Below are 57671 nucleotides of genomic sequence, written 5' to 3'. Positions count from 1 at the left end.
CATATGGCGAAATTTCGAACTTAGCCATTCAATAGAGGATACGTTATGAGAAGTTTATTGATATTAGTGTTTGGGGCCTTTATTACATTCCTAGCTCAAGCGGCAACCATTACGGCCGCACAAGACCCATGGGCGCCCTTTGTTCAAAAAGATAAAGCTAACCCAGGTGTTTCAGTAGAAATTCTAACTGAAGCGTTGAAGTCTCAGGGACACCAGCTCGATTTCAAAATTATGCCTTGGGCTCGAGCATTAAACGAGGTAAAAGAGGGACGAGTCGATGTGTTAGTGGCGACGTGGTATACCACCGAAAGAACTTCGTTTTTAAGTTACAGTGATCCTTACTTGGAAAACTCACTCAAGTTCATTAAACGCGCAGGCGATAGTTTTGAATACAATGGCATGGATAGTTTAAACGGGAAAACGGTCGGGATTGTCCGCGATTATGGTTATGGTGATATGTTTTTAGGGGCGAGTAACTTTAACAAGCCTGAAGCGAATGATTTGGTCGGTAACGCTAAGAAGTTGTTAGCGAAACGCATTGACTTAACTCTAGAAGACGAGTTGGTTGCAAAATCAACCCTGTCTGGGGCAGGCATGAATCTCAGTGACTTCGAGTTTACCGACAATGCCTTATCCGTTAATTCGCTCCATATCACTTCCGGGTTAGCTAACCCAAATCATCAGATGTACATCGATGCGTTTAATAAAGGCTTAGCGGAAATCAAAACAAACGGCACCTTTGATAAAATACTGGTTAAATATGGCATAAAATGATTCGTTGCCCTCAATATTAATTGACAACGCTCTCACTGGTGGGAGCGTTTGTTGGTTTTTGAACATTCAATTCGCTTGATTATTGCGTACTGCCAATCTGTAATTGAAAACTAAACGTTTGATTTAGATCTCAGCATTATTGATGATAAAACGGTGTCAAAAAAATACCACGCAACTTTATCAATAGCATCTAACCTGCTGCTTTTTAATGACCAAAACTTGTCTAGTTACCTTACCATGTCTTAATGTTAGCCATTTATGTAAATTAAGAATGACATTCTGTATAAAGTATTTCTACGGCTTAGTTGTTCGTTTTCGATATTATCTTCCATGTTAATGGAGCGATGTGTCGCATTATGCTTCCTATGAAGTGGTTGGGAAGAAGGAGTTTCATAATTACAGGATTGAATAATGAACCAACAACGTCAATTAAGCTGGATGATTTCAGCGATTCTAGGTACGTCTTTCACTGTCACGGCTAATGCTGCAGAAATGGTCCAGGTCAACGATAGTGCGCTATTACAACAAAGTTTACAGGCGCAATCGAACAGCGTGGTTCCAGTAGAAACGGGGTTTACTGAGGTTAAACGAGTTGTCCTACCCAATGGCAAAACCAAAGTTCGCTACCAACAGACCCACCATGGGGTCCCTGTTTTTGACACCTCAGTGGTTGCAACGTTGAGTAAAGAGCAGTTCAGTCAAGTGTTCGGCACAATGGCGCAGGGTATCAGTGCGGATGTCACAACCCTCACCCCCTCACTTGATCACAAACAAGCGATTGCGGTTGCGGTGAGTGATTATCAAGCACAATCATTGAGTGCGGATAGAGTAGAAAATCAAAACGCCAAATTGATGGTAAGGCTCGACCAAAATCAAACCGCTCAGATGGTCTATATGGTCGACTTCTTTGTCGCGGCAGAAAAGCCGGAACGCCCGTTTTACTTTATTGATGCCATGACAGGTGGGGTGATTGAGCATTGGGATGGTCTTAATCATGCAGACGCGTCAGGCACAGGGCCTGGAGGTAATCTTAAAACGAGTCGATATGATTACGGCACTAACTATCCAGGCTTTCTCGTCAATAAAACCGGTACGACCTGTACCATGAATAACAGTGCAGTAAAAACGGTTAACTTGAACAATGGCACTTCGGGAAGTTCTGCATTCAGTTATGATTGTCCTGATGAGACCAATTACAATGATTACCAGTATGTCAACGGTGCGTATTCGCCGCTCAATGATGCGCATTACTTTGGTAAAGTTGTATTTGACATGTACCAAGATTGGATGGATACCTCACCGTTGTCATTCCAGTTAACCATGCGAGTTCATTACAGCACTAACTATGAAAATGCTTTTTGGAATGGCTCATCAATGACATTTGGTGACGGTAAAGATACTTTTTACCCATTGGTCGATATCAATGTCAGCGCTCATGAGGTAAGCCACGGTTTCACTGAGCAAAACTCGGGTTTGGTATATAAAAACATGTCAGGTGGTATGAACGAAGCGTTCTCTGATATTGCTGGTGAAGCGGCAGAATACTACATGAAAGGATCCGTTGACTGGGTTGTCGGGGCGGACATTTTCAAATCTGAAGGTGGCTTGCGTTACTTCGACCAACCATCAAAAGATGGCCGCTCAATCGATCATGCCTCTCAGTACTATAGCGGCTTAAATGTGCATTACTCGAGCGGTGTCTACAACCGAGCCTTTTATTTGCTCGCGAATAAATCGGGTTGGGGGGTACGCAAAGGCTTCGAAATCTTTACCTTGGCAAATCAACTATATTGGACACCAAACAGTACCTTTGATGCGGGCGCATGTGGCGTCGTCAAGGCTGCGCAAGACTTCGGCTATAACGTTGTCGATGTTAAAGACGCCTTTAATACTGTCGGTGTTAACGCAAACTGTGATGTCACCACTCCAGGTTCTGTACTTAAACAAGGAGTCCCTGTGACAAATCTAAGTGGTAATCGCGGCAGTGAAAATTTCTATACCTTTACGGTTGATCGTGCTGCTAATCTTATCGTCTCGATTGCAGGTGGTTCGGGAGATGCGGACTTGTATGTGAAAGCAGGCAGCAAACCAACAACCAACCGTTTTGATTGTCGTCCATACCGCAGTGGTAATACTGAGCAGTGCAGTGTTGTGGCACAAAGTGGTGTTACGTATCACGTCATGCTCCGCGCCTACAACAACTATTCCGGTTTAACACTGCGCTTAGATTAACTCAAGGTTAAGGGCATCTCAGGATGCCTTTGTTGCGCGACTTAGTATCGTTCGAGAGTGTTGCAGTACATAGTCACGGTATAGACTTATCTTTTGAGTCGACACAACAATAAGCCCGCTTTTTCTAGCGGGCTTATTTATTCTAGCAATGTAGTGTTTACACTTTAAAACGATCAACGAGCTCGTAGAGTTCATTCGCTCTTTGGTTAAGCTCTTGGCTACCAGCGCGGTTTTCATTGGCAAGTTCTGCCGATCGCAAACTTTGGTCTGAAATGATCACCACGCGTTGAGAAATTTCTTGACCAACCAAACTCTGTTCTTCAGTTGCGGTTGCGATTAACGAGTTCATATCCATAATAGTGCCGATCGATTCTTGAATTTTAACCAACGCTCTTGCCGCTGAGTTTGCTTCTTCAACCGTGGTTTCGCCCCGTTTTTGGCTTGATTCCATCGCTTTCACTGCATCGTCAGAGGCGGCTTTGAGCTGTTCAATCATCTGGTGAATTTCACCAGTGCTGTCTTGTGTTCGGCTAGCCAGCTTACGGACTTCATCGGCAACGACCGCAAATCCACGACCTTGCTCACCTGCCCTTGCCGCCTCAATCGCGGCGTTTAATGCCAGTAGGTTAGTTTGCTCGGCAATATCCTGAATCACTGCCAGAGACGATGAAATATTTTGTACGTCACCCTCTAGGCGAGAAACAACGCCATTCGCTTGCGAGACTTCTTGTGCTAAGGCTTCGACTGACTGAGCCGCAGAGTTCACGATGTTTTGTGCTTCCTTAGCGTTATCGTCCGCCTGTTTAGCTGATTCTGCTGCTTGGCTGGCGTTGTTTGAAATCTCACTTGCTGTGGTGGTCATTTCAGTCATCGCAGTGGCGACTTGCTCTGTTTCCTCTCGCTGGCCAGAAGCCAGTTCATCCACTTTTGCTGCGCGTGCCGACATATCGGTTGTTTCAGACACCACTTGTTGACCTACATTACTAACACTGCCAATAATGGTTTGTAGGCTGGCGACAAAGGCATTGAAATTGCTACTTAGTTTAGAGAACTCCGGCGCTTTAAAATCTTCCATACGGGCGGTTAGGTCGGCATCACCGCTGGCAAAAGAGCTGATGGACTTATCGAACAGCTCGATCGGCTTCATAATGGTACGGTTAACCGCAACCGCGAACGCAGCGACAAGAATGGCTATAACAATACAGAAAAGCACAATCGTTGAAAGTGTAGCTTGCAGAGCGCTGGTTGTGGAGCGTTCCATTTCGGCAATAATTGCATCGATATCATCAGTATAAAAACCGGTCCCAAGTATGACATCCCACTCTGGTATGAAGACCGAATAGGCTAATTTAGGCAGTGCTTGTGTTTGCCCCGGCTTGGGAAAGTAATAAGTGGTAAAATTGCCGGTTTTGGCGTTGCGAACCAAATCTTGAATAAACCTATTGCCCTGTCTGTCCTGTAGCTCCCAGAAGTTGTCACCGAGCCCTTTGTCGCTTTTTCCTAGAGCAACGCGGACACCTTTTGAGTTGTAACCGAACACATAGCCAGACTCTCCATATTCGATAGCTTTTAAGGTTGGTAGAGCCTCTTCAAACGAAGCGCCACGCTGTAGGAAAGGGGTGATAGCGGATTTGGCCATTTGAATGTAGTTTTTTAGTTCCTCTTTCTTCATATTCATCATATTTGAACGAGTAACTTCGATTTGTTGAGCGTTGAGCTCGTTGGTTTTGAGGTAAGTGACCCCCAGCATACCTAAAGTGATCACAAGCAGCGGAACGAGAGCCAAAATATAAAGGCGGGTACGAATAGAAAAGCTCATACAAACATCCTGTTAGTAGCTAGTAGCGTATAAGGGCTTCGCGCCGGGAATAGATACTCACCAGACAGCCATATAATTGGATTTATCTTAATAGACACAAAGTTGTCTATTAAGAATAGCTAATGTATCGACGAATGACTGTGAGTTTTGAGAGTATTTTTATGTTTCGTGACTGAACATGACTAATATCTAGCGAGAACATTGACCGCCTTCACATTTACTTTTACCTGTCAGCAGCTTAGACCATCGATAACGATTGCGTGCAAACTTGAGGTAAGCCCAGTCGGCTAGTGGTTTGACCAAGGACCAGCGCAATGGTGCGTATAGCCAGCCTTTTCCGACCAGTTTCCAAGCATAATAAGTTACATCAAGCCCAAGTAATAACTGACCATCTTGTTTTAATCCATGCAGAATTTGCCCTGCACGGTATTTATCGATAGCAGGGTAGAACTGCATATCATTGCTCTGGGTGTCAACCAGCTTAATGGCGTGGTTTTTGTCATGACGATGTAGCGAGTCCATCTCTTTAACGCAAAGCGGACAAAGACCGTCGTAGAAAATTGTTAGTTTTATCATCGTTACTCCTTTGCCATTTTTACGCATTAATCAAAACTATTGATCAGTGACAGGCGTTTTAAGTAATGATGCCAACTGTTTGCCACGGTTGCGCCGTTTCACTCTATTCAATCATCATTACTGCCACGAAGTGGTCGATGGCATTCATCGATTTTATCGTGACACAAAAGTGGCTATATTGCTGGTTGGTTGCGATAAAAGCCCAGCCACGCTAACCTGACTATAGTTGATGATAATTAGGGAAGTGTCAGCAAGCTTATGCTACACTCGCCGACCTTTTCTGTTTCCAATAAGAGTAAAACCATGAGCCTTAAGCAAGAATTACAAAACCTACATAATCGCATTGATACTTGTCAGCGCAAATTGGAGGCTGCCAAAGGTCGTGGTGATCAGGACATGATCAGCAAATTTACTGACGAAATAGAAAAGCTCAACAAAAAAGCCAGTGCCATGAAGCATAAACAGAACTATGACATCAGCAAAGAGGGTAAAACTCTGACTGATATGCCATTTTCTCGTCCAATTACCAAAGCTGAACAAGCGGATATGGGCAAGTTGAAAAAATCGGTTAAAGGGTTAGTGGTTGTACACCCAACGACTAAACTTGGCAAAGAGCTGAAGCTTGAAGCGATGACAGGTTACGCTCCGAAGAAGTTCTAATCGAGACAAGATTTAAAAAAGCGCCAGTTAGGCGCTTTTTTACGTTTTAGGTACGTGTATTTCTGATGATTGAGCAAAAGCCCAAGCGTAGAGCCGTGCGCTTAGAGTGCTGTCTTGATGACGGCGAGCGGTTAATAGCCCATCAGTTGCAGTAAGTTTTCTGCAGTTTTAATCGCTTCTTTGCGGTTGGCGATATTGAGTTTTTGATACAGATTACGAATATGCGTTTTGATCGTAGTGCCGGCGACATCTAACTCTTGGGCGATCTGCTCGTTACTAAAACCAGAATAGATAAGGCCCAGTACTTGCCATTCGCGTTGAGTCAGCGGGCTGGTGCGTACCAGCTCAGGAATATTGGGATGATTGACTAGTTTTTCGACAAACTCTTCATCAAAGTGGATAGAGCTGCTGCGTTGAGTGGTTGAAATGTCTTTGAGTAGTTGCTGAGCGCGGTGGCGCTCTAGATCACCCAGTTCATTCTTGTTGTTGAGTTTCTCAAGAATGTGACCAATTTTGGCACCATCGACTAAGAAATTACCCAGCATTCCCGTTTGATTGGTCAGTTCGAGCGCTTGCTTGAGCGCTTGGTGTGCTCGTTCTTCATCGTGTTCGGAAATCGCCAACACTGCTTGAACAATCAAGTTGCGATTCTTGTCGGTCAGTAGTTCGTTCTCTTGTGTTTGTTGCTGAATAAAGTCTAACGTGTCGTGCGCTTGTTTAAAGAGGCCTAATGCAATCTGTGCGCGCGCGATGTTGCGCCACTGCAGTTGAGTGAAGTGGTTGCAAGCTTGCTCTGGTCGAACTGTGGTTTCTAGCCATTGCGCGATCGAGTCGAGATCGCCGCGAGTCTGCCAGAATAATATCAGTGATAATGACGCATTCGCTGTCCAATCGACATGATAGGTCGATTGTTTGAGAAGGTGGATAATCTGGTCGATAAACTTACCGGCTTTGTCTATCTCGCCGCGTCCAATCGCAATACGCGCTAACATCGAATAACTATGTAAGTGCTTACTTGGGCTATGATTACCCAGCACATCAAGTCCCTTATAAGCGCACTCTTCTGCCTCTTCAAGGCGGTTCCAACACCACAGAATTTGCGCACGCACCCGTAGTACGAATTCATGCAGTGGCACTTGATGAAGTTGTTGTTCTTCAATCAACTTAAAGGCATTGTCCTGCACTTCATACGCCGCTTGTACATAGCCTTGGGCAATTAAGATTTCGCTTTGCTGCAGCATTGCCCATAATGCCTGATGATAGACCTGATATTGACGTGCTAATTTTTCAGTTTGCTGCATCATAGGTAACGCACGACTGAGGTGGCCAAGTACGTGGTTAACTTCACCAACCACAGAGGTCGCGACAATGCGGCTCCGGTAGACGGTGGAATCAAGTTGGCTCAATGCCAATTCCGCTAGCTCAAGTGCTTTTTCAGGTTGATTTTTATTGATGGCGACCTGAGCGCGTAACGCATTAAATTCCCCTTGTTCTTTTGCGCTTAACACTACATTAAGCTTGGCCATTTGCTCGTCAGTTTTGGCCAGAAGATCGCCGACATCATTGTATCTATGCTGACTTTGTGCCAGCCAAGCTTGTAACATGCACAGCTTAGACTCGCTATAAAGTTGCTCAGAGGTCAGAGAGTTAATCGCTTTCTCTAATGTCTGTAGCTCACCGCTGTTAAACATCTTCCAACCATATTGACTAAGAATATCCGCAGTTAACTGGCTGTCTCTGGCTTCTTGCGCATGATGCAGTGCTTGATGGGGCGAAGATAAAGTCAGCCAAGCGTTGGCGGCTTTGCGATGCAAGGCTTTTTCTTGACGTGGAATGCGCGCCGTACGTTCATGCGCTAAAAATTCTGCAAACAGATTGTGGAAGCGGTACCAGTTTTGCTCTCCTTCCAGTGGATGAATAAACAGGCCGAAGCGGTTGAGAGATTCAATCATACTCAGAGCGTCTTCGCGTTCGGTCAATTCAGACACCAGATGATCGTTAAAGTGGTCAAGTACCGAACATTGCAGTAAAAATTGGCGAGTCTCTTGATCAAGTAAGTCAAACACCTCTTCAACCAAATAGTCCCACAGATGAGCGTGATTAAACTGTGAAAAAGATTCCGCCGATTGGGCTAAGGTTTTATGCTGATGTTGAGCTTGCAGGGCGATGAGTTGCAGCGCTGACGGCCAGCCTTCAACGTAGTTACGTAAATTGTTGGCTGTGGTGTCATCAATACCATCGCTCACTCGTTGATTAAAGAATCGTGTCGTTTCTTCGGTATCGAACGCCAGTAATTCATCCCCAATTTCGATCATCAAATCACGTACGCGTAAGTTGGCGGTGCCAAGTGGTGGCGATGCCCGGCTCGTGACAACTAGGGTCAAGTTATCTGGCATATGCTTAAGGAAAAAGCGCATCGCCTCGTGAATGTCATCATCAGCAATAAGGTGGTAATCATCGAGCACCAAATAACACTCTTGATGAAAGTTGGACATCTCAGTGAACACTTCACCAAACAGCGAATGAAGCGATGAAAATTGACGCTTTTCAGCCAGTTTCTGTGAGTTTGGGCAGCTGTCATCGGTGGCTTTGTTCAGGGCTTGGAGTAAATAATTCATAAAGCGGAATGAATCATTATCGCTGTCATCAAGACTGTACCAACCGACATGAGGTTTGTCAGACAACCATTGAGCGGCCATCGTGGTTTTGCCATAACCTGCTGGGGAACGTAGCAGTACCAATTTGTAAAAAGGCGCTTGCTGAAGTAAATCTAGTACTCTTGGCCTGACAATAGCGTTATGCAGTCGGCCAGGGCGCGTCAATTTCGAAGGAATCCACATCTTCTTAATCCCTATAATATTGTCCTACTGGTTACGGCTAACACGGTGGAGAGGCTAGCGATAACATAAAGCACAAGTATTCATTTTTGCTTATTGGCAAGAATATTACTGGAGATTGAATTCGACCGTTATTGATCAGAGGTAGGTTTCTCGTATGTTTCACAGTTCGCCCTCTTCTACGCCCCATATTTGTGATTATGGTCACTAAACGCCTATCTGCGAAGTGTGTCTTGGCTCTATCTCTGCACAGGAAATAGTGAAATTTGCAGTTAAAGGGAAAACAATATGTGATCCGATAGACAGTTTTGTCAAATACATACTCCCCGCTACATGTATCTTTAATACAGCAAAGCTAGGCTAAATTCGTTGATGGTGTGATCTTAATCACCCGAGCTCAGACGTTGGTGATTTTTATTGAGAGTTAGATCACTGAGCCTAGGGTAATACACCCTCTACGCCCTATATCCTCCTCCTAAATCGGGCAGTTGGTGGGAGGATGTTTTGTTGATCTTGTCCATGCACGATATGGCATAGATGGATTAAAACTAATAAGTGAGATTTCTCGAATGAAACCTACGCAACAGAAAAATTTCGATAAGGCTGCATTTCAATCTGATGTAAAAATGCACCTTTCTGCAACTTACGCAAAGACGATAGAAACAGCAACCACGCGTGAATGGTACCTTGCTATGGGCAAAGCTCTAGCAGAAATCACCACTCTGGATCTACTTAAAACTGAGCAAGACCCTAGAATTCAAAAAGCGAAGAGCGTTAACTATCTTTCGCTTGAGTTTTTGATTGGTCGCTTAACCGGTAACAACTTAATCAGCTTAGGTCTGTATGAGCAAATCACTGACGCCATGGCTGAGCTAGGCCAAAACCTTACCGACTTGCTTGAAGAAGAGCGTGACCCATCATTGGGTAACGGTGGTTTGGGTCGTCTTGCTGCATGTTTTATGGATTCATGTGCTGCGCAAGAATTCCCGACTGTGGGTTACGGACTACACTACGAGTACGGTCTGTTCAAGCAGTCATTTAAAGATGGCCGTCAGCAAGAAGCTCCAGACGCGTGGCGCGGTGTTGAAGGTTACCCGTGGGAAATTGCTCGCCCTGAGCTTGCGCAAGAAATTGGCTTTTATGGCAATGTTGAAGTGGCGTACGAAAATGGTCGTGAAGTGCGTAAATGGGTACCGGGCATGACAGTGAAAGCGATGCCTTGGGATCTACCAATCGTGGGTTATGAGTCAGAAACCGTCTATCCACTTCGCTTATGGGAATGTCAGGCGATTGCTCCTTTCTCTCTTGCAAGCTTTAACAACGGTGACTACTTTGAAGCCCAGCACTCATTGATTGATGCCGGTAACATTACCAAAGTTCTTTACCCTAACGATAACCACGAGAAAGGCAAGACGCTACGTCTGATGCAGCAGTACTTCCACTCAGCAGCATCGGTACGTGATATTCTTCGTCGTCACGAAGCCGCTGGTTTTGCCCTTGCGGATCTGCCTAAGCAAGAGACAATTCAGCTTAACGATACTCACCCAACAATCGCGATTCCTGAATTGATGCGTATCCTGATTGATGAGAAAGGTTTATCGTGGGAAAAAGCGTGGGAAATCAGCTCACAAACGTTTGCTTACACTAACCATACGTTACTACCTGAAGCGCTAGAAACATGGCCAGAGTCGTTGATCCAGCGTCTATTGCCTCGTCATATGGAAATTATTTTTGAAATCAACCACCGCTTCCTGCAGCAAGTCCGTGCTATGTGGCCTGGTGATGGTGAAAAGCAAGCTAAGCTATCGATCATTCAAGAAGGTTTCAACCGCATGGTGCGTATGGCTAACCTCTCTGTGATTGGGTCTTATGCGGTCAATGGTGTTGCGGCGCTTCACTCTGCGTTGGTCAAAAAAGATCTCTTCCCTGAGTTTCACGAAATGTACCCAACGCGTTTGCATAACGTCACCAACGGTATTACCCCTCGTCGCTGGTTAAAGTTCTGTAACCCAGGTCTTTCGAACCTGATCACGGATAAGATTGGTCCTGAATGGCCAGCCAAACTAGAGATGCTAGAAGGTATCGCCAAATACGCTAATGATGAGCAGTTCCAACAAGCGTTTATGGCGGTTAAAAAAGCCAACAAACAGCGTCTGGCGGATTGGGTGAAAACCAATATGGATATCGACCTTGATACCAACGCCATCTTTGATGTTCAGATTAAACGCCTGCACGAGTACAAACGTCAGCACTTGGATCTTCTGCACATCTTGTCTTTGTATCATCGTATCCTCAATGAACCAGGTTTTGAGTGTACGCCTCGCGTGGCTATCTTTGCTGCGAAAGCCGCACCAGGTTATCACCTAGCCAAAGAGATCATTTTTGCGGTCAACAAAGTGGCGGAGAAGATCAACAACGATCCACGAATCGGCAATTTGCTGAAAGTCGTCTTCATTCCTGATTACCGTGTGAGCATGGCAGAAATCATTATCCCGGCGGCAGACGTTTCACAACAAATCTCGCTAGCGGGTAAAGAAGCGTCAGGAACCGGTAACATGAAGATGGCTCTTAACGGTGCATTGACTATCGGTACGATGGATGGGGCAAACGTTGAGATCCGTGAAGAAGTCGGTGATGACAATATTTACATCTTTGGCCTAGAAGTCGACGAAGTCGTCGCGTTGCAAGCGTCAGGCTACAACCCTTATGACTACTACCATGCCGATCCGCTGCTGAAAGCGTCACTGGATCTATTGCTTGGTGAAGAGTTCACGCCAGGTCAACCGGGCTTGCTACGAGCGACTTACGATAGCTTGCTTGACGGCGGTGACCCGTACCTATGTTTGGCGGATTTTGCCTCTTATGTGCAAGCACACGAAGCTATGGGCAAACAATACCAAGATCAAGCGGGTTGGGCGGAAAAAGCGATACTCAATACCGCTTTGGTGGGCAAATTTACCTCTGACCGCTCAATTCGAGATTACGTCAACAACATCTGGAAACTCGAAGCGGTGAAACGCTAATTAGAGACCATAAACAGCCAAGGCATCGTGCCTTGGCTGTGAACATTTTATCAACTTAATAACCCTACATTTTGAAGGTACGAGCAGTCCTTCGGAGAGAGCGATGAAACAACACAACGCATTAAAACAAGTCGCTGAAATGGCGAGAATTGCCGACAGCTACGTGAGCGCGTGGGGAGATGAAGCGAAAGTTTCAGACGAGACTATTCGCCACCTACTTACGTCGTTAGGCTACGATACAACCAATGATGAAACTCTTCTAAAATCGGCAGAGAAAAAACACAAGAAAGCGGTGTTGGATCCTGTGCTTGTGGTTCGAGATGGTGAGCTCGTTGAAGTCACCCTTAACCTAGGTGTAAGCGCTCGTGAGAGTGAGTTTAGCTGGCGTCTAGACACCGAGCAGGGAGAGGTACTTGAAGGCTATCTTCAATCGCAAATCGTGCGTGACGAGCGTCGCGAGGGTGGCCCTTTAGTGTTTGCATTACCGAGTGATATCGCTTGGGGTTATCATAAGCTGACCGTGATGCGCAAGCGTCGTAAAGCGCCGTATGAGATGACGCTCATCGTGACGCCTCAAGCATGTTACAAACAAGAGGCGATGGAGCTCCGCAAAAAAATGTGGGGGCCTAGTGTTCAGCTCTACACATTGCGCACTCAACATAACTGGGGCATTGGTGACTTTGGTGATCTGAAACAGCTAGTGGCCGATATTGCATCGCGAGGGGGCGATTTTGTTGGCCTTAACCCGATTCACTCATTGTTCCCAGCCAATCCTGAGGGCGCAAGCCCGTATAGCCCATCTTCGCGCCGTTGGTTAAACATTCTTTATATTGATGTGAGTTCGGTGCCTGAATTTGCGTTGAGCATCGAAGCGCAGCAAAAAGTCGGTAGTGCTGAATTCCAACAGCGTTTACAAAAAGCGCGCGAATCACACTGGGTTAATTACACCGAAGTGGCCGAGCTTAAATTAAGTGTGCTACCGCTATTGTTTAGTGAGTTTAAAAAACGTCATCTTGATAACAATACTGAACGTGCTGAACTGTTCTTGGCGTTCGTCGAACAAGGCGGTGAGAGCCTAGTTCATCAAGCGGCATTTGATGCTTTGCATACTAAGCTACATGCTGACGATGCCAACGTGTGGGGCTGGCCTGTCTTCCCTGAAGAGTATCGCCAATTTGAGAGTAGCGCGGTGCAAACGTTTATTACTCAACACCAAGATCAAGTACATCTTTACATGTATTTGCAGTGGATCGCCGATATTCAGATTAAAGAAGCTCAAGCACTGGCTGAAGAGAAAGGCATGTCAGTCGGTCTGTATCGTGACCTAGCCGTTGGTGTGGCCGACTCGGGGAGCGAAACTTGGGCTGATGAAGGTAATCTGGTGATGGATTGCAGCATTGGCGCGCCACCTGATGTCCTTGGCCCGCTGGGGCAAAACTGGGGTCTTCCGCCACTTAACCCACAAGTGTTACAAGCGACCAGTTACGATGCGTACATCAAGTTGCTACGAGCAAATATGAAGCACTGTGGGGCATTGCGTATTGATCATGTACTTGGTTTATTGCGTTTATGGTGGATTCCCAAGGGTGAGAACGCAACCCAAGGCGCTTACATTTATTACCCTGTAGAAGATATGTTGGCGATTTTGGCGCTCGAATCACATCGCCACCAGTGCAGTGTGATTGGTGAAGATTTAGGCACAGTACCGGATGAGATTGTTGATATTCTGCGTGATGCAGGCGTTCACTCCTATAAGGTTTTCTTTTTTGAAACATCAGAGGGTGACGGCGGTTATATCTCTCCTGCCCATTACGCAGAGCAATCTATGTCGGCGTTGTGTACGCACGATATGCCAACCTTACGCGGTTTTTGGCACTGCGATGACCTGAAGATGGGCGAAGAATTAGGTTTATATCCAGACCCAGAGCAGCTAGAGGGTCTATTTGCTGATCGTCTGGCTGCGAAGCAGGGTATCCTAGATTCAGTGGCGTGGCATGGTTATTTACCAGAAGGCGTTGGCCGTGATGCCCAATTCGTTCCCATGGACGCGTATTTAGCCGAAGCGCTTCAACTGCATGTGGCGGCGGGGTCATCGGCTTTGCTCAGTGTTCAGCTTGAAGATTGGCTAGAAATGGATAAGCCCGTCAACATACCAGGTACGGTTGATGAGTATCCTAACTGGCGCCGTAAATTATCCATGAACCTTGATGAAATTTTTGCTCATGAAGGGGTGAATCGCATCGCGCATAAACTGACGGAAGTTCGAAATAAAGGCGCGAAATAGTGGCTCAAGGTACCACCTACATAGAAAACTTGAGGATAGGTCACTCTATGTAAAGCAGGAATTCGGTAAACTTAAAAAATGCTAATTAAGCCCGCTATTTAGCGGGTTTTTGGCTTTTTTGACATCGAAACTATTTGATAGAGAGTTCGATAAGAGAGTTCGGTTAGGGAGAGATAAGACTTGAAAATAACAACGTTAGATAAGACAACAAAAATTTATAACCAACTTTCACATGCAACATGTTCTGATCCTTTTTCATTTATTGGTCCTTTTATCGACCCCAAGCAAGGCGCACTTCGAGTATGGATGCCAGGTGCAGATAAAGTTGAGTTGGTGATTGATGAAGAGCGTATAGAGTTAGATCGTGAAGAGGCATCGGGATTTATTCTCAAGCAGCCGCGTGACTTGCACTTGACTCACTACTTGCTCGCGGTAGATTGGAATGGCACAGAACAACTCATTGATGATCCATACCAATACCACAATATCTACGCAGAATACGATGAACTACATACTCCGAAAGAGATGTACAAACATATGGGTGCGCAGTTCGTCACCATAGAGCGCGATGGTAAGCAGGTCTCAGGGATCCGCTTTCTCGTTTACGCGCCTCATGCTTGTGCGTGTAGTTTGGTCGGCGAATTTAATCAGTGGGATGGTCGTCGTACACCAATGCAGCGTCTAGACTATGGTATTTGGGGCGTCTTTATCCCTAACTTACCCGAAGGGACGCAATACAAATTTGAACTCAAAGGACCTAATGGGGAAGGTTTGCCACATAAAGCCGATCCATGGGGCGCATTTGCAGAGCAATATCCATCGTTTGCTTCGATCACCTACGATCACAGCCGCTATCAGTGGCAAGATACACAGTGGCAACAACGCCCGATCACTGAAAAACGTAAGCAGGCGCTGTCGTTTTACGAACTTCATCCGGGCTCTTGGCGTCGCGATAATAACGGTGATTTTCTCAATTATCGACAGCTTGCCGATCAATTGATTCCTTACCTCATCGATATGGGGTATACCCACGTTGAGCTAATGCCAGTGTCGGAACACCCATTCTATGGTTCATGGGGTTATCAACCGGTTGGGCTGTTTGCGCCAACGAGCCGTTATGGCTCACCGGATGACTTCAAATACTTCGTCGATCAATGTCACCAAGCAGGTCTTGGCGTTGTGCTAGATTGGGTTCCAGCGCATTTTCCATCTGATGACCACGGCTTGGCTAACTTTGATGGCACACCACTGTTCCATGACCCAGATCCACGTCGCGGTTGGCACCAAGATTGGAGCTCATACATTTATGATCTAGGCCGTGAACATGTACGTCGCTTCCTTGTTTCGAATGCGCTGTATTGGTTTGAGCAATTCCATATCGATGGGATCCGCGTTGATGCGGTGGCCTCGATGCTCTATCTCGATTACTCTCGAAGCCATGATCAGTGGATCCCGAATGTGGATGGCGGCAACGAGAATCATGATGCCATTGCGACCCTGAAGTGGATGAATGAGGAAGTATACAAATACTTCCCGAATGCGATGACGATTGCCGAAGAATCGACAGCATTCCCAGGCGTTTCTGCACCTACTTTTATGGGAGGCTTAGGTTTTGGTTTCAAATGGAATATGGGCTGGATGCATGACTCGCTTGCTTACATCAAAGAAGATCCTGTTCATCGTAAATACCATCACGATACCATTACTTTCCCGTTAATTTACGCACATAGCGAGAACTATGTGTTGTCGTTATCCCATGATGAAGTGGTGTATGGCAAAGGTTCAATCCACAATAAAATGCCAGGGGATGAGTGGCAGCAAACGGCTAACTTGCGCGCTTATTTAGGTTATATGTACGCGCAACCTGGCAAAAAACTCAACTTTATGGGTACAGAGTTCGGCCAAACTGGCGAATGGGATCATGATGATCAGCTGCAATGGTTCTTGCTCGATTTTGAGCGTCACCAAGGTGTTCAGGCATTAACTCGCGATCTCAACAAACTCTACTGTAGTGAAAAAGCGCTGCACGAATTGGATAGTGAGCCGCGTGGTTTTGAATGGCGTTTGCAAGATGCGGCCGATGCATCGATATTGGCGCATGAACGATTGAGTGATCGTGGTGAACGTATTTTGGTGATCAGTAACTTTACTCCTGTCCCTCACGAGGCATTTCGTTTAGGCGTTCCGCTGCAAGGTACTTATCAGTTATTGCTCAACAGCGATGACAGTAAGTATTTTGGTAGCGGTTATGAGGTGATGACTTCGATCACTACGGACGCGATACAAAGTGAAGGCTTAGCGCAGTCCCTCACGTTGCGCATTCCACCGTTAGCAACGCTGTTTTACAAGTTAAGCTAATCGTTCATAGGCGTGGTAAAGCCACGATGGGCTTTTAAACACCCGTTACCCTAACTAAAGACGATAACCCATAGTTATCGTTTTTTTGGGTCAATGGCATTATTGTTTTATGCGCTTACGTAATGATTTAGTTTGTGATTTTATCCCTTTGCTTTTCAATCTTCGCTCTTTCGATGCTCGCGTGGGTTTAGTTTCTCGACGTTTTTTTTGTACTACCATGGCTGAACGAATTAAGTCAGCTAAACGATGGAGTGCATCCTCTTTATTTTGTTCTTGAGTACGATATTGCTGCGCTTTAATCGTAATGATGCCTTGTTTTGAAATACGCGAGTCACTGAGTGCAAGCAGACGTTCTTTATACAGTGAAGGCAGTGAGGAGTGGTTAATATCAAACTGCAGGTGGATGGCCGACGACACTTTATTGACATTTTGGCCTCCTGCACCTTGAGCGCGAATCGCGGTCAATTGGATTTCCCACGCTTGCAGGGTGACGTTGTTTGATATCTTGAGCATCGGCATCTTTTGAACCGTTAAAGAGTGGTATTGTAACGGGTTCGCTAACGAAAATCCTAACAGGGGCCTCTTGAGGGCCAAAATAGTTAAATCAAAGTCGCCGCTGTTTGTTCACCCATTGCGATTAAAGTGTCGAGGATTTTCTCGCCATCTACGCGTAAACCATTGTGTTCATATTCGTTCGTTATCCACGCTTTGGCGTTTGGCATGATTGCCAGAGTTTCGCGGCTAATATCCATCTCAACAAACATATCATCGGCGTACACAGCGCAGCTTAGTGGAACTGTGTTATTGGCGAGAACGTGTTGATCGTAAAGTGCTGGCCAGTCAGATTTTTCGGCTAAAATTTGTGCCGCTGGCTGGAGTGGCTGCAAGTTTTTGTATTGGTCGAACATCCAAGGGAATACCATCTCACCCGTAAAGTAGAAAGGTTGGCCTTTTTGATAGTTAAACTCGTTGTGGCTTTGGCGTACACGCTGAGCACTCCAGTTGGAGGCAAATCCCTGGCAGTATATCGATTCGTGCAAAATGGCATAAATAGGGTTGGTCTGAAATCCTTGCTCCATCAGCATGCTATTAAGAAATTCGTAACACAGTTGAGGTTGACCAGCCACTTCTATTAACGCGTTCTCAAGGGCGTAGTAGATTGGCAAGAAGGAGTCAGCGACACCAAAGTTAATGCCGATTTGTTGGAATTGCTCAACCGTAAAACGCTGACCATTTGGTAGAAATTCTTGATGGTCAATAAGGTGATCGGCAATTTGCTGACACAGTTGTTGCGCTTTAGGAAACTGCTGAAAGAAAGCTGTGTTCTTGTCGATGGTGCGTTTAAACGTGGCTTGATACACATCGTCTGGGTGGCGAGAAATAGAAGGTACGCCACCTGTGATGTAGCTGCGTGACAGGCTTTCGGGAAACAGGGATAAATAAGTCAGTGAGCAAAACCCACCAAAGCTTTGACCGAGGATAGCCCACTGCTCAATAGCAAATTGCTGGCGGATAAACTCGGCGTCACGCACGATACTATCGGCGCGAAAGTGAGTTAAGTAGTCCGCTTGCTGCTGCGCTGATAAGTGTGCCAAGGTTTGGTGGTTGATCACTGAACTGTTGCCCGTGCCACGTTGATCAAGCAATAGCACGCGATACTGCTGCAGAGCGCGTTTGATCCAGCCGTTATGGCCGTTTTGTCGTGGCGAAGGGAAACCTGGTCCGCCTTGAAAATAGACCAACCAAGGTTTAGCGCTTTCCCCATCGCTGGTTAAACTCAGTGCACGAGCAAAAATGGAAAGGGTCCCTTTACTTGAGTCGGCATAATCGAGAGGAACATCAAAGTAGTACGGTGTATAAGTGACACCCGCGTCGGTAAATGGTTGAGCGTGCATAGTGATTGTCTGTTGATATGGTATAAGTGGCACTATCTTAGCTTGTTGCCGAATCGAGACCAATCGCTGAGTCACGTTCTACCTGATAGAAGGGGCGGTGACATAACAAACGGTGATCTTGATCGTCTTTGAGTGGTGAACCGTTGATGAATATGAATGTGATGAACATCAGCGTTTTGATTTTACCACAACTTATTCGAAAAATTTGAATGAGAGGCTCTAATCTGCCCGCTCTTCTTTTTAGCCTGTTGACATAGAATCAATCCATCGAGTGTAGGAGGACAGGCTATGAGCGTGTTACGACGTGTCAATCAAATCATCCAAGCCCATGCGACATCCGATGGTGATGGCGTAAAGATTAAACGGGTAGCCGGTTTTAATAATCACCAGTTCTCTCCCTTTTTGATGGTGGATGAGCTCAAGTCTGATCAGCGAGCGGATTATGTTGGCGGCTTTCCTCCGCATCCTCATCGTGGTATCGAAACGTTGACTTATATGCTGAAAGGGCACTTTGAACATCGTGATCATATGGGCAATGTTGGCGAACTCAGAGCCGGTGGTGCTCAGTGGATGGCGGCAGGACGCGGCGCACTTATTTTTTCAGGTCAACCGATTGATGAACCCGTCGTGCATTACGGACCATTCGTGATGAACAGTATCAAAGAGATAGAAGAGACAATTCGAGATTACAACATGGGTGTGTTTGAAACCTATTAACCCGTTTTATTTGAGGTTGGCTTTTCAACCTCTCGTACACAAAAGCTAACTATTATCCACTGCCAGTTGTTTTTGTTTTGCCGCACTTTAAAAAGTGCGGCTTTTTTATGTGCCGAGAGCTAGTTAACTTGTTCTCCCTGCGGTTGCTCGCCAATAAACCCCCCGGTTTGGTGCTGCCAAAGTTGAGCATAGATGCCACCTTGTTGCACGAGATCTTGGTGAGTGCCTTGCTCAACGATGTCTCCTTTATCGAGCACGATGAGTCTATCCATCGCTGCGATAGTCGATAGGCGGTGTGCAATCGCAATCACGGTTTTTCCGTGCATTAATTCATTGAGGCTTTCTTGAATCGCGGCTTCTACTTCAGAATCGAGCGCAGAGGTTGCTTCATCGAGAATCAACAAGGGCGCATCTTTGAGCAGGACTCGCGAGATCGCAATACGCTGACGTTGCCCGCCTGAGAGTTTAACACCGCGCTCACCGACTTGCGCATCGTAGCCAATGCCACCAAACGGATCGCTTAAGGTTTCAATAAACTCATGCGCGTGCGCTTGTTTGGTTGCGCGCAGTAGATCTTCCTCTGAGGCGTCTGGGTTGCCGTAAAGAATGTTGTCACGAATCGAGCGGTGGAGCAATGAGGTATCTTGAGTCACCATGCCGATGTTACTGCGCAGTGAGTCTTGAGTGACGTCAGAGATAACTTGACCATCAATCTTGATTTTGCCGCTTTCAACATCGTGAAAACGCAGCAACAGATTGACCAAGGTAGACTTACCTGCGCCAGAGCGCCCGACTAAGCCGACCTTTTCTCCCGGTTTAATAGTAAGATTTAACTTGTTGATAACCCCTTTGCTCGCATCACCATAATGGAAGCTAACATCTTCAAATTCGATGCTACCTTGGTGAACAACTAATGGTTTCGCATTGGGTTTATCTTCAATATCAACCGGTTTAGACAGTGTTTTCATGCCATCAACCACGGTGCCCATGTTTTCAAACAGCGCACCGACTTCCCACATGATCCACATCGACATGCCGTTGATACGTAGTGCAAGGGCAATCGCAATCGCAATCGAACCGATGCTGATGGAATTGTCCATCCACAAGTAGATAGAGAGGGCACCAATAGAGAACACTAAAATGTAGTTAGTGATTTCAACGGCAACATCAAACCCAGTCACTAAGCGCATTTGACGATAAACGGTGTCTAGAAAACCACTCATGCCTTCTTCAGCGTACTCGGTTTCGCGCTTGCTGTGAGAAAACAGCTTAACGGTGGCGATATTGGTGTAGCTGTCAACAATACGCCCGGTCATGGTTGAACGCGCGTCGGCTTGCTCTGAGGCCACGCTTTTCAACTTAGGCACAAAGTAAACTTGAATACAGACGTAACAAATTAGCCATACCATCATAGGGATCATCAAGCGCCAATCGGCCTGGGCTAGCAGGACTACCATAGAGGTGAAATAGACGCTAACGTAAACAAATACGTCCATGGTTTTCATCACGGTCTCACGCACGGCCAGTGAGGTTTGCATCACTTTTGTCGCAACACGGCCAGCAAAGTCATCTTGGTAGAAATTCAAGCTCTGTTTGAGCAAGTAGCGGTGTGCTAACCAACGAATCGACATTGGATAGTTACCGAGCAAGGTTTGATGAACCAGCAATGAGTAACAGATGGCCAAAATTGGCATCACGACCAGTAATAGCACCCCATAGAAAATCAAGTCACGATGATTTTCTTGCCAAAAGGTCTCTGGGTTACTGTTAGACAACCAGTCGACTAAGTTACCCATCGCCCCAAATAAAGAGACTTCGACCACGGCGACAATCGTCGCCATAATCGACATGATTAACAGTGGGATTTCGAAACCACGGGTATAGTAACGACAAAATGCAAAAATACCCGATGGCGGTTGGCCAGGGTCTTGCTCGGGGAAAGGCTGAGTAAAACCTTCAAACTTGTTAAACATATGTTTTTCCTAAACACGCAATGAGAATAGAGCGCCAGACAGGCGCATGCGTTCGTCCTTAATAGGAAGGGCTGCGATATGGTAACCCTTCGGCTTGGCAAATGTAACCAGTTTATTATTCCCTGCTATGCATAATATCCATTTTATTTGATTGCTAAAGTTACCAATCAGTTAAATTAACTACCCCTGATTGACTGAACAGTAATATTTGCTGAAAGTGAGTGTCTTTAGTCGTTAACTTCAGCAAATGTTTGCTTAACATTATGTCTACAATTGGCGTTATTGAGTGAGATTAATTGAGTTTGTCACAATGTTGAAACAGCAAACCATACTAGAAATTAAACGGTCTTCAGTGCAAAACGCTAACTGTGTTGTGATGGTGCCTCCTAAAGAGTTTGCCTTTAATGCTGAAACGGCCAAAGACAACGAATTTCAACACCAAATTAATGATACCACTGGCCACATTCGCCAACTAGCGATGCAAGAATTCAACACGATGGTGGGTGAATTACGTCAGGCGGGCGTGCAAGTGGTGGTGTTTGATTACCCCCAAGGTGAGATTGAAACGCCAGACGCTGTTTTCCCTAATAACTGGTTTAGTACTACGGCAGATGGTCGTCTATACACTTTTCCGATGGCATGTGAAAACCGCCAACAAGAAGTCAAAACCAGTGCATTAGTTGAGGCGCTAGAATTGGCTGGACGCCCTGTTTTAACGCAAGATAATTTGTTGTCTTACTTAGAGCAAGATGCGCATCTCGAAAGCACGGGGGTGATGGTCAAAGACCACCTCAACAAGACGGTTTACGCGGCGCTTTCTCAGCGTTGTGATAGAGAAGTGCTTGAAGATTACGCCGAGCGTATCGGCTATCAACAGGTGGTTTCTTTTCAAACCGCACTGCCTTCAGGCAAGCCGATTTACCATACCAATGTCATGATGGCGATTGGTGAAAATTTCTGCGTTATTTGTGATGAAGTGATCCCAGAGTTTGAACGTCGTTTTGTACTCAAATCATTAGCCAAAGATAAGCAGGTCATCTCAATTTCAGTTGAGCAGATGAATCGCTTCTGTGGCAACATCTTGCAACTGGAGGCCGCTAATGGTGAGAAGGTAATTGCCATGTCTCAGTCAGCATTTGAAGCGTTTTCTCCTGCGCAGTTGGCTCAGTTAGCCAGTCACGGTAAATTGCTGCCATTTAACGTGCAGACTATCGAGAATATCGGTGGTGGCAGTGTGCGCTGTATGTTGGGCGAAGTGTTTCTGTCTAGTCACGCACAAAGCTTGTAAATCCATAGCTCAGTTTTAAATATCGTCAAAAATAAACCGCCCAAGCAAGAGGGCGGTTTGGTTGTGTAAGTTAGAATTTAACTTGGTAGTTCAATGTATAGGTACGGCCACGGCCTTTGTAATCGTAAGCCGCTGCATCATAGTGAGCCGAGTAAACTATCTGAGCTCTTTGTCCCCAGATGGTGGTGTAATCTTTGTCGAAGAGGTTTTGAATACCAAAGCCTAAACTGCCGACAGGAAGTTGGTAGCTACCCACTAGGTCAAAGATGGTGTAACCATCAAGCTTGCTTTGCGCATCATCTTGGTAATCAAACATGGTTTGACTTTGTACTTTGACAGCCAGCTCGTTGTCATACCAACCTGCCCATGCATTTGCTTTTGAAGTACTCGCTTCGCCAGCCGTCATATCTTGCCAACCATTATCGCCCTTGATCTCTGAGACGACATAATGGCCTGAAGCGCCAAGTTGAATATTGTCATGCACCCAGTAAGATGCCATGGCTTCTAGTCCATAAACACGTTTCTTATCTTCTAGCTCTTCGATAAGTAGCGTCTTCTTGTTGTACTTAACCGATTTGTCAGAGAGCGAATAGTAAGCGGCAGTTTGCAAGTTAAAGCCCGCTTTATCTAACCGGTAACCTAGCTCTATGCTGTTGGTTTTAATACCAGACATCTTCGATTCGTTGACATTGATACTATCGTTCAGTTGCCAGTGATCACCCACTTGGGTGTAGTCACCTTGGCCATAGTATTTGGCGGGATCGGCGAGGTCGAAACCTTGTGAAAAGTTTGCCCAAATCTGCGAGTTGTTATCCAGATGATAGATAGTACCCACATTGAATAGACCTACATTGTAGTCGGTCTCACCACCCGGTACTGCATCGGCCGTGGTGCCATTACCTGCGGCGATTTTCTTTTGTTGTTGGTAACCGACAAAATCATCGATCTTGTTGATCATGTGTTGATAGCGGAACCCCCCTTCAATCGACCAATCCTCAGTAATGGCGTAATCGGCCTGCACAAAGCCTGCAATTGAAGCGACGTCGATCCCTGGGTAGCGGCCAACTTGTGCGTAGGTGCGATTGATTAAATTCCCCGAATTATTCGCGATGGTCGGATCATAAAGCGCTTGGTTACTGTCGAGTTTGTCTTGGTAGGCATCAATACCGTAAACCAAGTTAAGTTGCTCAAACTTTTTGGCTAATGCAACTTTCAGTGACAGGACATCGGTTTTTTGCTGACCAGAAGATTGATAGTAAGGGGTATAAGTTTGATCTTCTTGACGGTATGACGCTTCAGCGATAAGTTGGTGACCTACGAAGGCTTCATCCACATAAGAGGCGCTCAACATCATACGTTCTGTGCCGTGCTCGCGATCTGAGTCAAAGCCCTTTCTTACATCAACAAAATCACCGTTTTCGATATACAGGCCGTAAGGCGAATCTTGTTGACTATCATAGTACTGAGCCAGCAAGTTGAGCTGTTTGGTGTCAGAAATGTTCACGTTGGCGGTCGTCATGAAATCAAGGGTTTGGTTAAATTGCAGCGAACCTTGTGATATATCCGGTGTGACGATATCACCATTGGCATCAAAATAGCCTTGGGTTTCTGTGTAGATTACCGATGCACGTGCGGTAACTTTGTCATTGCCACCAGAGATCGATTGTCCTAGTTTGTAGTCAAAATCTTCACTTGAATTTAAACCAGAAGAGCCGCCGACATAAGACTCAAATTCAAGCTCTTGGCCGGTGGCTTTTTTAGTAATGATGTTGATGACACCACCGGAAGCGCCAGCACCATAGATAGAGGTGGCACCAGACAATACTTCGATTCGCTCAATATTAAATGGGTCGATAGAGTCCATGTAACGGCTGATCTGACGCGATGATTGCAGAGACACCCCATCAATCATCACCAACATTTTGCGTCCACGTAGGTTTTGACCGTAGTTGGTGCGTGCACCACTGCTGATGTCTAAAGAGGGAATCGAGGTCGCTAGGATTTCGCCTAATGTTTTGCCACCGCGATACTCTTGCTCGATTTGCTCTGAGTCGATGTACCAAACGGTGCCGGGAATGTCGCTGATCGCTTTCGGTGTGCGGCTAGAGACCACCACCATCTCTTCAAATGAGGTCGCTTCTTGGGCGGCAACGGGCGTGGTGAGTATTGCACTGGCGACAGCGATCGCCGTCGTAGACAGTAGCAAGTTTCCTTTCTTAACGTTCATTTTCTTCTCTATGTTTATAGGAGTAATGAGCCCACGGCTGGCGGTTTACGGACCAGCTCGCTCGTTGGGCGGGTGGAAACGTCACCCACTCAAGCACAGTGAGTGACAAAAAGGTGTTTGGCTAAGCGACCAATTGCTGTGCCTGCGTACTAGGCGAGAGCCAATCAATCATGCCCTGACCTGAATCCGTATCGAACAGGGTCTGGCCAGTTAAGCGATTGATGATGCGTGCGCTGCGCCAAGCCATTAAGCTCAGTTGAGGCTCAGCAATGCCGTGGCTGTGCATACCAGCATTAACCGCAAAGATTTTATTGCGCTGTTGGCCTTCCCATTTGATCTCAAAGTCAGGTGTCATTTGATATCGGTGTTGTTGATCAAGATCGAGCAGAGGCAAAATGGCGCTTAAGCATGCAGGGCTGGGCGCTTCAAACCCGGTCGCAAGAATGACGATGTCGGCCTGATGCGTCTCTAAACATTGGTCTAGTGCGTTGCTGGCGGTAAGTTTGAATGCGCCGCCGACAGCATTCATCTGAGTTAAGGTGCGATGTGGTAATAATTTGACCCACTTCTCTTCTTTGAGGACATCAAAGCGGTGGTACAACTCTTGATAAATCGTGAGTAGTGCTTTTTGAGTAATACCGTCAGAAGTGAGTTTTTGCTGAGTAATCTCATTGCGCTTTACTTGTGCATCTAAATTAACGAAGGCATCGACATAATCAGGGGTGAAGAACTCGTTGGTAAACGCGGCTTCATCAAGTGGCTGATAGTTGGCACGACGTGAGAGCCAATCGAGGGATTTTGGCTTGCCCCATTTGTGTTGCAGCGCGTTGATGAAGATGTCTGCGCCGCTTTGACCACCGCCAACGATTATGATGCGTTTACCGCTAAAATCATGCTCACCAAGGCCAATTTGTGCAGCGTGGAAAACGCGTTGGCCTAAATGCGCTTTGGCACATTCAGGGATTGCGGGTACTTTGCCTGTGCCAATACAAAGGTTGTCGGCGAGGTAGCTACCTTGGTTGGTATGCAGTTTAAATGCATCGCCAGTGTACTCTATCTGTTCAACACGGGTTGAGAGCTGAACGTTTTCGAGTTGGTTAGCCGTCCAAGCAAGGTAATCCGAGAATTCGTGGCGGCTGATACATTGCAGCTCAGCAGACAAGAAACGATAAAATTTCTTGTTTTTAACCAAGTAAGAAAGAAACGAGTAGCGACTTTCCGGATCGACAGCGCTGACCAAATCTTTCAAAAACATGGTTTGCATATGGGTGTTATCCAGAAGCAAGCCTGGATGCCAAGCAAAGTAGTCACGGCTTTCAAAAAAGCGTGATGAAATCTGTGGCTTACCTGCAAGTAGTGCCGCGATACTGAGGTTAAATGGGCCGACGCCGACACCAGCGAGATCAAGTTTGACGTTGTTAGTGTGTTCCATAAGAACAATCCTTTTCTTGGTTTAATGGCGGCTTAACTAAGCACTAAATTTATAGTTATGTTGTTAATTAGCGTTGATGGTTGTCGTCCATTGCTTTGAACAGCGGGTTATCGAGCATGTCATCCATATCGGGTAACATTCTCGATACACTGGCGTCCGTGCTATGGCGCAACTTGGCTAAGTTAAGGCCGATGCGTAATATTTTCGGTTTGAATAGGTCGAATTGCTCGAACCGGTGTTGATACTCACGATGAGAGGCCATGTAGGCTTTAAGCCGGTCGCCAAGCAAGCGATAAAATTGCTGCTCAGAGAAGCCTAGTTTGGCCACCCATGGTGAAATAAAGCGTAATGTGGTGACAAAGTGGCCAGTCTGTAAATCATGAATAATTAATGATTCATCGAGACGGACAGTAACCTTTTTGACGCTATCATCCAAAGACGCTTGTTCAGGGTAATCTTTGCTGACCAAGCGCATATCGCCTTGGAAATCTTTGAGTAAAATGCGTTTAGGGGCGTTATTTTCTAGTATTAAGGTGACGTTTTGGCCATGGGCGATCAGTGAGACCCCGTATTTACACAGCAGGTGGTAATAAGGGATCACCACTGCATCAAACAGTTTGCTCAGCCATGCTTCGATACTTAAACCGGAAGCGTCAATGTACTGCTCAATCAGCGAGTGGCCTTGGTTGTCACTCTCCATCAAGGCTGCCATTAAGATCGCGCATTCACCCGATTGTAATTTTGAGGCGGCAGATTCACGCCAAATGACACCGAGCAACTCGTGGTAACGATAAGGTGCGTTTTGTAACAGGGCATAGTCAGCTTGCGCAGCAAAGGCGGCGGCAGGCTCTTGCAAGACTTGCGCTTGTTTTTGTTCCAACAGTGGATCTGACTTGAACACGTCATCAATCCAGTCAGAGGCGGTTGGACCAGCGAGAATATAACGACCTGGAATACCGCGATAGCACGAGGTATTCATGATGGTTAGCGGCAATTTGATGTCGTAGCTTTCAGGGCGCGTAACGTTGCTTAAGGTGCGTAATGACAGCTGAGGCAAGAAGCGATCGCCAAATTCACCTAAGTAAACTAGCTGTTTAACGGCCAGTTCACGCACAAACAGTATTGACAGCTTTTGGTTCCACTGCCAAGGATGAACGGGGATGTAGCCGTACTCGCTGATATCGACATTCAGTGCGGCTAATTGGCTGTCCATCTGCTTTCGTTCATCATCAGCAATGCAAGAGTTCAGCAGATCTTGCCAGCCAACGTGGTCATTAGTTGCACGTTGCAAAATAGACAAGTGCACCGCAACCCAGCCTAATTGAAAGGCATGTTGTGCTTCTGGGGCATACTTTGCCAAGTCATCGCTACCCCATCCTCGACGCCCTTTATTGAAGGCAAACTTGGGGTGACCGTCAAAGTAGCTTTGTTGCTGCTCGCAAGGTAAAAATGCTAGATCTTGCGCAGTCATCGCTTGTTTACGATGGATTAATTGACAGTCGCCAAGCAACGTGGCGTTAAGATCTTCAAGGTGTTCAGCCAAGGCTTCATCAGACATCGACAGCTGTGATTGAAGATCGCGCATCAATAATGCCGCTGAAACTGGTTGGTTAGGATCACTGTCTGAGTCGCGAGTGATCGAGGTAGGCTCAATCATCACTTGCCCCCAGATGTTCTCACTGCCGGTAAAACAATACTGAGTGCCATTATCGAGTTTGAGTTGATAGCCCGAGCCGGTGACAGCAAAGTGAAACGCCTGTTCGTAAGCGAATTCACTGAGGATTTTGCCGACCATTTTTTGGTTGGCTAACGTCCAATAGTTGTGCAAGGCGAACGACTCCATTACCACTGCTCCGTAAAGAATGTTGCGCGATTTAGCATCAATAGCGCCGAGCGTTTATGAGGGAAATTAAACTCAAAACATTTTTGATAACCCAGTGGCAAGATGCGATTAAATAGACGGTCATTATCCGCCCGCGGCTCGAGCACAATGCGGTTAGTGCGCACATCATCGATAAACAGATAGTGGCTAATCGCACGCATCCAAGCGTTAAAGAACTTAGGACCTCTGAATGCTTGCTCGCCGACCAGTAGGTGGATACCACGATCGAAGTATTGCACATCGTAATATGGGCTAAGTCGGTCTTCGGCAACCCAATAGGCTTCAACGTAACCAAAGGGTTGGCCGTTAAACTCACCAATTAATGGAATAATGTGCGGGTCTGCAAGGCGCTGTTCAATAAACTCGGCCAGTTTTTCTTCACTCCAAGCCTGCTCCCAAAAGTGGGCGACTCTCGGGTCGTTCATCCAGCGGGTAAAACGGGCTAGATCTTGCTCTAATTCAATCACGCGAAAGCTGACGTTAAGTTCGGCATCAAAATCATCCCTTTGATACACCTGGCCTTGTGGCATAGGCGGACGTAAAGGGTGATGGCGGTATTGGTTGTTGGATTGAACGAGCTGCTGCGGGAAGCCGCTTGACGTTGGGTGTTGATGCCAAACGAGCGGCAATTGGTAAAAAGCTTGGCGTGATACCTGTTGTTCGACCAAAGGGAGTAGCGTGTTTACCCACTGCAGAATTTCGCGATCGTGGCTGATCACTTTGAGCGATTCAATTTGCTTAAATTGGCTTAGAAGTTGATCGATATCTCGCACCAATTGTGCGCCGATTTCAGAGCAGACTAAGTCACTAGCGTGTAGTGTCAGCTCAATCGTAGCTTGAGGTTGTTCGTGGTAGATAAAGGTATTGAACTCAAGCATGAGTCACCTCCTTAACGCGAGCCAAAGGGTTGGCCAAATCAAAATAGATAACGGCAGGATCTGGGATAGAATTCTCGTTAAAGTTTTGTAGGTAGCAAAAGAAATTACCTTTGCAGCACAGCGCGTCACTCGTGAGCACATAGCGCAGGCAGAGATCATCTTTCACTCCGCTTTTCAGTAGTGCATCAAGGTGGTTGTAGAGAATTTCAATTAATTCACTTTCCTCAACATCCAAGTGAGCGCAGATGGCGGAGATAACATTAAAAGTTGAGTTAATGATCAGGTAGTAGGCAAAGTAGCGGCGTACTTTGTCTTGGTTCCAGTAGTTCTCAAGCGCCTCTTTTTCATCACCGAGTTTATCGCCAAAGCGCTTAAAGGCGAGGTCGGTATAGCCGGTGCCCTGACAATCGCGGTAGTACATTCCGACCGGGAAGCCATGCTCTAACTGCATCACGATATTTTGCTGGTGGGCAAGAAAGACGATGCCCCAGTTGGCTTGTAAGTCAAACAGAGGCACAACAGCATGACGGCAGTATGCATCAAACCAGCGTGTGGCGGCGTGGTGGGTAGGCAGCCCCTGTTGCTCGGCATAGTGTTTAATGCGTTCGGCCACTAAACTTGCGCCGCCATATGGATTTTGTTGGGTGAGCGTTGCTAGAACCACGGCTTCTTGAGCTGGTTTGTCCATCAGAGGATTGTCTCTAAATGCCACAAGACTCTCGTCGATAATCTCGCCGTGGCAATCTTTGAGGCCGATAAACGCCGGCTCTTGCATTAGTTGAAAATCTTGACCATCACCCAGTTGTTGAGCCAGTTCAGGGTGTTGGAATAAATCGTTGAGTCTTGTGCCACGCAGCACTTCTTTAAACGATAGATTACGAATGGAGTTGGTCAGTTTAACGCTGAGCGAAAACTTAAGCATGTAAGGTAAGCTCGGCGCATATAACGAGCGAGTTGACGAGGTAGGGTACCAAGTGGCGCCCAGTTGGCCGAGGTTCTCAATTTGCTTAGTGGCGATATAACCTTTAATCGAGGTGTTATCTGCCATGACATGCCACTGCCATGGGTGAACGGGAAGCAATAACTTGTCTTGTTGCTGTGCGTTTTTTAGAGCATCAGCCAGAACGGCATCATGTGCGACAAGGTCATGTAGGCGTTGAGTAAAACTCACTTCCGCCGAGCTACCTGTTGTCAGGATCTCTTGATTGACGCTAAGCCAGAACAGTTTGAATTGGCCGCCGAGTTCGGGTGAGTAACGCTTAGCGTCACTCAGGCTAAACTGTTCGCGGCTCTTTGGTGCTGGGTGGAATGAGTGACCAATCAACAAACCTTGCTCTGCGGTTTTGAAGTCAAGCGGTTGGCTAAATAGCTGTTGTTGATAAGGTGAATGCGCAATCGCTTGTGCGGTGTTGTCTAGGCTCTCCAAAACTCGATTGGTAAAAATGGCTTTTTGCTCTTCGCTGATAATGCCAACCAGTGCTGGTTCGTTAACGATAGTGTCGACAAGTTGGTCTATCGTCAGCGCCGTCACTTCATCGCCGCTGAGTAGCAGGGCTGGGAGCTGGTATTCATGGCTGCCCAAGGCTGAAAAATAGCGCAGAGGGATATGAAGTGTTTGTGAGTTTGACAGCGACAATTGATACGTATGCTGACCATCGTCACTGCGCAGTAATTGTACTGACTGACTTTCTCTGGCTAATGAGTTGAGAAAACAAGCGATAGACGCTTGGTTGGTGTCGATTTTATTGGTTGAGCTCTCGAGGTTAAGCCGATCGTTGTTACGATTCATTTTCTTTCTCGTTATGTTAATAATTAAACTGACTAGAGAATGCTAATTATTATCATTCGTATGATCAACTTGTTTTTGATGATTTAATAAAATTATTTTTACAAAGGGGAGAAATAATGTGGGTTAAGTATTGCAGTGTAGTTAACAGAAGGTGCTGCGAGGTCACCTTCTGTGGTATCAAATATCTATCGTCAACGTCTCATCAGATAAAGGAAATAGCCACCGCCGATGAGCGAAGCAAGCAGTCCGGCGGGGAATTGCCAAGGAAACCAGAGGTTGCGTCCGAGCCAATCAGCTAACACCATGACTAGCGCGCCGAGTAGAGCCGCGCTAAGCATTTGCGTTCGCGGTTGATATTGATGCAGCGAGCGCGCCATATGGGGTGCCAGTAAGCCGATAAAACTCAATGGACCAATCACGATAGTGCAAAGGGTTGTCAGCGCCGCGACAAGCACGAGCAAGACAAGTCGCACACGAGTCGAGTTAAGGCCAAGGCTGGTCGCGGTTACTTCTCCCATTTCTATTATGCCAATCCAGCGCTGGAGTAAAAGTGCCACCAGTGCCACAACGCTGACACCGGTCGCAAGGAGATAGATGTCAGACTCGGCCACTAAATAGGTTGAACCCGACAACCAAGTCAGCAGAGCCGTGGCATTATCATGGCCTGAGCTCATGGCAATGCGTAACAATGCATCTAGTCCAGCACTGATGGCGATGCCGGTCAGCAGCAGTTGGCTTGGTGCAAAGTGGTGTTTACGACCCATAAACCACAATAAAGCGGTGACCGAAAGTGCGCCTAGTGTGCCAAAGAGCATCTGTTGCTCTCGCTCTACGGCAACACCTAATAAACTGCCAAGCACCAAGGCTAGTGCGGCGCCTGAGCTTAGCCCGAGGACTTCGGGGCTCGCCATCGGGTTGTTTGAGACTCGTTGAATGATGGTGCCAGCAAAGGCCAACCCAACTCCGGCGAATAAAGCGGTCATTACTCGTGGTGCGCGCAGTTCAAGTAGGCTTGGGTTGAAGCTTAAATTCCAGCCTGTTTGGCCCTGGCCTAAGAGTAACGCCAACACTGTCACTGCAATAAGTACCGTCATCATTAGTGGCAATACGACTTTTGCCTCTATGTTGATGTAGCGTTGGGGCGGTTCCTCGCGGGCGCGAAGCTGCGATTGTAATTGGCTGCGTTGCAGGAGCCATAACAGAAAGGGGGCGCCGATTAATGCGGTCATTGCGCCAGTTGGTAGTAGCGCGCCACCAACGCCAGAAAAGGGCTGAATGGCTAAATCGACCATTAACAACATCATGGCACCAATAAGACCACTGACCATCAATTGAGCCGTTAATTGCCTGATACCCAATAGCCTTGCGATTGCCGGGGCGACAATACCAATGAAACCAATCAAACCGACCTCGCTGACCACTGCCGCGGTGATGAATATCGCCAAGCCAAGACAAAGCAGCTTAATCTGTTTGATGTTGATGCCCAAAGAAGAGGCAACATTATCACCAAACTGCAGAGCAGACAGTGGACGCTGCAGCACCATCAGCAACAGGGTCGGCGCCGCAATTAGTGGTGCAAGAAGCTTAGCGCTGCTCCAGTCATTTTGATTAAGGGCGCCTGCTCCCCAAACAAAAATACTGGTTAGCTTTTGTTCGTGCAGCATCAGTAACATGGTGTTCAACGAGCCGAAAAAAAGGCTCACCACCATACCGGCCAGAATCATATGTAAAGGCGCAAATCCGCGTTTTGCACTAAGCAGGAAAACCAGTGCCGTCGCCAAGCAGCCGCCCAAAAACGCAGGCACAAAACTCGGCATTGATAATCCGGCAGGCAGCAGCAATAAGCCAAGCACCATGCCCAATTCAGCGCCAGCGGCAACACCGAGAGTGGTGGGTGACGCGATGGGATTTCGCAGCACAAACTGCATCACGGAACCAGCTATGGCTAATGCAAAACCACTTAGCAGAGCAACAGTGAGTCTAGGTAAATAGGTCAGGTAGGTAATCAAATGTTGGTAATTACCTTGGTCGAAGTGCCATAAGGTGTCCCAAATTAGCGTGATACCTTGTGAGTATGGGGCGGTGATGTGCAAAAGGGTGCCTACAAGACACGCCATGGCTACCAACAACAAAGCGGTAGTGGGAAACTTGATTGGGTGTGAGCGAAGGAGGTTAGTGCTACTCATGGTTGTGCGGTTAATGGTTGGGCTGTCGTTAGTAGCTGAGTAATATGATCGCTAAATCGCTGCGCGGCAATCAAACCGCCGAATGTCCAGATAGGCGGAAGTTCATAGACGGACTCACTGCGCGTAAATTGCATCGCTTGCCATAGCGCCGAGCTTTGCAGAGATTGGCGCAACTGTGGTTGAACTGGGCCAAAAATAATCACACTGCTTTGCTGATGTTCCGCGAGTTTTTCCACTGCCGTGGTGGTAAAGCCCCATAAATTGGTTGTCTCTTGCCAATCATTACTCAAGCCCATTGCTGAGGCAGTGGCGTCAGCTAACGAACCTTGACTGTGAATGCGCAGTGTTTTGTCATTGATAAAGCGTGCAAAGAGCAAGTTTTTCTGTGCCTTATCATGAGCGCGAATTTTTTCACCGTTGGCGGCGAGCAAGGCATAGGTTTGCTTGATCACTTGTTCAGCTTGCGGAGTTTTATCGAGTAATACTGCCAAAGAGCGTGTCACTGACTCGGCAGCATTAAGTGGCTGCTTTTGTTCACTGTACAGGGTAAAAACTACTACTGGGGCAATGTTGTTGAGTTGTTGATACGCCGCCGCCATGTGTTTACTGATCAAAATAACATCGGGCTTTAGCTCGCTCAGCAGCTCTATATTAGGTTCACGTCGCGAACCCACGTTGATCACACTCGGATTGATCTTGGGTTCGACGACCCACTGATTATAGCCTTGTACATCGGCCACGCCTTGGAGTTCGACACCTAAACTGAGTACCGTTTCGGTTAACGCCCAGTCGAGAGCAACGACTTTTTTCGGTGGGCTATCAAATGAAGCAATGCCCATTTCATGTTCAATATCAAAAGCATACGCCTTAAATGCCATGACTGAGACCAGCATGATAATAATGGTTTTCACAACAGATTCCTTCTACTTATTGTTAAGGGATATAACTAATAGGTTGACCAGTATGTGGATGGGGAAAGAGCGCCAGTTCCATGCCGTAGATTTGCATTAAGGTCTCGCGATTCATTAATTGTGCGGGTGAACCATTGGCAATGACGCGGCCTGAATGCAAGGCAACTAAGTGGTCGCTGAACTTTGCCGCCATATTGACGTCATGCAGTACCATAATCACGGTCAGATTTAAGCTCAAATTCAGCTCGCGTATGAGACTCAGTAGTTCATGTTGATGGGCCACATCAAGCGCGGAGGTTGGTTCATCGAGTAACAACGTTTTGCTTTGCTGAGCGAGCAACATCGCAACCCAAGCGCGCTGTCTTTCCCCTCCTGAAAGGGTCGCAACAAAGCGCTCGGCAAACGCACTTAAACCGACTTTAGCAATCGCATCGTCAACAATGGCGTAGTCTTGCTTATCATAGCGGCCAAATGCCCCTTTCCACGGGTAACGGCCAAAACAGACTAATTCTCGCACGGTAACGCCATCAGTCAGCGGTGGGTGCTGTGGTAAATAGGCGACTTGGTGAGCAAACTCAATATTGCTTAACGCGGCAACAGGTTGATGTTTATACAGAACGTGACCATTTGTCGGTGAGTTTTGCCGGCTCAGTAGCTTGATTAAAGTTGACTTACCACAACCATTGTGACCAAGCAGTGTCGTGACTTTACCCGGCTCAAAAGTTAGATTGGTGGCAGAGAGAATCGTTTTATTTTCAATGCTAAATGAGGCGTCGACTAGTCGAAACATAATGCAATAGACAGTTGAGTTATTGGTTACAAGTCGTTAATGTTACCACAATAGAATAGCAATGATAATTGTTTTCATTATCAATAATTATGTTAATAAAACCATCAGCAATGATGACCTTTTCAGCTAACTAAATAGCGGCGACTCTCATTATGTCTCTTATAAAAAAACACTCCTTTCAGCTTGGCATTATTGGCTCGGCGGCAGCGTTAATGGGTATTGGACAAAACGGTCTGTTAGTCTCGTTACCTTTTTTGATCGAGCAATCAGCGTTTGATCTTCCGACTTGGTCTATCCTCATCGCGTTAGGCAGTTTTATCTTTTTACCTTCGGCGCCATTTTGGGGCAGAGTGAGTGACCGGCATGGTCCGAAACGTGTTGTCATTCAGGCGTTGTGTGGTATGGCATTCAGTTTCGCATTGTTGGCGCTATTTGCGATGATGAGCCAAGGTGCATCGGCATGGCTAGTGTGGTGTTTAGTCGGTCTAGTGGTCGCGCGTATCATTTATGGCGCAACGGTTTCAGGCATGGTGCCAGCCAGTCAACACTGGGCGATTTTACTCTGTGGTGAGCAACATCGCCTGCAAGCCATCACTTGCGTTAGCATTGGATTAAGCACTGGGCGTTTGGTTGGTCCGGTTCTCGCCATTGTCGCGCTTAAACTCTCGCCGTTCGCCCCTTTGGTGGTCATGATTTTGCTACCCTTGATCGTTTTGTGCGCAGCGCTTTTCTTACCTTCCCCAGCGCTGTTAAATCAACACTCTAGCGCGCCATCATCACTGCCCTGGTTACCAAGCCGGAAAATATGGCGTTTTTTATCGAGTGGGTTGTTGTTGTGTTGCGCAATCGCCTTGCTGCAATACAGCTTCTCACCTTTGATTGGGTCGATGACCGATTGGTCGACGAGTCAAATTAGTGATGCTATTGGTTTGTTACTTACTCTTAGTGCGGCTTGTACGTTCGCCACTCAAGTAGGCGTGATTAAGAAAAAGAAAATGAGTCCCGAGCAGATGTATCGTTTGGGGTCGGCGTTATTTGTATGCGGTTTAGCCCTGTTTCTTGTCCCTTACATTTGGCTATTTTCTGCGGCGATGATATTGACCGCGTGTGGTGCGGCTTTGTTGGTCCCGGCGTATACGTCTGCCGCGACCGCCCAACATGCCAATGCGTCCGGAGCCGTTGCGGGCTATATCTCGATGTCGCATACGCTAGGTTACGGATTTGCCTCCCTGTTGGCTTTTACGGCGACATTTTCACCAAGTTATCCCATTTATTTGTGTGTGTTATTTGCTGCGATGATCAGTTGGATTGCCTTTTCATCGCCCCGCTCAACAACCATTATCCAAGTGACGCGTTAAACTTTATTTTCCGGATGCCTTGGGCAGTTGCGACACAGCGCCCGACCTTGACATTTGTACACTAAGCAACAGCTGGTTCGGACTAAGGTTAGGTTGTGGCTGTCTGCATTGTAGCTCAAGGAGTTAATCAGTTTGGCTGGCAGACCGCATGCGTCAAGCCACAGCTGGCCTTGTTCAACAAGATATTGTTCAGAAAGGTGAGGATAGTAGTGGCTTAGTTTAACTAAACAGCCAAGAATACCGTCGGCAAACAGGTGGTTGGTAAAGCCAGGACGAATTCGCGTCCACTGACTCATCTCATCACGGAAATAGTCAAATAGCTCAACCAATTGCTTGCCAGCTTGTGTGATCAGCGTTTGCTCAGGGCCTTGTAGACGCGCTAGTGAAGTAAAATGAAACCCGCTAACAAAGTCCGTTTTGATGTTTTGCGTCATGCTTGATAGCGGCGGTAATCCTCGACAGGAGTATATGGCGACAAACGCCACATAGATCGGCTGCCAACACAATAAGGTCCAAGTACGAGTTAACCAATAGGCCGACCCCGCTTCAGGATGGGCCAATTGCAAATTGTTATATAGGGTTTGAATACACGCTGAGCTCGGCTGGCCGAGGCCAATCAACGTCGCTGTTTGCAACTCGTTTGGCTCGATCTGCCCCTCTAGATAAGGAGTCACTTGTCGTGAATGTTCAAATAGCGTTTCAAAAAATGCGTGCTCTGTCATGGCGAGAAGGTCTTAACATCTATTCGTGCCAGCAGCTTAATAAAATATCAGTCTTGTTGCAATTAGTTATCATTACCACTTTGACGGGGTAATAAAAAAGCGACCCTACATAGGTCGCTTTATCAAACTAACCAGGGATTAGACGTCATGACGCTCGGCATACTTTTCCAGCCCAAGAACTAAGCCTATCGCACACAACATACACACAATCGCTAAACCTAACTGTGAAGACTGCGAGGTGATAGCTTCAAAATCAAATGGGGTTAGATTGTGTTCCACTAGTGGCACTTGTTCCCCTTTCGAGTTGATACGCCAACTGATGGTTTCTTTCCAAGGCCAAATTTTCGGTAATGTACCTAACATCAAGCCAGTTAAAAACACTAATGTCAGGTCGCGAAAGCGTCTCAGTAACCAAGATAGCACATGAGAAAAGCTCAGTAGGCCGATCACACAACCGCAGAGAAACAGTGCCAAAATTGTAATATCAAGCGATTTCACTGCGCCGAGCACAGGCGTATACATGCCGATTAGCAGTAAGATAAAACTGCCCGAGATACCAGGTAAAATCATGGCGCAAATAGCAATGCCTCCGGCGAATAGAACATTGAGACTGGTTGGTTCAAGTTGGAGCGGATTGAGAATCGTAATGCTATAAGCGAACGCGATACCCAGCAGCAGCATCACCGCGCTGTTAATGCTTCTTTGTTCAATCTGCTTGAGCATGTGAAACACAGAAACAAGGATCAAACCAAAAAAGAATGACCACAACGGGATAGGGTGGGTCACGAGTAACCAAGAAATCAGCTTGGCCAGTGTCGCAATGCTGGTAAACACTCCAGCAAAGAGCGCGAGTAAGAATCTACCATTGATGTGATTGAATGCGGCTTTAAATCCTTCGCGCTTCCAGATGCCAATGACATTGGGGTTAATGCGACGAATACTTTCCAGCAAAGTATCATAAATACCGGTAATAAAGGCGATAGTACCGCCAGAAACGCCAGGGACGACATCCGCCGCTCCCATGGCCATACCTTTAAGAAACGTAGAAAAATAGTTCATGATGACTGAGTCGTTAAAATAAGTGGGTTGAGTATATCGATTCTGAGTTTGAAAATGTATGGAAAATCAACGTTGATAAAACTGTTTATAAGAGTCTGGTTTAATATGCTTTTGCGAAAGTTTGCAAAATGCAATTTTCATATTGCATTTTGATACGGTTTTTTGACCTAATAATGCGGCACAAGACTAAGAAACCCTACTTTTTATAGTTGGCACGCAACCTGCATTAATTAGTTTGACCCTTCTTAAGCCGAGGGTCACCTAGCCAACTGACGTTGTTAGTGAATGTTTTTGTTCACACTATATATAAGCCAGTCGCAATTTTGCGGTTGGCTATTTTTTTGTCTCAACAGTGTAACGTCGTTGTAGCCTGAGTGTGTGAAAAACGCTAACGACATCCCTGTTTCGCTACAATTTCGCGACTTTTAAATTCTATACTCGACATTTTGTTGTGTTTTTACTAATAATGTCCGCTTTATTCTTCGCAGCCTGCTTGATTAAGGGCACGGCTCACCTGTTGAAACGAACATCTCAACGTTGTTTGTATAAAGGATACATTTCAATAGAAAAACCAGTTTATGAGCAATGCTCAGTAGAGCTGTTGAGCTTTCAACTCATTAAGGACGATGAGTGCGTAACTAATAAGAGGTTATATGAATCAGATAATTTCAGTGGGACCACTAGAATCATTCTTAATTGCTATCAGCGTGTTGTTCTTAGGTCACTTCGTTAACTTAAAACTCCCGATTCTTAAAAAGTTCAATATTCCTGAACCAATCGTCGGCGGCCTTATTGTCGCATTTATTATCACTCTTGTGCACTTTAATGGCATTGATCTCGAGTTTTCATTACCACTGCAAAAAATCTTTATGCTGATGTTTTTTGCTACGGTCGGTTTGGCTGCCAACTATACCCAGTTGGTGAAAGGTGGCGCTAAAGTTTTTATCTTCTTAGCGGTTGCTTCCTTCTATATCATTATTCAAAACGGAGTTGGAGTGACACTGGCCACAGCTCTCGGGCTCGATCCTCTGATGGGATTGATTGCGGGGTCGATTACACTGTCAGGTGGTCATGGTACAGGCGCGGCTTGGGCACAAACATTTAATGAGAGCTTTGGTTTATCGAATACGCTCGAAATTGCGATGGCATCGGCCACTTTTGGCTTGATCATTGGTGGTATCATCGGTAGTCCTGTCGCACAAAAATTGATCAATAATAATGGTTTCGAGTCTGAATACGGCACTGGGGTTAATACTCACCAACGTTTTCCTGAGCTTGTCACATATAACGAATATGAGGAAGATAAGGTCACCGCGAAAAAGGTTATCGAAATACTGTTCATTCTTCTACTCTGTGTTACCGGCGCTAAGTATCTTGAAATGTGGGTGAGTGGCTTTGAGGTTAGCTGGTTAATGATCCCAGATTTTGTTTATGCGCTGTTTATCGGTGTGTTTATCACCAATATTCTTGAAGTGACCAAGGTGCATAAAGTGGACGCTGAGACGGTTGATATTCTTGGTACTGTGTCTCTTTCGTTATTTCTTGCGATGGCGTTAATGAGTTTGAAACTATGGAATATCTTCGATTTAGCGATTCCGTTCTTGATCATTCTAGCCGTGCAATCAGTGGTGTTAGGCATATTTGCTTATTTCGTGACGTTTAAAGTGATGGGATCAAATTATGATGCCGCGGTTATTGCCGGGGGCCATTGTGGTTTCGGTTTAGGAGCGACACCGACAGCGGTGATGAATATGGGCTCATTGGTCAATAAATTTGGCCCCTCTCCACAAGCCTTTATGGTGGTGCCGATTGTGGGAGCGTTCTTCATTGATATCGTTAACCTGATTATTCTTCAGGGGTATATCTCGTTTATCGGTTAACTCAAGCAAAACGCCCTACATTAGAGGGCGTTTTTTTTGTCGGTTCGAGTATTTATCAGCGAGACTACCTGAGTGTAAGTTTGGTGCCGTTAAATTTAAGATGGCCTAACAAGACTTTGGCGTTATTTTTGCCTAGATCGGTAAATGCCACTCCGTAGCGGGCATAATGCATCGAACGTTGTAAGTTACACACCTTGCCAAATAAAGGTTCGAATTGTGTGCCTTGTAATGTATTTAGCTCAACTTGCAATGCTATCTCCTCACCCACTTGGAACGGTCGGCTAAGAGGCGCTGTGATGAAACGACAGCCTCCTTTTGATAGATCACGTATTTCACATTCAAGTCGATGACTCTCTGCCGTTACTTTTGCCGATAAGTTAATATCAAACCTAGGTTCTTTACGCAGTTGGGTGACTTGCATCGTTTGGGGAACAGACAGTGCGACCATCGCAACCGGAGCCCTAAGGACGTGTTGTAATTGGCTGCGAAAGTGGATCACAGCGCCTTCACCGCGAGGAGAAATGGCTCGTATTGTTGCCCAAAAACCTTCTTGGAAAAAGAACTCAAGATCGTCTTCGGAAATTTTTGGTAACTCGGCTAAAACAACATTTTGCGAGTGAGTGCCAATAAATGAGGTTTTGCAGCGAAATGTCGTGCCAACAGGTGTCGAAATACCAATCGTGAGTTCTCCACCATGCTCGATCATTGCTAGTGCATCTGTGCTGTTGAGAACCGAGACATTGCGTTCACTTTGCTGTTGATCGTTTTTCGCTTCCGCTCGGGTATTCATCTAGCCTCCGGTGCTCCCATCATGTTATTGTTTTGTCGATGGGTCAAAAAGTGTGTCCGTATGCGATTATAAAAACACACCTCGGAGTCCTCCAAGTTTATGTTTGGATTTGTTATTGTTCAAACATCAATTTACCTAATAATTTTGACCTATCTATCATTTTTGGGAGTCAATATGTCGCATATGATAATTCTTGACCAAGAAAAGCATCAATTTCGAGTTCACTTAGAAGGTGAGCATTATGCGACAGTGACTTTTATCGAGAAAGACAACGTCTATATAATGACCACCACTAAGATCCCTGAAGCACTCCAAGGCCGTGGGTTTGGCAAGGTGATGATGGAAGCGGTTTTGCCTGAAATCGAGCAACTTGGTATGAAAGTACAGCCTATCTGCAGCTATGTGGTGCATTATATGTCTCGTAACCCGCAGTGGTCACATCTACAAGTGTAATGACATTGAATCGATATAAGCCCATTATTGAAGCACTCGGATTCACGACGCTTCACTCTAGTCAGCGGTTACAGGTATTGTGGGGTGGCTACGGTGAGCTTGTTCGGCTTTATGTTGACAGCACCAGTATTGTAGTAAAACATGTCCAGCTGCCCCAGCAACATACTCACCCTCGAGGTTGGAATACTCAACTTTCTCACCAACGTAAACTGAAATCCTATCAAGTAGAGCTGAGCTGGTATCACCATCAGGCCGAGCACACCAACGCGCGAGTGCCGAAAAAACTGCTCGCTCAGACGGATGGGCAAGAGTATCTACTCGTGATGGAAGACCTTAAGTCGGTGGGGTATAGCGAGATGGTAAGCACTGCCAAACGACAACACATTACCGCATGTTTGCGTTGGCTCGCTCAATTTCATGCACAATACATTGGGGATCAAGGTAAAGATTTATGGCCTGTAGGGTGCTATTGGCACCTTGCGACCCGGCCAGATGAATTTGATGCCCTGCAAGATATGCAGTTAAAGCAGCACGCACACACGATCGATCGTGTATTAACGCAAGCGCCATACCCAACCTTAGTTCATGGTGATGCTAAGCTGGCTAATTTCTGTTTTACGCCAGATGGAAACCAAGCGGCGGCGGTCGATTTTCAATATGTCGGGCGCGGATGTGCGATGAAAGATGTTGCGCTGTTTATCAGTAGTGCCGTTGAACCTGAGTTGTGCGCGCAGATGGAAAGTGAGTTGCTCGACGAATATTTTGCGCATTTGCAACTTGCGCTCAGTGACAGTCAGCCTCAACTCTGTGCACAAAGGGTAGAGCAGGCTTGGCGGCCATTATTTGCTATCGCTTGGGCCGATTTTCAACGCTTCGTTAAAGGATGGAGTCCGGACCATTGGAAGATTAATGCTTACACCGAAGCGCTCACTGCTCAAGCGCTAGAAACACTTAAGGCGTACCGCTAAGTACGCCTTATCGTAACGAAATAGGTTGACTGAGCACTAAGCCTGAATCCTCGCCATGTAATAGGTGTTAATCAATTGACCATCACGAAATGATCCCCATTTGGCTTCGCCTTCGATTTTAAAGCCAAACTTTTTGTAGCAGGCTATCGCTTTTTCGTTGTCGCTGTTCACTTCGATTTGGACTCGTTTAATTTGCAGCCAGTTATCGGCCAAATCGAGCACGGTCTCAATCAGCTTACTGGCTACTCCTCGACCATGAAAGTCATCATGAACACCCAAACCAAAGCTAGCACAATGGGCGGTGCGAGGTCGTTGAGAATGTTCAAAGCCAATATTTCCCACCACTCGTCCATCTATCTCTGCAACAAAGCTGTAAACGCCTTGAGGCATGCTTTCCAGTCGTTTCGTCCACATGACCACTGAAGGTTTCGGCAGTTGCAGCGTTTCTCGTTGTGCTTGCGGTTGTGAATAGATATCACATAATGCAGCGGCATCACTAACTTGAGTCGGACGTATTATTATTTCCATATTATTGCCTTAACTTAACGACTGATTGAACATTGATACACCATAACGACATTCGAATTTTTGTTAAAGCACTGTTTTAGATAATTATTATGTGATGAATGTTAGGCTGGCGGGCTGTGGATCGTTTAGTTAAGCAACTTGAGGCGCAATCGGCGAGCTAACTGCTTTCGCTTAGCGCGTTTGGTCTATTGGCTAAATCGCTGTTGTAAATATTCGACAAAGGTTTTGATCTGTCCCGGAATGAACTTAGACTGGGCATATTGCGCGACAATATTGCCCTGATAGTTCCCACCCACATGCCAGTCTGGCAATATTTCAATCACTTGACCTGACTCGATATACGACTGAATAGCAAATTCGGGGAAAACCGATATGCCAGTATGACGAATCACGGCTTCACGGCGGATTTCGCTATGGTTAACGGTAAAAGAACCTTTGACATTGATTGAGACTTTTTTAAGGTTATTAGTAAAGTCCCATATGCGGTCGCGTGGGTTCTCCCCCAAGCACAAACAGTTGTGGTTGGCGATATCTTCCGGATGAATTGGTGTGCCGTGTTGTTCAAGATATTCAGGACTTGCGCACATAACCAAGCGGCAATTGGCTAACGGTTTGGCAATCAATCCCTCGGTGGGTTTATCAGTGATATGGATAATAACATCAACTTCGTCACCAATGGGGTCAATGTAATGGTCAGCGACTTTTAACTGGAGGGCAACATAAGGGTAAAGCTCAATAAAGTCGAGCACCATGGGCATTAGGACTTGACGAGAAAGTGCTTTGGGCGCCGCGATTCTGAGCGTACCAGAGACCTCACTTTTATCGACCTGGGCGGCCGATACCGCAAGTTTAGCCGAATTCATCATATCGCTACATAAGGCGTAAACTTCTTGCCCTGTTGAGCTTAAACGCATCTTGCGTGTCGTCCGTTCAAGTAATCTTTCCTGCAAAGCATTTTCTAATCGCGTCACTGAACGGCTAACGGAAGAGGGGGAGACACCAAGCTTTTGTGCCGTGCTAGAAAAACTCCCCGATTCAACCACATTAACGAAGATCGCCATCTCAGAAAGTAATGGAATAAGCTTATTTGTGTCCATGGTGCAAAAATCCTTTGCGAAATGGCTATATTGTTTCAATTAAGTTACTTATGGATACTAAATAAGTCAATGAATGACAAGATGAGTGGAAAGGACATCGTGAAAAAAATAAGAAGTATCGAAGATATTCAAGCGATCTCACCTGCAGTGAAGCATGTATTGACACTTTTTAGTGGGGGATTAGACAGCAGTTACCTACTTGAAGTATTAAAAGAGATCGATGCGAAGGTTACCGCGTTAGTGGTTGATCTCGGCGATGGTATTGATCGCGAAAACCTAGAACTGATCACCAACCATTATGGCGTCGATTTGCAGATCATTGATGCCCAGCAAGAATTTGTTGAGCACAGCATCGTCTCTGCGATTCAGGCCCAAGCGCTTTATTTGGGCGATTATCCGGTCAGTTCTTCATTATCTCGGCCAATTATCATCAGTAAAGCGATCGAAGTGGCGCAGCAACTCCAGTGCGATGCCATTATTCACACCGCTAATCAATCGCAAAACAGCCTTCGACGCCTTAATGGTGCGATTGAGGCAAGTGGCTATCAAGGTTACTACGGCTCACCCTATGAGTATTCCGCATTGAGCCGAGAAGATAAAGCAAACGCGTTGTTTCACTCTGGCCTGGTGGGATTTAAATCTCGTTCGGTCAGTGGCGATGCGAATCTTTGGTGCCGCGAGTTTGAGTCAGGTGTTCTTGATGACCCTGAAGGTTTTACACTTTCTGAGTCGCTGTTCTCGTGGTCGCAGTGGCAGCCACAGCAGCAACTCGATAAACATCAAATTAAAATAGGATTTCGTAAGGGGTATCCGGTAACGATTAATGATTTGCCGATAAACCTTAGGGAAATGATTGCTTTCATTAACAACCACGTTGGCGCGTATGAAATAGGTCGTTACATCGGTTTCGACCATTTAGATGACGATGAGAAAGTATTAGAGGTGCGCGAAGCACCCGCTGCTCTTATCCTCATGAAAGCATATAAGTTGCTAGAAACAGCAACGTTACCCACAGATGTACTCAAAGCTAAAGCTATGCAAAACGAAATGTGGACTCAAGAGGCCGTAGAAGGTCGTTGGGGAAGCACTCTACAGTGTGCAAGCTATGCGTTCATCGCTCACACTGCCGAGTCTATCTCTGGCAGTGTTCTCTTCAAACTATCGCGCGGAAACGCGTTGGCGACCGCTATTGTCGCTGATAAGGCTAAGTACTTGCGTGATAGAGACCGCTGGGAAGTGGACACGGCTAAGTTACGCAGTCAGCGCACCTTAGTGATTCCTTCTCCTGCTGTCAGCCGCAGCTGTAACTCGGAGGCAACGTCGAATGGATATCGTTAAGAAGCCCAGAGAACGACACGCCTCGGTCATTGCTAACTTGCTCAATCAAAATCGCTATGTGTTTGTCAGTGGCAAACAGATGACCAGCATGCTCGCGACCAATGTTGATGAAGTGGTGCGGTTTAAAAGCTGTTGGCATAACCTTGAGCGTGACCAGTATATGGCCGATGGAGGCACTTATCGCTATCGACGTTACGGCCAGTTTAATAAGGGCAAACATAGCCAGCAGTTGGTGATGCTACCTCATCAAGCTTACGTTCAGCCCGCGGCGGTTAATCCACTAAATGGCGATGTGAAACGCCATTTTGAACCTTTGACTGACCGATTCATCATGTCACCAATTTTGGAAAAACTATTGCTGATGATGAGTGATGTTTACGATGGGGCGCAAGGACAAGCAACCAACTGGAATATCCGTTTACATCCATATCGAATTATTACTGATGGCCATAGTGTCGGCAAGCCGACTCCAGAAGGGTTGCACCGTGATGGCGTTACTTATATTGCTTCATTGATGATTAACCGCACCAATATCACGGGTGGAGAAACGGTGATTACTGATGACAACAAAAACGTATTGGAGCGTCTGACCTTAGATAAGAGCTTCGATATTGTGATGTCCGATGACCTTGCCACCATGCATGAAGTGTCGCCGATCACGCCAGTTTGCTTAGATAAGTGCGCGTACAGGGATGTACTCGTGATCGCTTTTACAAAAATGGAGGAATAGGATGACAACGGCTGCGGGTCAATTAAAAAAAGGAAGTTTTAGGTTTCCATTAACCGAATCACTATTGTTGTTAGTGGCGATATTCTGGGGTACCAGTTATGGTCTAACCAAAAGTGCCCTGGTTTATACTAGCGTGCTGGTATTCATTTCGATTCGTTTCTCAATCACTTTTTTATGTATGCTACCTGTGGTGATTCGAGACTTTCGCCGAGGACTCAACAAAGACTGGAAGATTGCCATACCGACCGGCTTTATTCTATCGGCGATTTTTTTCTGCGAAGTGTTTGGGGTCTCGCAGACCTCTGCATCCAATGCGGCGTTTTTAATCAGCTTATCGGTTATCTTAACCGCTTTTGCCGAGTTGATTATTAACAAAAAGCGCGTCAGTAATACCTTATGGTTACTCACCGTATGCAGTGTGGTTGGTGTGCTGCTGCTGACCAGTAATCAAAACATTGAATTATCTTTGAACAGCGGTGACTACTTTATTCTCGCCGCTGCCTTATTGCGCGCTTTAATGGTGACATTAACCAAGCGTTTTACTGAAGGGAAGGCGATCACTACGACCACACTGACCTCATTGCAATCTTTGGTGGTCGCGCTTGTTGCGATCAGCTGTGCTTTGATTTATTTGCCCGCGTCACAGATAGTGATTCCAACCAGTAGTGAGTTTTGGATGACGCTGGCCTATTTGGTGGTATTTTGCACACTGTTTGCGTTTTATGTTCAAAACTACGCCGTACGACGTACCTCACCCACGCGCGTGTCGTTGTTGATGGGCAGTGAACCACTGTTTGGCGCTTTGTTTGCCATGATCTGGTTACAAGAGTCGCTCGGTGTTATGCAGTTGATTGGTGGAGGACTGATTCTATTTAGTGTTGTTGTGACATCAACCAAAGAAAGCTAAGTGGTCAGCATTTTCAACCTCTCAAGGCTACTCAAACTGGGCGTTCCATATTAGAGTAGCAAGTAGAGTAACCTAAGGCGGGTGATGGATACCCGCCTTTTGGCTGTGAGGATGAAAATGACTAAGCCGTTAAATCAATCAATTGTTCCCATGTACCCGACCTTGCAAGCGCTGGACGTCAACGCGCTTGAACCAGGTGAGCATAAGTTTTGGTTTGCCGTTGCGACCGATGCGATAGGCCATCCACAAGCCTTGCCTGTTCGAGTGTTTAAAGGCGTAACACCTGGTAAGCGGATTGTAATTACGGCGGGTGTCCATGGTGATGAGCAAAACGGTATTCTCACCGCGCATCAAGTTGCGCGTGAGCTCGAAGGACAAACCATAAGTGGTTGTATCACTATCGTGCCAGCGGTTAACTTATCGGGTATCGCGCGCCATAGTCGCGACTTTCACTCTGCAGCGCCTGATAGCTCTTCGTCTAACCTAAATCGTTTGTTTCCTGGTAACCCCAATGGTGATGATGCCAGTCGCTACGCGCATAGCTTATGGGAGAACTTACTCAAGCCTAATGCCGATTTGGCGATTGATCTTCACTCACAGACCAGTGGCAGTGCGTACCCGCTTTATGCGTTTGCTGATTATCGACTTGCAGATGCCTTGCGTATGGCGAGGCTAATTAACCCAGATGTCATTCTTAACGATCCTGGCGATCCGGGCATTTTGGAAACCGTCTACAACCGATCGCAGATTCCATCGATCACGATTGAAGTCGGAGTAGGGCGCTACACTGACCTGACCATGGTCGAGCGTGCCACACAAGGGGTAATCAATGTATTGCGCGCGTATGAATTGCTTGAAGGTCAGGTCACTGAGAATAACAATGCTTGCATTGAAGGCAGCCAGATTACCAGCATTCGGGCCCAGCAAGGAGGCTTTGTTCTGTGTCATGTTGCGTTGCTAGAGCGAGTTGAGCAGGGGCAGCAACTTGCAACGCAATACAATAGCTTTGGTGATGAAATCTATAGCTACTTTGCGCCATCCAATGGCACGGTTATCAGTCATAACGTCGAATCGGTGCGCGCTCCAGGCTCTTTAGTTGTTCGATTAATTTCATAATAAAATAACGAGCTGAATATAAAGGCAATCTATTTTGTGTATAGCGTAGCGCTATGATCTACAAGACGTTACATATCCGACTGTTATGGTCTATCCTGCTGTCTATGGTGTTGGTTGGTTGAAGGTGAAAATTATGCCTCAGGATATTCAGGCGGAATTGCCCGAAACAGTTGGCTGGTTAAACGACTGTGTAAAGAGATCGTCATGAAATTGAGCTTTAATTTTGAAGATGCTGGGCAAATTTTTGTCGGCGCTTTTGCGCTGGCGGTACCGATCTCTTTTTCGGAAGAAGCGTGGCGACTGGGAGAGACGCTGCCAACCAGTAACTTATTAATGTTAATGACCTTGTCACTGACATTTTTGACTTTGTTTACTTATGAGAGTGTCTTTCAACGCGATATTCAACACCGCAAAGGCGTGTTTGTTTTGCGGATCGTCTCGGCTTATGTCATGGCGGCGTTTGTGGTGGCGTTGGTATTAGTGTGTATCGACAAACTTCCCTTGGTTGATGATCCCGTGACATCGTTAAAGCGAGTGATTGTCATCGCCATGCCCGCGTCTATGGGCGCGATAGTGGTTGATAGCTTCGATAAAGAGTAATCCTCTAGTCAAGGTTAATTCATCTCACCAAATTGTTTGCGATATTGCTGCGGCGATACACCGACCAAACGGCGTAATTAACTTGCTCAACTAAACTCTATACGCTTGTCGTTACGTATAAACTCAGCGAGGCAACCTAGGCCTCGCTGATTGTTTTACAGGAGAGAAAATGTTGCAGCAAACGATCGGGCTTTATTGGTTCAGTCATGACCTAAGAGTTGAAGACAACAATTTGCTAGCGCTCGCCGCAAAAGAAGTGGATGCGTTGATTTGCGTCTATTGCCCTGCTGCGATTAGCCCTTTTTTGGCGCAATTTTCACAGCAAACTCAGTTTGGCACTGAGAAACAACGATTTATTGATCAGTCATTACACGATCTTGCTTTCCAGCTATCTCAATTCGACCAACAGCTAATGATGTTAAACGAGGACCCTTTTGATGCTCTGCATGAGCTTGTCAGCTCCGCGAAGGTCACTCATCTCTATTGCAATCGACATAGTGGTTACAATGAGCAGCGTTGCGTACAAGCTTTGCAGCAAACTTTCCCGTTACTCAAAGTCAGGCAAGAAAATGTCAGCAGCCTGTTCCATGCAGAGCAACTGCCTTTTGATCTCGACAAATTGCCGAATACATTCACGCAGTTTCGCAAGCGCGTTGAGTCGCTTGAGTTACTTGCTTGTGCCAGCGTGAGTTCACTGCCGCAAGCGATTGAGCTTCCTTTTGCCAGCCTAGCTCCAGTTAAATACTCGACCAACGAGCAATGGTTGACTGGCGGTTCAACAGCAGGGCTGCAGCATTGCCGAGACTATTTTGCAACTCACAATGCAAGTCAGTACAAACTAACTCGCAACGGTTTGGAGGGCAAAGATTACTCGACCAAATTCTCTGCTTGGCTTGCGCTCGGGTGTGTATCACCAAGGCAGATAATGCGTCAGCTCTTAAGTTATCAAGCTCAGCATGGCGCTAATGACTCGACCTATTGGATCTATTTTGAGCTGCTGTGGCGAGAGTTTTTTTATTGGTACGCGATAAAACAGGGGCAACGACTGTTTGTTCACTCGGGTTTAAAAACAGCGGCAGTAAGCAAGCATTTTAATCAGGCACGCTTTGACGCTTGGGTTCAAGGCCGAACAGGGTATGCCATTGTTGATGCCTGTATGCGCCAGCTTAGCCAAACCGGATATATGTCAAACCGTGGCCGCCAATTGGTCGCCAGCTGCTTTATTCATGAGCTCGGATTAGACTGGCGTTATGGTGCGGCTTACTTTGAAACTCAGTTGATTGATTACGATGTCGCGTCTAATTGGGGCAATTGGCAATATTTGGCGGGAGTCGGCGCCGATACCAATCCAAATCGTCAATTTAATCTCGAAAAACAAACCGCGATGTATGATCCACACGGGGTATTTATTGCCCGCTGGCTTGAGACCAACAATCATGGAGTGACACCATAGTGCAATTTAATACCATTCGACTGATTTTGGGCGATCAGCTTAATAGTAACCATTCATGGTTTGCTCAGGTCGATGATTCAGTGCTTTATCTTATTGCAGAGCTTGATCAAGAGGCGCACTACACTCGCCATCATATCCAGAAAATATGTGCTTTCTTTGCCGCGATGGAGACGTTTTCCTATCAGTTGCAAGAGCAAGGCCATCAGGTGCTGCATTTGACCTTAGATGAAACTAAGCCGTTCGACTCGCTCAGTGACTTGATTGGTCATTATGTCGCGACAACGGGCGCGAGTAAGTTTGAGTACCAAAGACCCGATGAATACCGCCTCTCTATACAGTTAGAGGCGCTCAAGCTAGAACAATGTGCATCACAGCGTGTTGAAACGGAGCATTTCTTATTGCCTTACCCAGAGATTTGCGAGCATTTCAATAAAGGCAAACATGTGATGATGGAGCATTTTTATCGCAAGATGCGTAAGCGCTTTGATATTTTAATGGATCAGGGAAAGCCGGTGGGCGGAAAGTGGAATTATGATGCCAACAATCGAAATAAGCTCAAACCAACCGATATTGAGCAACTTCCTGAACCGCTGATGTTTTCTGTGCCTATCGACGCAATACTTGAGCGCATTGAACGCCACAAAATTAGTACCTTAGGCAAAATAGGACCGACGTTACTTTGGCCCGTTAACCGCAATCAAAGTTTGTCACTGTTGGCGCATTTTTGTCAGGTTTGCTTGCCTCTGTTTGGTCGTTTTCAAGATGCGATGACCACGCAGCATTCGGCGAAGTGGAGCTTATACCACAGTCGACTGTCATTCTCGCTCAACAGTAAAATGTTAAGCCCGCTTGAGGTCGTTGAGGCGGCGTTGTCGGCTTATGCCAAAAACCCTGACATTGATATCGCTCAGGTAGAAGGTTTTATCCGACAAATCATCGGTTGGCGTGAATATGTTCGTGGTGTCTATTGGATCAACATGCCAGAGTATGCGCATAAAAATCATCTTAAGGCACAAAACCACCTTCCTGACTACTTCTGGAATGGCAAAACCAAAATGGCCTGTTTGAGTCAAGCGATAGGTCAATCGTTGGATTATGCGTACGCGCATCATATACAGCGCTTAATGGTAACGGGGAATTTCTGTTTAATCAGCGAAATTGAACCGAGTCAGGTCGATGCTTGGTATTTAGGTATCTATATTGATGCGATTGAGTGGGTGGAAATGCCCAACACTCGTGGAATGGCGCTATTTGCCGACGGCGGTGTGGTCGGTACCAAGCCTTATGCGGCCAGTGGTGCGTATATCAATCGTATGAGTGACTACTGCAAGAGCTGTCATTATCAGATTAAGAGTAAAAGTGGTGAGCGTTCTTGTCCGATGAACAGCTTGTATTGGCGATTTATGGTCAAACATCGTGATACGTTAGCCTCCAACCCTCGTATCGGTGTGATTTATCGTTCTTGGGATAACATGGACTCTGACGCACAACAAGCGGTGTTAGAGACGGCGCAAGGCTATCTGAATCACTTAAATCACTTATAGATAAATTGGTTACATGGTGGATAATCGCGGTTGATTAGATGTTCAATTGGACTATGATAGGTGTTCATTTTCCTTTGAATTAAAGGGTTTATATGCTCGCCGAGTGGATAACACCAGAGGCAATGATTGCCGCGTTGCTGATTTTTTTGGGCTCTTTTGTTCAAACCGCGATTGGTTTTGGTTTGGCCATTGTTGCCGCGCCGCTGTTGTTTTTGATCTCGCCGGACTATGTGCCTGCGCCTATCTGTTTAGTGGCGTTATTTATTTCAATACTTAACGCGTTGAAGCATCGTGATAGTGTTGAAATCGGTGGATTGAAGATGGCATTGATTGGCCGAGTGCCAGGCTCGATAGCTGGTGGCGTGCTATTGGTGATGGTATCGACCGATTTACTTGCCCTATGGCTTGGATTTCTCGTGCTGCTTGCCGTGGTAGTGAGTTTATTGCCGTTTCGCATTGAGCCTACGCCAACAAGAATGGGCGTAGCTGGCTTTTTCTCGGGCTTTTTTGGTACCAGTTCGGCGATTGGAGGCCCACCAATGGCACTGCTGCTGCAACATCAAGAAGCCAACCAGCTGCGAGGTAATCTGTCGGCTTTTTTTGTCTTTAGTTCGATTATTTCGCTTATTATCCAAATTCCTGCCGGTTTTCTGACCTTGCACCACTTATGGATCTCTGTACCACTCATCCCGGCTGCATGGCTTGGTTATAAGTTAGCGCGAGCAACGACACAAACTTTGCCCAAACAACAAATTCGTATCGCTGCTCTGTTGCTATGTTCAATCAGTGGCGGTACTGCGGTATGGCAAGGAATGAGCTAGGCGTTTGGCAATCGCCCCAATATCAATCGGTTTATAGTTAATTAGCGAGGAAAAACGCAGTGCTAAGAGTATTAGGTAATATTATTTGGTTCCTATGTGGCGGCATTATTATGGGGCTGATGTGGTGGTTTTTCGGACTGTTGGCCTTTATTAGTATCATTGGGATTCCATGGGGACGTGCGTGTTTTGTGATGGGAAACTTTTCGTTTTTCCCATTCGGTCAAGAAGCGGTTAGTCGCAACGAATTAACCGATGAATTAGATATAGGGACCAGTCCACTAGGAACGATTGGTAACATTATTTGGTTTTTGCTCGCGGGAATTTGGCTCGCCATTGGTCATATTATGTCGGCGGTGGCGTGTTTTATTACCATTATCGGTATTCCTTTCGCGTTGCAGCACCTGAAACTCGCGCTGATTTCATTAGCGCCAATTGGCAAAACGGTGGTGCCGAAAGAGCAAGCAGCGATGGCACGTTACGGTAAACGGTAACCCATGGCAAAGATTATGGCCGATCAGTTTAGTTGATAGGCCACTCATCTGCTTGTGTGACTTAAACGCCTTGGGTAAAGAAAATGGCCATTGAGCTAGGTGCAATTAAGACTTGCTTGTGATCAATACTCTGGTGCACATCATGCGAGTCGGTGTTGCAGATCATAAGCCAGCTGTTAGCGGCTTCTGGTAGGGTAAAACGCGCTGGAGCATTAGTTTGGTTGATGCAATAGAACAGCTCATTACCTTTTTCGCCAATGCCTAAGTGTAGTGCAAGCGAGCTAAGTTGGTTCCAGTCATCGTGTTCGATAAAACGCCCATCCAGACGGCGCCAATAAATGCGATTTTGATTACGTTGCTTGCCACTGAATGCCTTAATGAAAGGTACCATATACGTTTGACGCGCTTTAACCATATCCGCAAGCCACGCTTTAAAACGCTGTTTATTGTCGCTAGATTGCCAATTTAGCCAGCTAATGTCGTTGTCTTGGCAATAGGCATTGTTGTTACCTTGTTGACTATGAGACAAGACATCCGCAGTCAGAATATGAGGGATACCAAAGGCGAAGAGTAGACTCGCCATAAAGTTGCGCTTCTGCTTTTCTCGTTTTTCAACAATCAGAAGATTTTCACTATGGCCTTCGACGCCATAGTTATCTGAGCGATTATCACCGTGACCGTCACGGTTTTGCTCGCCATTCGCTTCGTTATGTTTATGCTTGTATGACACAAGATCTTGCATGCAGAAGCCATCATGATAGGTAATGTAATTGACGGTCAGTTTGTATGGCCAGTTAGCTGCGCTGTAGAGATCGCGTGAGCCCATAAGACGTGTCGCGAACTCTTTCAGGTAGCCATGATCACCTCGCCAAAAGCTACGGGTAATATCGCGCAGGCGATCGTTGCATTCATTCCAACCCAGTGGGAAGTTACCTACTTGGTAACCATTAGGGCCAATATCCCAAGGTTCGGCAATCAATTTAACCTGTTTGAGGATAGGGTCTTGACCTACTGCTTTAAAGAACCCCGCATCTGGGCTGAATTGCTCACCTTGACGGCCCAGTGTCGCCGCCAAGTCGAAACGAAAACCATCGATCTGATATTCGCTTACCCAGTAACGTAGCGTGTCCATCACAAGGTTAAGCGCAGGTTGATACGAAAGATCAACGGTGTTGCCACACCCTGTGTAGTTAGCGAAATGCTCTCCTTGCTTAATGTAGTAATGCTTGTCTAATGCTTTTAAATTGAACACAGGTCCATCAGCGCCGCCCTCAGCAGTATGGTTATAGACTACGTCTAAAATCACCTCAATGCCGTTGCGATGCAGCTCGCGAATCGCTGTTTTGAGCTCAAGGACGGCGTCTTTTTTAGCATAACGAGGGTCGGGAACCATAAATAAGTAGGGATTGTAGCCCCAGTAGTTGACCTTATTCATTTTGAGTAAGTGTGGTTCGTGCATACAGGCAGCAATAGGCAAAAGTTGTAGGGTATTAATGTTTTGCTGTTTATAGAATGCCAACATTTCAGAGCTGATAAGCCCGAGGTAACAACCTTGATGACTAGGACTAACACTTGGATTGAGTTTCGTTACCCCTTTGACATGGGTTTCGAATAACACCATTTCTTCTCGTGGGCGATTTGGCGGCGTTATTCCTTGCCAATCGAAAGCATCGTCAACGACGACACACTTAGCAAGTTGGAAACTTTTATCGCTATTGTAGGGAACTTGATAATGCAGTGGTTTGTCGATTGCTTTAGCGTAAGGATCAGAGATGAAGTGGGCCTTGTTTTTGACCTCAATAATATAACCATAGCGTTGGCCTATCGTTATGCCGGCAATGTGAGTGAATCTGATGCCCGCGTACTCATTGTCCAACGGGTAGGTTTTGAACTCGCCACTTTTTTCAAATAGGGCGAGCTTAATATCTTCTGCGTCAGGAGCATAAATTGAAAAATTGCATCCTTGGCTATCGGTTGTCGCCCCTAAGGGGTATGGACGTGAACACTGCATCGTAATTACTTTGTTTTTTGTTTCATAATGAAATATTAGTAAATAGTTTTGTATAGATCAGGTCAAGCTTCTTTATTAAAAAATACTTCTGTAATTTAATTTCATTATTTGTGTTTTTTATCGATAAACAGTGAGCGATCTGACATTCTGTGGTGACAATCTTTTCCGAATCTATTCATCTCCGCCTTACTTTTGTGATTCAACCCTTAAAAACGTCGTAGGGTATGATCTCTACTCCTTTCTCATCCCCCTTAACTATTTCTCATCTGGAGGATTTTGTCTGTCTACTCCCCAGTTAATCTTACAGCAGTTGAAACATACGGGGACAAGGGCAAGAGCCTAGATCCCATCTTACCTCTCTTCTATTTTGAGTCTGTTTCTGCCTTTTACAGAGTTAAGCACCAAGAGAGTAAAAGAATAATAATCCCTAAATGGAGTTAATAATGAAAAAAGTAAGTGTAATTGCTGCTGCAGTGGCGACGACTCTAGCTGCTGGCTCAGCTTTCGCAGAAGACAAAGTGAATCAAGGTTGGCAAGTAAATGGCTACGCGCACCTTTTATATAATGTAGGAGAGTCTCTTGACAACAAGAGAACGTGGGAAAACCGTCGTGATTATCGTGCTGCTGGCGCAGCGTTTTCTGCTAACCCTAACCAAGTGGAGTTTACAGTTACTCGTGGTGACAATTACGAAAATGGTGCGTGGTCGAAGTACGTATTAAAAACTGAATATGGCAACAACGAAGGTAAAAATGGCCGCGGCTACTACACTTCTTCAGGTGGTAATGAAGGTCATCTAGAGACAGGTCAGCTTGAATTCAAAGAAGCTTATGTTGAGCTAGGTGATCTATCGTTCTTTACTGAAGGCACAAGTATTTGGGCTGGTAAGCGTTACTTAAACCGTCAAGCGGGTATCATTACTAAAGAGTTTTGGAAACAATCTGCTGGTCTGGGTGCAGGTGTGCAATATGACAACATGGGCTTAGCTGTTGTTTCTGCTGATGCTGGTGACGGTGCATGTAATGGTCAAAACTGTAAGAATGGTGAACTTGATTCAAACGGCAATAGCAAGACAATGACTTCTGTTGACTTATATTACTACGGCCTAGAAGCTTTGGGTGGTAAGTTTGATTTTGACATTAAAATTCAGTCTCGTACAAACGTAGAGAACCCTGACAATGCTGATGACGGTGTGGGCCTAGCGGTGACTTACTCTTCTAGCTTCTACGGCCTAGATGGTTGGTCAACTACTGCACTTACATACGGTAAAGGCATTTCAGCGACTAAAGGCGTAAACTTTGGTTCATGGAATGGTGGGTGGGATAAAGATGATGAATCTCTATTCTTTACTTCTTACGGTGTAGCTAACGCGACAGATAACTTACAAATTGGTACTGAATTAGTTTACTGGGATCTAAATAACGATAGAACTGATTCTGTTTGGGGTTCAAAAGATGGTGTAACTCGCGCGTTCTTTGGTGTAACTCCATCGTACAAGGTTAACGACAATTTCCGTATGGAAGCGGTACTAACTTATGCTCGTGAAATGCTAGGTGAAGATGGAGCTTGGGGACGTGAAAAAGCAGATACTAACTTCTACACTGCTACGTTAGCTCCTGTATTTACGGTTAATGCTGATTACTGGGGCCGCCCACAAATCAAACCATACATTACTTACATGAAGTCAAGCGACAGCAACTACGATGGTTGGACTACCAACAACGATGACTCAGAAACTCGCTTTGGTGTAGAAGCTGAAATCTGGTTCTAACTTCTTGGCGTTAACCTAGTTTACTGTTAAAAAGACAAGGCGGCCATTGGGCCGCCTTTCATCCTATAACAATTAAGGAAATAAGATGAGACATAGCTTAGTATTATTGTTATCTGGCCTTAGTCTGATAGGTTGTTCTTCTAACAACAGCCTCGAACTTTCACAAAATACCTCCCCAATTACTGCGGAAGTTTGTTGCCAGAGTTCTCAAGATTTTCCTTGGGTGTTCTTAAATCAAAACCAAACTCTTAAATTCAATATTGATAACTCTTCTCCAGCGGCTCAATTTGACACAGGTAAGAGTTTTTTTGTACCGATGGCTTTTCACCAGCAATCAGGCAATGTTGATATTGTCTTAAGAAGTCTGATGCTCGACAGTCAGGTCGCTATCCCTTCAGTACAACTGCTGAACGAACACTTTGAAGTAGTGAGAACCTTTGGGCGCGAAGATTTTGAAGTTCTTTTCTCTGATGCGCTGGCCAGAAACCGCTTTGAGTTAAAAACAGAAGTTAATACAGCCGATACCCCATATATGGTGGTGTATTCTGACAACAGCCAGTTGGGTGACAAAGTTGTTGTCCCTCATCCTGCTAAAGTTCGTGCTGAAGAGTCAGGAGAACCATTACCGATTGTCACTGACCCAACTTATTTATCCTCGACACAAGGCTCGTTTACGCTAGAGTTAGAAACGCTCACCCTCAGCGGACATGGGCAGAAAAACGTCATAGCTGACTCTCGAGAAAAGCAAGTAGCGACTAGCTCTGAGCCCATCCAGAAAACGGCAAAACGAACTCCTTCAGTCGTCCAACCCGAAACTCAAGTCTACTACCACAACGCGATTGAGTCGGCGGTGAAATCAGACAATTTAGATAAAGCGCTTAGCTTACTTGAAGAGGCCAAAGCACTTAATGTTGAAGGCGCACAACAAGTCTTTATTAAAGCCGTGAACCGTCGATAGTCACGACATCATTGAATTGATTAAGCCCTCGTATTGTCGAGGGCTTTTTGATTATTTGCGGTTAGTGTCATTTTAGCTCGTCGATTTAAATAACCTATGCTGGGATCAAGACTGAAAAAATGCCTTTCTATCATTTAATTACTAGTGACTTTGATTAAAATAGCCGCTGTTTGATTAATCAGTCAGGGAAGATGGCATGTATAGTGTGAAAGTCGGTGAACAATTGCTTCAGCCAAGTAAAATTTTATGTGTTGGGCGAAACTACCTTGAGCATATTCAAGAGCTCAATAACGCCATTCCCGATCAGATGGTGGTTTTTTCTAAGCCGCCGACATCAATATCGACAACGTTGCACTCCTTTCATCAAGAGCCTCTTCACTATGAAGGAGAGATCTGTTTCGTGGTTGAAAAAGGGGCTCTTGCTGCGGTTGGCCTCGGTTTAGATTTGACTAAGCGCGAGCTTCAGTCGCGCCTCAAACAAAAAGGGCTTCCCTGGGAGCGGGCGAAAGCGTTTGATGGTTCTGCCGTGTTTAGCCGTTTTGTGCCG

The 57671-nt window shown here is 46.0% G+C and carries 45 protein-coding genes (2 of these 45 cut by a window edge); 25 read left to right on the top strand and 20 right to left on the bottom strand.

Features of this window, described 5'->3' with window-relative positions:
- From CDZ87_RS00460 to CDZ87_RS00450, 3 genes are all read left to right on the top strand, one after another.
- Nucleotides 1-24, top strand: the end of a protein-coding gene (locus tag CDZ87_RS00460) for a methyl-accepting chemotaxis protein (protein ID WP_100751677.1). It extends 1512 nt beyond the left edge of the window; 24 of the gene's 1536 nt are visible here — the last part of the coding sequence; its start codon lies beyond the left edge, outside the window; its stop codon occupies nt 22-24.
- A gap of 21 nt (nt 25-45) precedes the next feature.
- A complete protein-coding gene (locus tag CDZ87_RS00455) occupies nt 46-774 on the top strand; it encodes a transporter substrate-binding domain-containing protein (protein WP_100751676.1) in 729 nt (242 codons plus the stop codon).
- A 411-nt stretch (nt 775-1185) separates the two neighbouring features.
- The gene (locus CDZ87_RS00450; protein ID WP_100751675.1) at nt 1186-3006 is read left to right on the top strand and encodes a M4 family metallopeptidase; all 1821 of its coding nucleotides are present in this window, start codon (nt 1186-1188) and stop codon (nt 3004-3006) included.
- 157 nt (nt 3007-3163) lie between these two features.
- On the opposite strand, the gene CDZ87_RS00445 is transcribed toward CDZ87_RS00450, so the two are convergent.
- Both CDZ87_RS00445 and CDZ87_RS00440 read right to left on the bottom strand, forming a co-directional pair.
- Nucleotides 3164-4825 carry a methyl-accepting chemotaxis protein gene (locus CDZ87_RS00445; RefSeq protein ID WP_100751674.1) on the bottom strand — a complete coding sequence of 554 codons (1662 nt, stop codon included), beginning with the start codon at nt 4823-4825 and terminating at the stop codon, nt 3164-3166.
- A gap of 189 nt (nt 4826-5014) precedes the next feature.
- A complete protein-coding gene (locus CDZ87_RS00440) occupies nt 5015-5401 on the bottom strand; it encodes a thiol-disulfide oxidoreductase DCC family protein (protein ID WP_100751673.1) in 387 nt (128 codons plus the stop codon).
- Between the two features lie 303 nt (nt 5402-5704).
- Between CDZ87_RS00440 and CDZ87_RS00435 the strand changes: the two genes are divergently transcribed.
- Nucleotides 5705-6061, top strand: coding sequence for a YibL family ribosome-associated protein (locus CDZ87_RS00435; RefSeq protein WP_038173463.1), 357 nt, complete (start codon nt 5705-5707; stop codon nt 6059-6061).
- Between the two features lie 131 nt (nt 6062-6192).
- Here the strand turns inward: CDZ87_RS00435 and malT are convergent, their stop codons facing one another.
- Entirely contained in the window at nt 6193-8901 is a 2709-nt protein-coding gene (gene malT / locus CDZ87_RS00430) for an HTH-type transcriptional regulator MalT (RefSeq protein WP_100751672.1), read from the bottom strand.
- A gap of 566 nt (nt 8902-9467) precedes the next feature.
- Here malT and CDZ87_RS00425 point away from each other — a divergent pair.
- From CDZ87_RS00425 to glgB, 3 genes are all read left to right on the top strand, one after another.
- Nucleotides 9468-11921, top strand: coding sequence for a glycogen/starch/alpha-glucan phosphorylase (locus tag CDZ87_RS00425; protein ID WP_100751671.1), 2454 nt, complete (start codon nt 9468-9470; stop codon nt 11919-11921).
- 103 nt (nt 11922-12024) lie between these two features.
- Complete coding sequence (gene malQ / locus CDZ87_RS00420) at nt 12025-14205, top strand: 4-alpha-glucanotransferase (RefSeq protein ID WP_100751670.1); 2181 nt, start codon at nt 12025-12027, stop codon at nt 14203-14205.
- Between the two features lie 180 nt (nt 14206-14385).
- Nucleotides 14386-16563 carry a 1,4-alpha-glucan branching protein GlgB gene (gene glgB / locus CDZ87_RS00415; RefSeq protein ID WP_100751669.1) on the top strand — a complete coding sequence of 726 codons (2178 nt, stop codon included), beginning with the start codon at nt 14386-14388 and terminating at the stop codon, nt 16561-16563.
- A gap of 99 nt (nt 16564-16662) precedes the next feature.
- Here the strand turns inward: glgB and arfB are convergent, their stop codons facing one another.
- Together arfB and CDZ87_RS00405 are read right to left on the bottom strand one after the other, a co-directional pair.
- Nucleotides 16663-17076, bottom strand: coding sequence for an alternative ribosome rescue aminoacyl-tRNA hydrolase ArfB (arfB, locus tag CDZ87_RS00410; RefSeq protein WP_100751668.1), 414 nt, complete (start codon nt 17074-17076; stop codon nt 16663-16665).
- A gap of 86 nt (nt 17077-17162) precedes the next feature.
- The gene (locus CDZ87_RS00405) at nt 17163-18458 is read right to left on the bottom strand and encodes an alpha/beta fold hydrolase (protein WP_100751667.1); all 1296 of its coding nucleotides are present in this window, start codon (nt 18456-18458) and stop codon (nt 17163-17165) included.
- A gap of 288 nt (nt 18459-18746) precedes the next feature.
- Here CDZ87_RS00405 and CDZ87_RS00400 point away from each other — a divergent pair, with 288 nt between their 5' ends.
- On the top strand, nt 18747-19175 hold the full coding sequence (locus tag CDZ87_RS00400; RefSeq protein WP_100751666.1) for a pirin family protein: 429 nt from the start codon (nt 18747-18749) through the stop codon (nt 19173-19175).
- Between the two features lie 119 nt (nt 19176-19294).
- On the opposite strand, the gene CDZ87_RS00395 is transcribed toward CDZ87_RS00400, so the two are convergent.
- A complete protein-coding gene (locus CDZ87_RS00395) occupies nt 19295-21148 on the bottom strand; it encodes an ABC transporter ATP-binding protein (protein WP_100751665.1) in 1854 nt (617 codons plus the stop codon).
- A 310-nt stretch (nt 21149-21458) separates the two neighbouring features.
- On the opposite strand from CDZ87_RS00395, the gene CDZ87_RS00390 reads away from it, so the two are divergent.
- Complete coding sequence (locus CDZ87_RS00390) at nt 21459-22436, top strand: arginine deiminase-related protein (RefSeq protein ID WP_100751664.1); 978 nt, start codon at nt 21459-21461, stop codon at nt 22434-22436.
- Nucleotides 22437-22506: 70 nt separating this feature from the next.
- On the opposite strand, the gene CDZ87_RS00385 is transcribed toward CDZ87_RS00390, so the two are convergent.
- The 8 genes from CDZ87_RS00385 to CDZ87_RS00350 form a co-directional block, all read right to left on the bottom strand.
- Complete coding sequence (locus CDZ87_RS00385) at nt 22507-24663, bottom strand: TonB-dependent receptor (RefSeq protein WP_100751663.1); 2157 nt, start codon at nt 24661-24663, stop codon at nt 22507-22509.
- Between the two features lie 121 nt (nt 24664-24784).
- A complete protein-coding gene (locus CDZ87_RS00380; RefSeq protein ID WP_100751662.1) occupies nt 24785-26095 on the bottom strand; it encodes a lysine N(6)-hydroxylase/L-ornithine N(5)-oxygenase family protein in 1311 nt (436 codons plus the stop codon).
- 67 nt (nt 26096-26162) lie between these two features.
- The gene (locus CDZ87_RS00375) at nt 26163-27938 is read right to left on the bottom strand and encodes an IucA/IucC family protein (RefSeq protein WP_100751661.1); all 1776 of its coding nucleotides are present in this window, start codon (nt 27936-27938) and stop codon (nt 26163-26165) included.
- Complete coding sequence (locus CDZ87_RS00370) at nt 27938-28855, bottom strand: GNAT family N-acetyltransferase (protein ID WP_100751660.1); 918 nt, start codon at nt 28853-28855, stop codon at nt 27938-27940. Before CDZ87_RS00370 ends, CDZ87_RS00375 begins: the two co-directional genes overlap by 1 nt.
- A complete protein-coding gene (locus tag CDZ87_RS00365) occupies nt 28848-30644 on the bottom strand; it encodes an IucA/IucC family protein (RefSeq protein ID WP_100751659.1) in 1797 nt (598 codons plus the stop codon). The genes CDZ87_RS00370 and CDZ87_RS00365 overlap by 8 nt, the downstream gene beginning before the upstream one ends.
- Nucleotides 30645-30835: 191 nt before the next feature.
- Nucleotides 30836-32761 carry a Fe(3+)-hydroxamate ABC transporter permease FhuB gene (gene fhuB, locus CDZ87_RS00360; RefSeq protein ID WP_245834606.1) on the bottom strand — a complete coding sequence of 642 codons (1926 nt, stop codon included), beginning with the start codon at nt 32759-32761 and terminating at the stop codon, nt 30836-30838.
- A 65-nt stretch (nt 32762-32826) separates the two neighbouring features.
- A complete protein-coding gene (locus CDZ87_RS00355) occupies nt 32827-33741 on the bottom strand; it encodes an iron-siderophore ABC transporter substrate-binding protein (protein ID WP_100751657.1) in 915 nt (304 codons plus the stop codon).
- A 22-nt stretch (nt 33742-33763) separates the two neighbouring features.
- On the bottom strand, nt 33764-34531 hold the full coding sequence (locus tag CDZ87_RS00350) for an ABC transporter ATP-binding protein (protein WP_100751656.1): 768 nt from the start codon (nt 34529-34531) through the stop codon (nt 33764-33766).
- A gap of 152 nt (nt 34532-34683) precedes the next feature.
- On the opposite strand from CDZ87_RS00350, the gene CDZ87_RS00345 reads away from it, so the two are divergent.
- Nucleotides 34684-35889, top strand: a complete 1206-nt coding sequence (locus CDZ87_RS00345; RefSeq protein ID WP_100751655.1) for an MFS transporter — start codon at nt 34684-34686, stop codon at nt 35887-35889.
- On the opposite strand, the gene CDZ87_RS00340 is transcribed toward CDZ87_RS00345, so the two are convergent.
- On the bottom strand, nt 35886-36611 hold the full coding sequence (locus CDZ87_RS00340) for a siderophore ferric iron reductase (protein ID WP_100751654.1): 726 nt from the start codon (nt 36609-36611) through the stop codon (nt 35886-35888). The genes CDZ87_RS00345 and CDZ87_RS00340 overlap by 4 nt on opposite strands.
- Nucleotides 36612-36749: 138 nt before the next feature.
- Nucleotides 36750-37670 (bottom strand): polyprenyl-phosphate transporter, encoded by a 921-nt coding sequence (locus CDZ87_RS00335; RefSeq protein ID WP_100751653.1) that lies wholly within the window; start codon nt 37668-37670, stop codon nt 36750-36752.
- Between the two features lie 653 nt (nt 37671-38323).
- Between CDZ87_RS00335 and gltS the strand changes: the two genes are divergently transcribed.
- On the top strand, nt 38324-39550 hold the full coding sequence (gene gltS / locus CDZ87_RS00330; protein WP_100751652.1) for a sodium/glutamate symporter: 1227 nt from the start codon (nt 38324-38326) through the stop codon (nt 39548-39550).
- Between the two features lie 64 nt (nt 39551-39614).
- Here gltS and CDZ87_RS00325 read toward each other — a convergent pair whose 3' ends face one another.
- Complete coding sequence (locus tag CDZ87_RS00325) at nt 39615-40340, bottom strand: flagellar brake protein (protein WP_100751651.1); 726 nt, start codon at nt 40338-40340, stop codon at nt 39615-39617.
- Nucleotides 40341-40514: 174 nt separating this feature from the next.
- Here CDZ87_RS00325 and CDZ87_RS00320 point away from each other — a divergent pair, with 174 nt between their 5' ends.
- Both CDZ87_RS00320 and CDZ87_RS00315 read left to right on the top strand, forming a co-directional pair.
- The gene (locus CDZ87_RS00320; protein WP_100751650.1) at nt 40515-40793 is read left to right on the top strand and encodes a GNAT family N-acetyltransferase; all 279 of its coding nucleotides are present in this window, start codon (nt 40515-40517) and stop codon (nt 40791-40793) included.
- Complete coding sequence (locus tag CDZ87_RS00315) at nt 40793-41761, top strand: phosphotransferase (protein ID WP_100751649.1); 969 nt, start codon at nt 40793-40795, stop codon at nt 41759-41761. Before CDZ87_RS00320 ends, CDZ87_RS00315 begins: the two co-directional genes overlap by 1 nt.
- A gap of 36 nt (nt 41762-41797) precedes the next feature.
- Here the strand turns inward: CDZ87_RS00315 and CDZ87_RS00310 are convergent, their stop codons facing one another.
- Together CDZ87_RS00310 and CDZ87_RS00305 are read right to left on the bottom strand one after the other, a co-directional pair.
- A complete protein-coding gene (locus CDZ87_RS00310; protein ID WP_100751648.1) occupies nt 41798-42289 on the bottom strand; it encodes a GNAT family N-acetyltransferase in 492 nt (163 codons plus the stop codon).
- A 185-nt stretch (nt 42290-42474) separates the two neighbouring features.
- Nucleotides 42475-43386, bottom strand: coding sequence for a LysR family transcriptional regulator (locus CDZ87_RS00305; protein ID WP_100751647.1), 912 nt, complete (start codon nt 43384-43386; stop codon nt 42475-42477).
- 99 nt (nt 43387-43485) lie between these two features.
- On the opposite strand from CDZ87_RS00305, the gene CDZ87_RS00300 reads away from it, so the two are divergent.
- From CDZ87_RS00300 to CDZ87_RS00260, 9 genes are all read left to right on the top strand, one after another.
- A complete protein-coding gene (locus CDZ87_RS00300; protein ID WP_100751847.1) occupies nt 43486-44724 on the top strand; it encodes an argininosuccinate synthase-related protein in 1239 nt (412 codons plus the stop codon).
- A complete protein-coding gene (locus tag CDZ87_RS00295; protein WP_100751646.1) occupies nt 44711-45454 on the top strand; it encodes a 2OG-Fe dioxygenase family protein in 744 nt (247 codons plus the stop codon). Before CDZ87_RS00300 ends, CDZ87_RS00295 begins: the two co-directional genes overlap by 14 nt.
- Before the next feature lies 1 nt (nt 45455).
- Nucleotides 45456-46361 carry a DMT family transporter gene (locus CDZ87_RS00290; RefSeq protein ID WP_100751645.1) on the top strand — a complete coding sequence of 302 codons (906 nt, stop codon included), beginning with the start codon at nt 45456-45458 and terminating at the stop codon, nt 46359-46361.
- A 117-nt stretch (nt 46362-46478) separates the two neighbouring features.
- The gene (locus CDZ87_RS00285) at nt 46479-47477 is read left to right on the top strand and encodes a succinylglutamate desuccinylase/aspartoacylase family protein (RefSeq protein ID WP_100751846.1); all 999 of its coding nucleotides are present in this window, start codon (nt 46479-46481) and stop codon (nt 47475-47477) included.
- Nucleotides 47478-47681: 204 nt separating this feature from the next.
- Nucleotides 47682-48077 carry a DUF2391 family protein gene (locus CDZ87_RS00280; protein ID WP_038173517.1) on the top strand — a complete coding sequence of 132 codons (396 nt, stop codon included), beginning with the start codon at nt 47682-47684 and terminating at the stop codon, nt 48075-48077.
- A gap of 169 nt (nt 48078-48246) precedes the next feature.
- On the top strand, nt 48247-49530 hold the full coding sequence (locus tag CDZ87_RS00275; RefSeq protein WP_100751644.1) for a DASH family cryptochrome: 1284 nt from the start codon (nt 48247-48249) through the stop codon (nt 49528-49530).
- Nucleotides 49530-51074, top strand: a complete 1545-nt coding sequence (locus tag CDZ87_RS00270) for a cryptochrome/photolyase family protein (protein WP_100751643.1) — start codon at nt 49530-49532, stop codon at nt 51072-51074. The genes CDZ87_RS00275 and CDZ87_RS00270 overlap by 1 nt, the downstream gene beginning before the upstream one ends.
- Nucleotides 51075-51166: 92 nt before the next feature.
- Nucleotides 51167-51895, top strand: coding sequence for a sulfite exporter TauE/SafE family protein (locus CDZ87_RS00265; RefSeq protein ID WP_100751642.1), 729 nt, complete (start codon nt 51167-51169; stop codon nt 51893-51895).
- Nucleotides 51896-51954: 59 nt separating this feature from the next.
- Nucleotides 51955-52386 carry a YccF domain-containing protein gene (locus CDZ87_RS00260; protein WP_100751641.1) on the top strand — a complete coding sequence of 144 codons (432 nt, stop codon included), beginning with the start codon at nt 51955-51957 and terminating at the stop codon, nt 52384-52386.
- A 61-nt stretch (nt 52387-52447) separates the two neighbouring features.
- On the opposite strand, the gene glgX is transcribed toward CDZ87_RS00260, so the two are convergent.
- Nucleotides 52448-54397 carry a glycogen debranching protein GlgX gene (gene glgX, locus CDZ87_RS00255; protein WP_100751640.1) on the bottom strand — a complete coding sequence of 650 codons (1950 nt, stop codon included), beginning with the start codon at nt 54395-54397 and terminating at the stop codon, nt 52448-52450.
- Between the two features lie 443 nt (nt 54398-54840).
- Between glgX and CDZ87_RS00250 the strand changes: the two genes are divergently transcribed.
- The 3 genes from CDZ87_RS00250 to CDZ87_RS00240 all read left to right on the top strand — a co-directional run.
- Entirely contained in the window at nt 54841-56166 is a 1326-nt protein-coding gene (locus CDZ87_RS00250; protein ID WP_157806439.1) for a carbohydrate porin, read from the top strand.
- Between the two features lie 85 nt (nt 56167-56251).
- On the top strand, nt 56252-57124 hold the full coding sequence (locus CDZ87_RS00245) for a MalM family protein (RefSeq protein ID WP_100751638.1): 873 nt from the start codon (nt 56252-56254) through the stop codon (nt 57122-57124).
- Between the two features lie 196 nt (nt 57125-57320).
- A protein-coding gene (locus CDZ87_RS00240; protein WP_100751637.1) for a fumarylacetoacetate hydrolase family protein crosses the window boundary here: on the top strand, nt 57321-57671 show its 5' portion. It continues 264 nt past the right edge of the window; the window shows 351 of its 615 coding nt (coding positions 1-351); its start codon is at nt 57321-57323; its stop codon lies off the right edge, out of view.

It is taken from the genome of Vibrio salilacus (genome assembly GCF_002811245.1).
GTDB classification, from domain to species: domain Bacteria; phylum Pseudomonadota; class Gammaproteobacteria; order Enterobacterales; family Vibrionaceae; genus Vibrio; species Vibrio salilacus.
This window is presented reverse-complemented; position numbering and strand designations above follow the sequence as displayed.

Bases quoted from the DNA above. Each gene is read 5' to 3' on its own strand.
- CDZ87_RS00280 (WP_038173517.1), top strand. From the start codon at position 47,682: ATGAAATTGAGCTTTAATTTTGAAGATGCTGGGCAAATTTTTGTCGGC.
- CDZ87_RS00385 (WP_100751663.1), bottom strand. From the start codon at position 24,663: ATGAACGTTAAGAAAGGAAACTTGCTACTGTCTACGACGGCGATCGCT.
- CDZ87_RS00310 (WP_100751648.1), bottom strand. From the start codon at position 42,289: ATGGAAATAATAATACGTCCGACTCAAGTTAGTGATGCCGCTGCATTA.
- CDZ87_RS00455 (WP_100751676.1), top strand. From the start codon at position 46: ATGAGAAGTTTATTGATATTAGTGTTTGGGGCCTTTATTACATTCCTA.
- CDZ87_RS00305 (WP_100751647.1), bottom strand. From the start codon at position 43,386: ATGGACACAAATAAGCTTATTCCATTACTTTCTGAGATGGCGATCTTC.
- CDZ87_RS00425 (WP_100751671.1), top strand. From the start codon at position 9,468: ATGAAACCTACGCAACAGAAAAATTTCGATAAGGCTGCATTTCAATCT.
- CDZ87_RS00395 (WP_100751665.1), bottom strand. From the start codon at position 21,148: ATGTTTAACAAGTTTGAAGGTTTTACTCAGCCTTTCCCCGAGCAAGAC.
- CDZ87_RS00390 (WP_100751664.1), top strand. From the start codon at position 21,459: ATGTTGAAACAGCAAACCATACTAGAAATTAAACGGTCTTCAGTGCAA.
- CDZ87_RS00335 (WP_100751653.1), bottom strand. From the start codon at position 37,670: ATGAACTATTTTTCTACGTTTCTTAAAGGTATGGCCATGGGAGCGGCG.
- arfB (WP_100751668.1), bottom strand. From the start codon at position 17,076: ATGCTCAAGATATCAAACAACGTCACCCTGCAAGCGTGGGAAATCCAA.
- CDZ87_RS00320 (WP_100751650.1), top strand. From the start codon at position 40,515: ATGTCGCATATGATAATTCTTGACCAAGAAAAGCATCAATTTCGAGTT.
- CDZ87_RS00295 (WP_100751646.1), top strand. From the start codon at position 44,711: ATGGATATCGTTAAGAAGCCCAGAGAACGACACGCCTCGGTCATTGCT.
- CDZ87_RS00290 (WP_100751645.1), top strand. From the start codon at position 45,456: ATGACAACGGCTGCGGGTCAATTAAAAAAAGGAAGTTTTAGGTTTCCA.
- CDZ87_RS00450 (WP_100751675.1), top strand. From the start codon at position 1,186: ATGAACCAACAACGTCAATTAAGCTGGATGATTTCAGCGATTCTAGGT.
- CDZ87_RS00370 (WP_100751660.1), bottom strand. From the start codon at position 28,855: ATGCTTGAGTTCAATACCTTTATCTACCACGAACAACCTCAAGCTACG.
- CDZ87_RS00250 (WP_157806439.1), top strand. From the start codon at position 54,841: ATGAAAAAAGTAAGTGTAATTGCTGCTGCAGTGGCGACGACTCTAGCT.
- CDZ87_RS00340 (WP_100751654.1), bottom strand. From the start codon at position 36,611: ATGACAGAGCACGCATTTTTTGAAACGCTATTTGAACATTCACGACAA.
- CDZ87_RS00285 (WP_100751846.1), top strand. From the start codon at position 46,479: ATGACTAAGCCGTTAAATCAATCAATTGTTCCCATGTACCCGACCTTG.
- CDZ87_RS00275 (WP_100751644.1), top strand. From the start codon at position 48,247: ATGTTGCAGCAAACGATCGGGCTTTATTGGTTCAGTCATGACCTAAGA.
- gltS (WP_100751652.1), top strand. From the start codon at position 38,324: ATGAATCAGATAATTTCAGTGGGACCACTAGAATCATTCTTAATTGCT.
- CDZ87_RS00365 (WP_100751659.1), bottom strand. From the start codon at position 30,644: ATGAATCGTAACAACGATCGGCTTAACCTCGAGAGCTCAACCAATAAA.
- malT (WP_100751672.1), bottom strand. From the start codon at position 8,901: ATGTGGATTCCTTCGAAATTGACGCGCCCTGGCCGACTGCATAACGCT.
- CDZ87_RS00400 (WP_100751666.1), top strand. From the start codon at position 18,747: ATGAGCGTGTTACGACGTGTCAATCAAATCATCCAAGCCCATGCGACA.
- CDZ87_RS00350 (WP_100751656.1), bottom strand. From the start codon at position 34,531: ATGTTTCGACTAGTCGACGCCTCATTTAGCATTGAAAATAAAACGATT.
- CDZ87_RS00405 (WP_100751667.1), bottom strand. From the start codon at position 18,458: ATGCACGCTCAACCATTTACCGACGCGGGTGTCACTTATACACCGTAC.
- CDZ87_RS00435 (WP_038173463.1), top strand. From the start codon at position 5,705: ATGAGCCTTAAGCAAGAATTACAAAACCTACATAATCGCATTGATACT.
- glgX (WP_100751640.1), bottom strand. From the start codon at position 54,397: ATGCAGTGTTCACGTCCATACCCCTTAGGGGCGACAACCGATAGCCAA.
- malQ (WP_100751670.1), top strand. From the start codon at position 12,025: ATGAAACAACACAACGCATTAAAACAAGTCGCTGAAATGGCGAGAATT.
- CDZ87_RS00315 (WP_100751649.1), top strand. From the start codon at position 40,793: ATGACATTGAATCGATATAAGCCCATTATTGAAGCACTCGGATTCACG.
- CDZ87_RS00345 (WP_100751655.1), top strand. From the start codon at position 34,684: ATGTCTCTTATAAAAAAACACTCCTTTCAGCTTGGCATTATTGGCTCG.
- fhuB (WP_245834606.1), bottom strand. From the start codon at position 32,761: ATGGCGTGTCTTGTAGGCACCCTTTTGCACATCACCGCCCCATACTCA.
- CDZ87_RS00245 (WP_100751638.1), top strand. From the start codon at position 56,252: ATGAGACATAGCTTAGTATTATTGTTATCTGGCCTTAGTCTGATAGGT.
- CDZ87_RS00445 (WP_100751674.1), bottom strand. From the start codon at position 4,825: ATGAGCTTTTCTATTCGTACCCGCCTTTATATTTTGGCTCTCGTTCCG.
- CDZ87_RS00325 (WP_100751651.1), bottom strand. From the start codon at position 40,340: ATGAATACCCGAGCGGAAGCGAAAAACGATCAACAGCAAAGTGAACGC.
- CDZ87_RS00380 (WP_100751662.1), bottom strand. From the start codon at position 26,095: ATGGAACACACTAACAACGTCAAACTTGATCTCGCTGGTGTCGGCGTC.
- CDZ87_RS00440 (WP_100751673.1), bottom strand. From the start codon at position 5,401: ATGATAAAACTAACAATTTTCTACGACGGTCTTTGTCCGCTTTGCGTT.
- CDZ87_RS00265 (WP_100751642.1), top strand. From the start codon at position 51,167: ATGCTCGCCGAGTGGATAACACCAGAGGCAATGATTGCCGCGTTGCTG.
- CDZ87_RS00375 (WP_100751661.1), bottom strand. From the start codon at position 27,938: ATGGAGTCGTTCGCCTTGCACAACTATTGGACGTTAGCCAACCAAAAA.